Genomic DNA, 57,671 nt, shown 5'->3' on the forward strand with positions numbered 1-57,671 from the left:
TGTAGGAACCGTCGGCATGCGCCCCCGCATTCACGGTGCCGCCGAGCGCGTTGGCCCTCTCGCGAACACCGCGCAGCCCCATTCCGGAGCCGGGCGCAGGCTCGAAGTCCTCGGGCGGTGCGGTATTGACGACGTCGATGCCGGTGACATGTTCACTCGTCATGAGCGTGATGTGAATGTCGCTTCCGGGTGCGTGCCTGAGCGCGTTGGCGAGCCCTTCCTGGGCGGCGCGGTAGAGGGCGAGTCCGACGGTTGCGGGGACTGCGGGGATCCCCGCCTCTGGCACGGTGAGACTCACGTGGGCGCCGGCATCGCGCGAGCGTTGCACGAGCGCGGGGAGATCCTTGAGCTCGGGCTGCGGGGCCCTCGCGGCATCCTCTTCGCTACCGGTTCCGCGCAGCATCGTGAGGAGGGCACGCATTTCTTGAAGGGCGTTGCGAGAAGTCGCGGCGATCGAGGCAAATTCGGCGCGTGTCGCCTCGTCGAGTTGTGATTCTGCGAGGCGGTAGGGAGCGGTCTGCGCTTGGACGCTGATGACCGACATCGAGTGGGCGACCACGTCGTGCATTTCGCGCGCGATGCGGGCTCTCTCGCTGAGCTCGGCGCTTTCGGCGAAGGCGCGCTCTTGGCGCTCTTCGGCATCGCGGCGTGCCGCCCGCTCACGCGAGACGTCGCGAGCCGAATCGGCGAGCCAGCGAAGCCCGTATCCGAGGGCTCCGCTCACGATCCACATCACGAGCGTGAGGCCAAGGAAGAAGAGGGACCATTGCACAAAGCCCGCGGGATCTGGGGTGGCCACAAATCCCCACACGACCCCCCACGCGAGCCTCACGAATGTTCCTATGACGACGATGACGCTAAACGCCGCGAATGTTGCGGCGCTGCGCCGAATGTTGCGGTGGAGGCTCAGCGTGAAAAGTGCGAGAGCGCCTACCAAGAGGGGAACGTCGGAGCCTGGGACGAGGGCTTGCGTGTAGGACTTCCAGAGTGTGATCACGATCGTGGTCGCGTACGACGCGAAGAAGGGCACGCACACAAACACCGCACCGAGTTTGGGTCTGCGTACGAGCAGAACGAACGCAAGGCCCCAGGCAAGCGCCAGTAGGCCGAAGAAGAGCCCGGTGACGGGAATCGTGAAGAAACCGAGCGCGAGATAGCGCGGCGGGACTTGATTCCACAGAAAGTTGTCACCCGAGATGGTGATGCGAATCGGCGCGATGACCGCGATCACCGCGGTCGCCCATCCCTTGAAGCTGATCGTCGCGAAGGAGTCCCCTTCGAGAATCTCGCGCGCGAGGGTGTTCTCGATACGCGCCGCGAGGTGCAGTGTCAGGGGAAGCAGCGCGAGGACAGCGAGCCCCACGAGGGCGTAGATTGCCGAATCGATAATGCTCAGCGTGCTCGCGTAAGGCTCAAGATCGATTCCGGCGTCGAGCTCACGAACAATGGTGCCGGTGATCCCCGACTCGTACGCCTGGTCGATGAGCGTCACGAACGGGAAGAGAATGCCGCACAAGAGAGCAAAAATCACCTGGCCACCAAGAACAATGGCGCTGCTCACGCGCACGGTGTTCAGAATGAGAGCTTCGCTGAGATAGTCGAGCCACAAACGTAGGTTCCCGAAGAGCCGAAAGTAGTCGGCGAACGAGTGGAACTCGGGAACTTTCGTGCGGAGGTGCAGCAGCTTCTCACCCCGCCACACATTAGAGCGAAGTCGCGTGAGATCCGCAGCGAACCCTCCCGCGAGGAGGATTCCCGGGAGAAACAGCAAACCAATGAGGAAAAAGGCCAAGGCAAAAACGCTCAAAAAACCAAGCGTGAACAGCGCACCACCCAGGAGAAGTCCAAGAACGAGGCTCGGAAACACGTAGAGAAAGTCACGGCCCAGTTGCTTCGCATGCGCTCTGAGCGGCGCTTTCGACCACGGCGCGACCACCTCTGTGCCGCGCTCCTCCGCCACTGTTCTTGTCATGGGTTAACCGTAAAGGTCGAGCGAGGGTCTCCACATCACTCTCGTGTCTCACGCGCACAATACTTCCGGATGAGCCGATATCCGCGTGGGGCAGCTTCCCCTCCCCTACGCTTAAGGCATGAGCGAGAACTCCCCCATCCGCGTCATGATCGCGGACGACCAGCCCATGGTGCGCGCCGGCTTCGAGGCACTCCTCGCGGCCCAAGCAGACATCGACGTCGTCGGGACCGCCGCCGATGGACGCGAGGCCATCGACGTTGCACTCAAGAACCGGCCCGACATCATCCTTATGGATATCCGCATGCCGAACCTCGACGGGCTCGCCGCAATGGAGGAGATTTTCCGCGCGGGCCTCGACCCTGCGCCACGCACCATCATCCTCACGACCTTCGACGCCGACGACTACGTGTTTACTGCCCTCAAGGGCGGCGCGAGCGGCTTCCTCCTGAAAGATGCCGAGGTGGACGAGCTCGTCGACGCCGTGCGAAAAGTCCATCGCGGTGGCGCGCTTCTCGCCCCGTCCATTACGCGAAAAGTGATTGAGGATTTCGGAGCGTTTGCGCGCAGCCAGCGTCGGACCGACCCCGCCCTCACCGAGGCCATCGCCTCCCTCACGGACCGCGAGCGCGAAGTTGCCCGCCTCGTTGCCAAGGGCCTCTCGAACGCCGAAGTGGGCTCCACGATGTTTCTCGCGGAGCCCACCGTGAAAACCCACGTGTCCCACATTCTGCAAAAACTCGGCCTTCGTGACCGCACGCAGATCGTCGTGGCCGCCTATGAATCGGGACTCGTAGAAATCGGGGAAGACTGAGCGGGGCTCAGACCTCTTCGACCTCGGCTTCGTCAAACGTCGAAGTGTCGATCACGAAGCGGAAGTGCACGTCGCCCCTGACGACGCGATCGTAGGCCTCATCAACGTCGTTCACGCCGATGACCTCGATCTTCGCGCCGATGTTGTGCTCTCCACAGAAGTCGAGCATGTCCTGCGTCTCGGGGAGCCCGCCAATGTTCGAGCCTGCGAGAACTTTGCGACCGCCCGTGAGGGCACGGGTCGGGATCGGCATGCCCTCGGGAGGAAGTCCCACGAGCACCATTTTCCCGCCCGGCTTAAGCAAATCCATAAAACCCGGGAGGTCGAACTCTGCGCTGATCGTGTTGAGAATGAAATCGAACTTACCCTTGTGGGTCTCGAAGAAGTTCTCGTCCTCACCGGTCGCGAGGAGTTCCTTCGCGCCAAGCTCAAGCGCGTCCGCTTCCTTCTTACGCGAGCGCGAAATGACGCTCACCTCGGCGCCTTTCGCTGCGGCGATCTGGACGCCCATGTGGCCGAGACCGCCGAGACCTGCGACTGCGACCTTCTGGCCTTCGCCGACCTCCCACGTCGCCAGCGGCGAGTAGGTCGTGATGCCTGCACACAGGAGGGGCGCGGCCACGTCAAAGTCGAGTGAATCGGGGATGCGGCACACGAAACGCTCGCGCACCGTGACCTTTTGCGAGTAGCCGCCCTGAGTGACGGTACCGTCCTCGTCAATCGAGTTGTATGTGCCGATCGCTCCATTGAGGCAGTTGTTTTCAAAGCCCTTCTCGCACTGCTCGCATTCGCCACACGAGCCGACGAGGCAGCCGACGCCCACGCGATCGCCAACCTTGTACTTCTTGACGTCGGGGCCGACGGCTTCCACAACGCCAGCAATCTCGTGGCCAACGGCGAGGGGGAATTTCGCGGGGCCCCACTCGTTTCGGATCGTGTGAATGTCGCTATGGCACACGCCCGCGGCCTTGATGTCGATGAGAACATCGGTGCCCTGCGGCTCGCGGCGTTCGATATTGACCACCTTGAAGGGCTCTTCCGGGCCGGTCTTTTGGAGGGCTTTCACGGTAATGCTCATGGTGTGCTCCTAACCATGGATCGGGTGTTCGGCGGTTCGCGCCGTTGCCCTTTCACCCTACTTCCCAGGTCAGAATCCTTTCTGACCACGAAGACACGCGGTGAAGCTAGCGCGTGAGGTCGCGCGGGACGTCGACGTGCTGCGTCACCCACGTGTGCATCACGATCGCCGCGGCGTGCCCCACGTTGATCGATCGAGTGCTACCGAACTGGGAGATCCCGACCGTGAGCTCGGCGGCCTCAAGCAGCGGCGACGACACTCCCCCGCCCTCTTCGCCGAACACGAGCACGGCGTTTTCTGGAAGGCGGGTGTGTTCGAGGGGCACGGCGCCCGGAACGATATCGACCGCAACGACCGCCCGGCCGTTGGCGTGGGCCCACGAGAGGAACTCCTCGGGGCTCGCGTGATGAAATTCGTGCTGGTAGCGATCCGTGACCATCGCTCCGCGCCGATTCCATCGTTTCTTGCCCACGATATGAAAAGCCGCGACTCCGAACGCGTTCGCCGTGCGCACGATCGACCCGATGTTGAAATCGTGGTCGATGTTCTCGATCGCCACGTGCAAATCGTTGCGGTGATGAGCGTCAAGATCCGCGACGATCGCCTCGCGGCGCCAGTACCGGTAGCGGTCGGGAACGTTCCGACGGTCGCCGGCCTCAAGCAGCGCCGGATCAAAATGAGGCTCCTTCGGCCACGGGCCTTCCCACGGGCCGACGCCAACCTCGCGCTTTTCGGTCATGAGTTCGTGCGTTCGCGCATCTGTTCAGCGTCGTCGGGATCGGGCAGGCCGAGCCGCTTGCGGCGGCGCTCGCGGAGAATGAGCTTCACGAAGAAGTAGAGCACCACGAGAATCACGAGCACGTAGCAGACCTTCGAGAAGATGTCCGTGTAGGGCTCGATCACGTGCCATTGCGTGCCGAGGAAGTAGCCGAACGCGAGGAAGATCGAGTTCCATATCGCGCTTCCCAAGGCCGTCAGCAGTGTGAACATGGGAAGCTTCATCGCAAACATGCCCGCGGGGATCGAAATGAGCGAGCGGATGCCCGGGATGAAGCGCCCGAAGAACACGCCCTGCATGCCGTGCTTATCGACCCAGGCGTTCGTTTTCTCGTAGTCCTCGACGTTGATGAGGGGGAGCTTAATGAAGAGGGTGCGCGTGCGTTCGGGGCCAAGGATGCGACCGAGACCATAGAGGATGTAGGCGCCGAGAGTCGAGCCGATCACCGACCAGAGAAGCAGCACCCAATACGAATGCTCGCCGGTGCCGGCCGTCACTCCCGCGAGCGGGAGGATCACCTCCGAAGGGATCGGCGGGAACACGCATTCGAGCAGCAGCAGAAGCATCACGCCGATGCCCCCCATCGAACTCATGATGCTGATCGCCCATTCAACGACGTTCACGTCAGATCCCTCCTCCTCATGCGCCTAGGCGCGTGCGCGCAACCGTCCCAGTGTACGTGCCCCGGTGCGCCCACTAGTCGTTCGACGAAGCGTCCTTGTGGGCCTTGCCGCTCGTTTTTGCCTTGAGTTCCGACGCTTTCTCCGCGATCTCGCGCTTCACGATCTCGTGGATCGTAGGCTTCGGTGCCTTTTCATACAGCTCCTCGATCGCGGCCTTAGCCTTCTCGAGGAAGACGGTGCGACGCAGCTTAAGCGAAGGCGTCACGAGATTCGGATCGGCAAGGTTCGCCTTCACGAGCGCAAACTTCTTGATGCGTTCCGTGCGCGACACGTCGAGGTTGGCGTTCTCGAGGTAGGGCAGAATTTCCGCGATGAGCTTCGGGTTCTCGATGATTTCGATATCGTCGCCGCCATTGTCGCCGTCTTCCGATTGCTGGATGAGCAGCGCCGTAAGGTACGGGCGATCATCGCCCACGGCGACCGCGTAGGCCACGCTCGGATGCTGCTCGACGGCGCCTTCCCACCCCGCTGGCTCAATGGTCTTTCCGCCAGAGGTCACGATCACGTCCTTGGAACGGCCACTGAGGGTAAGGCGGCCGGAGCTATCGAGGCTTCCAAGATCGCCGGTTCGCAAGAAACCGTCGGAATATGCCGCCGCCGTGTGCTCAGCATTCCTGTACCCAGGCGAAACCCCGGGACCCTTCGCGAGCACTTCCCCTTCTTCGCTAATGCGAATCGTGGTGCCGGGAACGGGAACGCCCACACTCCCCGCGGTGAGGTCTCCCGGGCGGTTCGCGGCGATCGGAGCGGTCGTTTCCGTGAGGCCGTACCCTTCGATGATCGGGATACCGAAGCCGCGAAAAGCGAGCGCGAGCGATGGGTGGAGTTTCGCACCCCCGCACAGAATGTAGTGGATGTTTCCACCGAGCAAGCGGCGAATCGTGCGATAAAAAAGGCGTTCGTAAAGGGCACGCTTCGCGGCGAGGCGCAACGGGAGTTTCGGGCGCTCGCGCTCGTGGAAGCCCTCGCCGATCATGCCGATTCGCACCGCGGTCTCACGCGCGTCCTTCCACAGGCGCCCCACGTGTTTCTTATCGGCTTGCGCGGCCACGGCGTTGAGGATTTTCTCAAGCACACGCGGCACGACCATGACGAACGTCGGGCGGATCTCCGTGAACGTGGGAATGATGCGCGAGGTATCCGAAAGGTGAGCAACGCGCATGCCAAGCGCCAGGCAAATGAGCTGAACGCCGCGCGCAAGCACGTGCGAAAGCGGAAGGAAGAGGATCGTGGAACCGCGCTCGTTGAGCACGTCCCCGTGCGACACGCCAATGTTCTGGAGCTGAGCCACGAAGTTGCCGTGCGTGAGCTGCACACCCTTCGGGTCGCTCGTGGTCCCCGAGGTATAGACGATCGTCGCGATGTCCTCGAGCATGCGGGACGTGCGGGCGCTTTCGAGATCGGCGTCGCTCACGGGCGATTCCGGTTCGCGCTTCACGAGGTCGCTTATGCATTCGTAGTCCGGGGTGCGCTCCATGGTCCATACACGATCCGCGCCGCCGAGGGCACCCGCGAGTGCCTCGGCCTGTTGTGCGGTGCCGGCAACGGCGCGTGTGATCCCCGCGTCTTCAACGATCGCCTTGACCTGGGATGGGGCGCTCGTGTCGTAGATCGGCACGACGATGGCACCGGACCAGAGTGCAGCGATATCGGCAAGCACCCATTCGTAGCGCGTGGGGCCCATGATCGAGATTGCGTCACCCGGCTTGAGACCCGCGGCGATGAAGTGCCGCGCAAGCGCACGTGCGGAAGTGAAAAACTCCTTGGTGGTGACGTCGCTCCACGTGGTCGCTCCAGCGGCGTCTGTACCAGTTGGAACCTGGAACGCGATATGGCCCGGCGCCTCGCTCTCACGGTTCACAAAGAGGTCGGTGAGGCGCTCGACGCCGTTCGGCTCAACGAGAAGTGGGCTTGTGTATTCGCGCAAGGAAGTAGGCATGAAAACGGTGCTTTCGCGTCGGATACGGAACCGTAGGCTACGGAACCGTAACTAGTCTAAAGGGTCGAGAGCACGCCAAACATTCCTCACGCCCGTAGACCGCAATTCCAGGGGAAACTCCGGGGCGAAACGGTACATTGGCGACATGACCTTCAACCCCAATTCCGAGATTCGCTCCGATAACACCCGCCGCCGTTCGGGTGGCGGTGGCATGCGCCGCGGAGGGGCGATCGCCCTCGGTGGCGGCGGCCTCGGCACGCTCGTTCTCGTCATCGTGATGCTCTTCCTTGACGTCGACCCGTCAATGCTTCTTGGTGGCGGCCAGGCCCCCGCTCCAAGCTCTCAGCAGCAGCCCCAGCAGGGAGCTGTTCTCGAGGAATGCCAGACCGGTGCCGATGCGAACGAGAACGACGACTGTCTCGTGCAAGCAACCGTTGAATCCGCCGACTCACTGTGGGCCGGCCAGGCCGAGGAGGCCGGGTTCCAGTTCCAAGAGCCACAAGCGGTGGTGTTCACCGACTCGGTCAACACGGGCTGCGGCCCCGCGACCTCCGCGACGGGCCCGTTCTACTGCCCCGCCGATTCCACGATCTACGTGGACACCTCGTTCTATGAGCAGCTCAGTTCACGTTTCGGGGCGAGCAGCGGCCAACTCGCGAAGGCCTACGTCGTGGCACATGAGTACGGGCACCACATCCAGAAGCTTGACGGCACGATGCAGCGCATCGATCGCTCGGGAACAGGCCCCGACTCGGATCAGGTGCGTCTCGAGCTTCAGGCCGACTGCTACGCGGGCATGTGGGCGCACCATGCGGCAACCACGGTTGATGACGAAGGCACGACGATGCTCGAGCCCCTTACCGACAAGGACGTTGACGACGCCCTCAGTGCCGTAAGCGCCGTGGGCGACGACCACATCCAGGGCGAGGTCACGGGCGGCCAGGTCATGCCCGACACGTGGACACACGGTTCCTCCGAGCAGCGCCGGAACTGGTTCGTGAAGGGCTACAACGAGGGAACCTCCAAGGCCTGCGACACGTTCGCCGTGAACCAGCCGTAGAGCCGAGGCACAACTCCTCCCATCGCTGTGGAGGGAGCACGGAAAGGGCGAGGTTAGTCCCGACGCTTGCGCAGCAACCGATCGACGACCGACCTACGCGCGGCCGCTCGCTCCACTTTATGGACGCGCACCCTGTTCATCGCTTGCGCAATCGGCTCACTTTGGAGGGCACGCCTAATTGCCTTCGGCGTTGCCTTTTCAAGGGCCTCAGAGTTGTAGGCGAGCGACGGAATCGAGACAACCTCACCCGCCGAAACATCCTTGAGAGCGTGCTGCACCACGAATGGCGCCTTGAGCCACGTCACGCGCGGCGCACCATCCATATTGACGGCGGCGTTGTGGTGACTTTCCGTGTGCACAAACCCGGGAATCAGCACGGTCGCGCTCACGCCCGTCCCTTCGAGTTCTTGGGCGAGATACTCCGTGAAAATGACCACCCAGCTCTTCGCCGCCGCCGAGAGGTTTGTGGCGGTAAAACCCGCCATCGACGACACGTTAAGGATTGCGCCGGACCCCTTGCGCGTCATTGCTGTTGCCGCAGCGTGCGCGAGGATTAAGGTCGCGCGCACATCAAAATCGACCTCTTCGAGAAACTCCTCGATTTCCCCCTCCAGAAAGGACGCGCGCACCGAGTGCCCCGTGTTATTCACGAGCAGGCCGATGGGGTCCACGGGATCAAGCAAGCGGCGCGCCACACGCTCAACATCGGCCTGAACGGAGATATCCGCCGGAAGGATGTTCACGCGTACGCCGGACACCGCCTCAATCTGGGCGGCGACGGCGGCGAGGCGATCTTCATTTCGGGCCACGAGCACGAGGTCGTGACCGCTGCCGGCGAGCTGCCACGCAAATTCGAGGCCGAGGCCGGAGGTTGAGCCGGTGACGAGCGCGAGAGTCATGCCCTAAGCGTATCCACGCGAACCTTCGTGCACCCATAGGATGGGCACATGCGAATCGCCACCTGGAACATCAACTCTCTTCGCGCGCGCATGCCGAGGCTTCTCGAGGTCATTGATCGCCGCGATATCGACGTCATCGCACTCCAGGAGATCAAAGCCAAACCCGAGCAGCTTAACCTCAGCGGCCTCACCGAGCGCGGCTTCGAGGTTGCCGCCCACGGCCTGAACCAGTGGAACGGCGTGGCCATCGCCTCACGCGTAGGCCTTCGCGAGGTGCGCCGCGAGCTCCCTTCCCTTCCCACGTGGGGCGAGGGAGCCGATGCCGTGGTGGAAGCACGTGCGATCGGCGCTGTCGTGGGCGAGGCCGCCCGCGATTCGAAGCCTCTCGAGCTGTGGAGCCTCTATATTCCGAACGGACGCGAACTCGACCATCCGCACTACCCCTACAAGCTCGCGTGGCTCGAGGCTCTTCGAAAGTACGGCGCGGCGCGTCTCACCCCGACCGGGCCCGGCGAAGATTCCGGAGAACGTTCGGCGACGCTCTTCGCTGGCGACTTCAACGTTGCCCCAACCGATGCCGACGTGTGGGACATCGCGGCGTTCGAAGGCAAAACCCACGTGAGTGCCCCCGAACGCGAGGCAATTGCCGCGATCGAAAAGGCCGGCTACACCGACCTCACGCGCGACTGGCTCGACGCCCCGGGCACCTTCACCTACTGGGATTACAAGGGGCTCAAGTTTGCGAAAAAGCAGGGAATGCGCATCGATTTCCTCTTCGGCTCGCCCGCCGTGCACGAGGCTACGACCGGGGCAATGATCGATCTCGCCGAACGTGCGGAAAAGTCGACGAGCGATCACGCGCCCGTGATCGTCGACGTGCACCTCTAGGGGCGGCGAGGCGAAAGTGAGCGTCGAAAACCTCCCGCAGCCTCGTTAGTGACGCCGCCGCGCGCGGTGCTGAATCTCAAGCATGTGCTGCGTGCGAGACATCGCGACCATGCTCGAGTCAATGAGGCTCGGGTGTGCGCCCGTAAAAACGCGCAGCTCGTAAGCCTGCGCGAAGGCCGTCAAGGCGAGGTCATAGTGGCCGGCCGTGAAGAGCGCTTTGCCGAGATGCTGGTGAAGAACGGACTCCCAGGCGGTGCCGCGGCATTCTTCGAGCAGCACGCGGTAGTCGGCAATCGCCTGATCGGTTTCGCCGAGGTCTCTGCGACAATCGGCGAGGATCGCCCGCAAACGTACCGATGAAGGGCGCTCAGCGAGCATGACTTCGCAGCGCTCGCGAGCCGTCACGGGGTCACCGCTCCACAAGGCCCGAATCACCTCTCGCGCATAGTCGTGGGCGAATTCTCGCTCGAAGGCTTCGAGGTCGTCGATCACGGGGCGCAGCGTTATGGGGTCGATATGCCAGCCTGATTCCCCACCGGGAACAGAGGGGGCCCTGAGCGGCCCCTCGGAGGGCTGCTTAGCGCGCATGAGCGCTGCTTCCTGCATAGGCGCGTTCCTCTTTCGTGCTTGTGCGCGGCGATGACCGTGAGAGAAGCGGGGTGTGGGGAAGAGAATCGGGCCAAAAAGGAGGCGCCCTTTCGAGCGCCTCCCGGGGCCGATCCGGGATCAAGCGTGCACTTGGTGGTGTGGTATCCGCTTTCGACGAATCCGCACCGGTCCAAACGTGGACCACTCGCACGTGGGTTTCGAATCATTCCCTTGCTTTGTGATGCCCACCACTCTACACGCTCATTGTGACCCACGCAACCCTCGCCGGGAAAAAATTTCACCTCTCCGTTCGCACTCCACATCACGCTCCGCTCCACAAGATTGGGCTGGCCCTAGAACGGACCTTCTGTGCCGCGAAACATAGAGGCATGACACATGCCTTTCCTCGAGTCGCACACGGGCGTCGCAACGCTTCCACATTTGTGAGTCGCGTAGCCGGCGAAGCCCCATTTGCCACGCACGAGCCTTCGCATGACGCTATCGCGTGGCTCGGCGAAAACCTCTCCCTCGAAACTCTCGTGCGCGACCTCATCCAAGCAACAGGCTTTGACTTCGCCGCAGGAGACCTCCCGCGCGGGCACGTGCGCGCAGTCGTGTGCGAGGTCTCCCTCCTGGAAAAGGCCACCGAAGCCTTCCCCGCTCTACCTCTCATCGCCGTCTGCGAAGGCGAACCCAGCTCGCACGAATACAAGCGGGCTCTCGACCACCGTGCACGCGCTCTTCGCACCCTGCCGTCGGAGTCGGCCGAACTTCTCGGCGACCTTTCCGCACTCGCCGCGGCCTCGGAGGAAAGCCGTATCCTCGCGTGCCTTCCGGGGCACGGCGGCGCGGGGGCCACCTCCCTCGCGGTCGCGCTCGCTCTCGCCGCATCGAAGCGGGGTGCCCCAGCCACGCTTGTGGACGCGGATCCGCATGGCGGCGGGATCGACACGCTCGTGCAGGCTCGACACGTGGAGGGTGCACGGTGGAGCGACCTGGGCGGGGCAGGAGGCACGACGGATGCTCAGGTGCTAGTTGAGGCTCTCCCTCTCGTTGACGGCTACCGACTCCTCACTTTCGCTGGCACGCCCGGTGAAACAGTGAATGTGCAGGCGCTCGAAAGCCTGCGCGCCGCACCCGGCACGCTCATTTTGGACGCGCCACTGCGGGCCGGAGTCGCAGCGCATTTCAGTCCCGATATCGCGCTCGTCTCGCTCCACCCGAGCGAACACGCCCTCGCCGCGACCGAGCGTACCCTCGAGGCTCTGCGCGAGGCACATCCACGCACGCGCATAGGGATCGCCCTGCGCACTCGCCGGCGCGGCGAGGCCTACCGTGCGCGCGACATCGCCGACCACTTCGGGCTTCCCGTCATGCTCAGCTACCGGAACGCACGCGAGGGTTTCGTTCCAGGGCTCGATCGCGACCGCAAAGGGATCGAGGCCGCGTGCACGCGTTTCCTCGCGACGCTCGCGGGATCCCGACTTTCCGGAGTGCAATCATGATCCTCACCGACGAACTCCTCGCTCGCGTGCACGAATCACTGCGGGAGGAGCCAGGCACGATCGATGCCCGCCGCATTTCACGCATCGCCCAGGCCCACGGTCTCATCCTCGATCGCGCGGGACTTCTCGAGCTCACCGATCAGGTGCGCCATCACCTCGAAGGCCTCGGGCCCCTGCATACCCTCGCCGCGGAGGGAGTGAGCGACATTCTCGTCAATCCCGATGGCAGCGTGTGGGTGGATTCAGCTCACGGTCTCGAGCGCACTGATCTCACGCTCACCGCGAGCGAGGCGCGTGCTCTCGCGACCCGACTTGCCTCGCTCGGGAACCGCCGCCTCGACGACGCGATGCCGTGGGCCGATGCGCAGCTTCCCGGCAACCTCCGCTTCCACGGTATGCTCCCCCCGCTTTCGGCGGGCGGTGCGAGCATAAGCCTGAGGCGCGCCGCCGCTCTCCCCTTCTCACTGAAGGCCCTCGAAGCCTCGGGCACACTCACGCCGTCCGGGCGGGCACTGGTTGAGGCAATTATCCACGCACGTCTCTCCTTTCTTGTGAGCGGCGGCACCGGTAGCGGGAAAACGACTCTGCTCGGGGCGATGCTCGGTGCCGTGGATCCCCGCGAACGGGTCATCATCGTGGAAGACGCCACCGAACTGCGACCCGCGCACCCGCACGTGGTTCACCTTCAGGCGCGTCACGCGAATGCCGAGGGCATGGGCGAGATTAACCTCGCGACCTTGATCCGGCAGTGTCTGAGAATGCGCCCCGACCGCATTGTCGTGGGCGAATGCCGTGGAGAGGACATCCGCGAGCTCCTCCAGGCACTCAACACGGGGCACGAGGGCGGGTGCGGAACCCTTCACGCGAATACCGCAGCAGATGTTCCCGCGAGGCTCGAGGCCCTCGGGGCTCTCGCCGGACTCGATCCGCTCGCGCTCGCCTCACAGGCTCTTTCGGCGATCACTGTCGTGTTACACATGCACCGTTCACTCGACGGTCGTGCGCTTTCCACGATTGCCATTCTGCAACGCGGGGGCGATGGACGACTCGAGTGTGTTCCAGCGGTGAGCTTTGGTGCACGAGAGCGTCGGTTCCCGGCTTTCGATGCGCTCGAAGCCCGACTCGCGCACGGAGGTGCCCTATGAAAAGCGGGGCGTTGCTCTCGGACGATGCCCTCGCTGGGCTGCTCGACCACGTAGCGATGGCTCTCGGGGCTGGCGTGACGGCGCCGCACGCGTGGTTGGCGGTCGCAAAAGCCACGCGTACGCCGCGTGAGAAGCAGTTCGCCGAAACGATGGCCCGTATCCCACCGGCACTTGTGCAGCGGATGAACGGCGCCCTCAACGCTCCTCGGGAAGCGGTGCGTGCGGTTGTGCTCTGTCACGTGATGTGTGAGAGCACGGGGGCGCCGCTTTCGGGTTTGCTCACTTCGCTCGCGAACGGGCTTCGCGATTCTTCCGACGCTGCCCGGGCCCGCAGCGCCGCCTTCGCGGGCGCGAAGAGCACAGCTCGCGTTCTCATGGTATTGCCACTCTTCGCGATTGGCCTCGGTTATGCCATGGGCGCGGATCCGCTGCGAGTGCTTCTCACGTCGAGGCATGGCATGCTCATGCTGAGCACCGGTGTGCTGCTCACCGCGATTGGTTTCGCGTGGATGAACCGCATGCTCGCCGTCGCGCGCGGTGTGAGTGCCGACATCGATCCGCTCATCGTGATCGATTTGATCGCGAGCGTCGTCCACTCGGGGATCCCGCTTTCGTCGGCCTGCATGCGCATAGGCGAAGCCCTCGAGAACACGCCCCCGGGTCCCGCGCTTCTCGAGGCGGGGCGCGCTCTCGCTCGCGGCATGCCACCCGAAGGCGCGCTTTCCACGCTCGAAGGAGACTTAGCGGTGCTCACGAGCGCCGCCAGCCTCTCCCACGCCACAGGCGCGCGTCTTGCGCCGATCCTTTCTGCCGTCACGCGCGATCGACGCCGTGCACGCGTGCGCGAGGTCGACGAGGCCTCCGCAAAACTCGCCGTGCGTCTCGTTCTTCCCACGGGAATCACGATCTTGCCCGCATTCGTGTTGCTCGGAATTGTCCCGATCATTACGGATCTCGTCACCACACACTTCGGCCGCATCTGGCCGTAGGCGCGCGGCGACCGCCGTTGCGCAGCACAAAAGAATCCTTGAAGGGGGATACATCAATGACCGATACGACTACTCACACCAAGCCGAATAGCGCCTCACTTCGTGAAACTCTCGCGGATGACACGGGAGCGACGACCGCAGAATACGCAGTCACGATCGTCGCTGCGTGTGCTTTTGCCGCGCTCTTGTTCGCCGTGCTCACGAGCGGCGAAATGCAGGGCATTCTCACGAGCATTATCCAGGGCGCCCTCCACTCGGCGAGCTGAGCATGGTACCGGAAACCGAGCAACGTGCCCGACCGCTTAGGCGAGCACTTCGAGCGGATTCCGGTGCGGCCACGGCGGAGACGGCGGTGGTGCTCATCGCCGTCTTCGCTCTTCTCGCACTGATCGTCTCACTCGGAGGGCTCTTCGTGAGCCACGCACGCCTATCAGAAGGCGCTCGCACCGCGGCGAGGGAAATGATGATCTCCGCAGATCCCCAGGGAGCGATCGCAAAGGCGAAAGTCGTGAGCGGTGACGGGGCATCATTCAACATCAGCACAAGCGGCGATTGGGTCACGGTCAATGCTCATGCGACGTGGCGCGTGGGCGGGCCCGTCCTCGGTATGACATTTCCGCTTGAGGCCAGCGCTCACACGCGACTCGAGCCGCATCTGGTGAGGAACGGGCCGTGAGGGCGCGCCTCAGCGAAGAGCGTGGCAACGCTACCGTGACCGCACTCGGGGCCATCGCGATTACCTCCGCCATCCTCACTGTGCTCGTCACGCTTGGAATAGTCCATCAAGGCCGGTCGCTAGCCGCCTCAGCCGCCGAGCTTTCGGCGCTTTCGGCCGCTGATGCGCTCGCAGGTGGCGGCGCCGCCGGCGAGGCGTGTGCAGTTGCCCTTGAGGTCGCCGAGAAACACGGAACGATTCTCGAAAGCTGCGAGACGCAAGGTTTCGAGGCGCGGATAGCGGTCGCCGTAAGGGTGCACATCCCGCTACTCGGGGCTCAAAGCCTCACCGAGTTGGCGCGTGCCGGCCCAGCTCCCGCAGAACCGTGAGCGCACCCACCTTGCTGAGGGGGTCGTTACCATTGCCGCATTTCGGGGACACAATGCACGCGGGGCAGCCCGCCTCGCATTCGCACGCCTCGACCATGTCGGCGGTCGCACGAACCCATGCGGGGGCGCTCTCGTAGGCGCGTTCGGCAAAGCCGGCTCCGCCTTGCGCGCCGTCGTACACAAAGATCGTGGGTTTTTCGGTGTCGGCATGCAGAGCGGTAGACACGCCGCCGATGTCCCACCTGTCGCAGGTCGCAAGAAGCGGCAGCATGGCTATTTGGGCATGCTCAGCTGCATGCAGCGCACCTGGGAAATCGGCTTCCTCGAGGCCCCACGCGTGGAGGAGGTCGGCGGGGATCTCGAACCACACGGCTTTCGTCGCGAGGGTGCGCGCGGGCAGGTCAAGCGGGTATTCGCCGAGCACAGCGGAGGTGTAGATGTCACGCACCTGGTAACCGGTGACCTGGTCGGTGACCTCGACTTGCCCGAAGCACACGTCGATGTCACCCCACCGTTCACTGCGCTCGACCTGGCGCACGCTGATCGACGAGGTCTCTTGCGGCTGGGTGGTGTGCTGCGGGCTCTCCCGACGCACCATCGCGACGGCGTTCTCCACATCGAGGTGATTCACGACGTAGCTCGTACCCTGGTGGAGGTACACCGCGCCGTCGTGCACGTGCTGGTGGGCGCTCGCGCCATCGACCGTACCGATGAGCTGCCCGCTGGCTTCGTCCACGATCCTCACTCTCTCACCTCCGCTCCCCCGCAGGTCGGTGAGGTCGTGCGGCCGCTCGTCAAGCGTCCAATACCAGCCGTGAGGCCGACGCCTGAGGATGCCCCGCGCCGCCAAGTTTTCGAGAAGCTCCCTGCTCGTGGGGCCGAAGATCTCTTCCTCCCCATCGCGGATGGGGATCTCCGCCGCGGCTGAACACAGGTGCGGGGTCATGACATAAGGGTTGGAGGGATCGAACACGGCAGCCTCAACTTCGGCGCCGACGATCATCTCGGGGTGGTGCACCACGTACGTGTCGAGCGGGTCCTCGCGGGCGATAAACATTGCGAGGGCATCGCGAGCGTGAGCTCCGTGAGAGCGCCCTGCACGCCCGAATTGCTGCCACAGCGATGCTCGCGTTCCCGGCCATCCAGTGACGAGTACGGCATCGAGCCCTGAAATGTCGATGCCGAGCTCGAGTGCATTGGTGGAGGCGAGGCCCACGAGCTCCCCCGAGCGCAGCGCCTGCTCGAGAGCGCGACGTTCCTCGGGAAGGTATCCGCCTCGATAGGCCGCGATGCGCGTCGCACGATCGGCAAGCAACGCGGATCCTGTCGCTTCCGCCGCGGCGTTCACCGCGCGCTGTGCGCCTTTCGCGACCAGCTCGCTTGAGCGCCGCGAACGCGTGAAGGCGAGCGTTTGCGCCCCTTCACACACGAGATCACCGAGCAAGGCCCCCGCCTCGGTGGGGGCTGGGCGCCGTCGGACCTCCACGTGGGCTTTCACCCCGGCCTTTGCGGCCTGCTCGCGCTCCGCCTTCGCCCTGCGTGCGGCCTCGCGGGCATCCTCCCCCTCGTCAAGATCGGCGATGCCCGGCTCCCACAGGGCGATCGTGAGGGGATTCTTTGGCGAGCCGTCCTCGGTGACGGCCGTGACGCTACGCCCCACGAGCCTGGAGGCGCTCACCTCGGGGCTCGCACTCGTCGCGGAGGCGAGCACGAACGTGGGGTTCGCCCGGTAGTACTCGGCGACCCGCGCGAGACGCCGCATAAGCATCGAGACGTGCGCCCCGAACACGCCGCGGTACACGTGGCACTCGTCGATGATGATGTAGCGAAGCGTGCGGAAGAACGGAATCCAGTGCTCGTGGCCGGGAAGGATGCCGTAGTGGAGCATGTCGGGGTTCGTGAGCACGAGGTTGCCATGTCGCCGCACCCATCGCCGCTGGTCGAGCGGGGTGTCGCCATCGAACACCGCTGCACGAACCTCCCGCAGATTCGCCTCGCGCACGAGGCGTTCAATCGAGGTGAACTGGTCGTAGGCGAGAGCCTTGGTGGGGGCAATGTAGAGGGCGCTCGCTCGCCTTGCCGCGGGGTCCTCGCGGCGCGCTTGAATGTCGGTAAGCGCCGGCATGAGGTAGCCGAGTGACTTCCCCGACGCGGTTGAGGTCGCGATGACCGTGTCGCGGCCCGCATGAGCGAATTCGGCGGCCTGCGCTTGATGCCACCACGGCCGCTCAACCCCGTGAGCTTCGAGAGACGTGCGCAGCGAAGAGTTCACCCATCGCGGCCACTCGGCGAAGCGGGCTTCGCGCGCGGGGCGATGTTCAACGAATCTAAGCGAGTCGGTGCGATGCGGTGGCGCCGAAAGGTGTGCGAGCGCGCGCTCCGCATCGAAAGCCTCGCCTTTCACGTGCCGCCTCCACTCATCTTCGCTCCACTCACGCGGTACGCCACAATGGTAGGCATGAGCACGGCACAAACGAGCAGCACTCTTCCCCCGACGCCCACGATCGACCCCGTTCTCCTTGCGCGACTGCGCGCCGACCTCGCCTCGGCGCGCTACACCGCCGATGGCATTGACGAGATCCTCAGTGCCCCCGCCCGGGCAGCGCTCGAGCGCGAGAACCCGATCCCGGCGTTGCGCGAGCTCGGTCCGCTCGCCGAACGCGGCACCGCGAGCGCGACCCTCATGCGTCTGTTTACGCTCGGTCGCACCGCCACGCGCACCGAACTCGACCGCGCACTCCCGCACGTGCGCACCGAGGGACTTCTTGCGCTCGGCCTCGTGCGGGAAGTGGGCAGCGAAAAGTCCGACGCCACCTCAGCTTTCACCGCGACGTTTGATCTTCGCCCGTACCAGGCCACCGATGATTTCGGCGACATCCTCTGGTGGATCGTTTCCGATCTCGGCGAACTCGCGACGGGACGCGCGCTGGAGGGCGAGCATGTTCTCGGTATCGGCGGGGCCACCTCGACTCTCATCGCGATCACGCCGCGCGCCAAAGTCACTCGAGCCCTCGATCTCGGCACCGGCTGCGGCATTCAGGCGCTTCACGCGGCCCGCCACGCGGAGCACGTCGTTGCGACCGACATCTCCGAACGTGCGCTTACGCTCACCGAGTTCAATGTCGCCCTCAATCGCGCCACTCTTCCCGCGGGCCACGTGATCGAGACCCGCAAGGGCTCGATGCTCGAACCCGTGAGCGGCGAAACCTTCGACCTCATCGTCTCCAATCCCCCGTTCGTGATCACGCCCCGGGTGGCGGGCGTCGAAACGTGGACTTATCGCGACGGCGGCGCGGAGGGCGACACGCTCGTGGCGAGCCTCCTTTCCGAAATCGACGACTATCTCGCGCCAGGCGGCATCGCCGCGATGCTCGCCAACTGGGAGATCACCGAAGGCGCCGAGTGGGATGCGCGCCCGCGCACTTGGCTCGAAAACTCGAGTGCGAGCGCGCTCATTGTTCAACGCGCCATCGAGGATCCGGCGTCCTATGCCTCGACGTGGCTGCGTGACGGTGGTGTCACCGACCGCGACGAGCGCTGGGCGCCCATGACGAACGCGTGGCTCGACGACTTCGCCTCCCGTAACGTCGCCGGCATCGGATTCGGCCACGTGCTCCTCACGAAGCCTCGCGACGGGGAGAAGCGTTTCGAGCATTACGCCTTCATCGAGACCACCGGCTCCGGTCCCCTAGGCCCCCGTTACGCGGAGATGCTTCGGGCACGCGCGCACCTTGCACAGCTCGACGACGCCGCCCTCGGCGAACTCGTCCTCGCGCGCGCCGACGACGTCATCGAGCGACGCCACTACACTCCCGGTGACGAGGACCCCATGGTGATCGACCTTGTCCAGGGCGGGGGTTTCGGACGTACGCTCCAGATTGACACCCACACCGCGGCCATCGTCGGCCCCCTCACCGGGGAATACCCGCTGAGCGTGTTCCTCACGGCCTACGCTTCCCTCCTCGAAGCCGCTGACCAGGCCGAACATGCCGAAGCTGCACGTGACGCAATCATGCGCACGACGCGCACCCTCGTCGAATGGGGATTTCTCCACATCGTCGAGCAGCCAAAAGCCGCGTAGTGTTACGGTACGGTTCAGGGCAAACCGCGCGGCACCATATTCCCGCCACGCACACACCGCAGTAAGGAAGTACATCGAGTGAGCGCTCGCAACCTCGTGATCGTTGAGTCCCCCGCGAAGGCAAAGACCATCGGGAAATACCTCGGGGACGATTTCACGGTCGCCGCCTCCGTGGGGCACATTCGTGACCTTCCCCTGCCCAAAGAGCTGCCCGCCGACATGAAAAAGGGGCCCTACGGTCGCTTCGCCGTCAACGTCGAAGAGGGCTTCGAGCCCTACTACGTCGTGAACCCCGACAAAAAAAAGACTGTCTCCGAGCTCAAGAAGCTCCTCAAAGAGGCCGATGCTCTCTACCTCGCCACCGATGAGGACCGCGAGGGTGAAGCGATCGCGTGGCATCTTCTCGAGGCCCTCAAGCCGAAGAAATCGCTTCCCGTGTACCGCATGGTTTTCCACGAAATCACGAAGGAAGCCATCCAGAAGGCACTCACCGAGACTCGCGAGCTCGACATGCCCCTTGTCGATGCGCAGGAAACGCGCCGCATCCTCGACCGTCTCGTGGGCTACGAACTCTCCCCTGTGCTGTGGCGCAAGGTCCGCCGCGGCACGAGCGCGGGTCGCGTCCAGTCCGTCGCAACGCGCCTCGTTGTGGAGCGCGAACGCGAGCGCATGGCCTTCACGTCCGCCTCGTACTGGGATCTGACGGGCGAGTTCATCACGTCTGAGTTGAGTGACCGCAGCGCCGATACGCCCGCGTTCACCGCGCAGTTGCGCACCCTTGATGGCCAGCGCGTCGCCACGGGACGTGACTTCACCGATACGGGCGAACTCAAGAAGAGCCTCAAGGGAAACGTCACCGTCCTGACCGAGGAAAGCGCACAACTTCTCATCGAAGCGCTCGAGGGGGCCAAGGCCACCGTCGGAAATCTCGAGTCCAAGCCTTACACGCGCCGCCCCGCCGCCCCCTTCACCACGAGCTCCCTCCAGCAGGAGGCGAGCCGCAAGCTGCGCATGGGCGCCCGCCACACGATGTCCACCGCGCAGCGGCTCTACGAAAACGGCTACATCACCTATATGCGTACCGATTCGGTCGTGCTCTCCGGTGAGGCAATTCGCGCGAGCCGCGCACAGATCCAAGAAATGTACGGCGCAGAGTACGTCCCTGATCGACCCCGCGTGTACACAAGCAAGTCGCAGGGCGCGCAAGAAGCGCACGAGGCGATTCGCCCTGCCGGTTCGAACTTCCGCACGCCCGCGCAGGTGTCGAACCAGCTAAGCGGCGACGAGTTCCGCCTGTATGAGCTCATTTGGAAGCGCACTGTGGCCTCGCAGATGGCCGACGCGAAGGGCACGACCACCTCGGTCACGCTCGACGTCGAGGGCAAGGGCCGCACCGCTCAATTCGGTGCCTCGGGCACGATCATCACATTCCGCGGTTTCCTTGCCGCCTACGAAGAGGGTCGTGACCAATCGCGCTATGCCGAGCAGGACGGCAAAGATAAGCGTCTCCCCCAGATGAAGGAAGGCCAGCAGCTGACGGCTGCCGAGTACACGCCGAACGGGCACGAGACCACTCCCCCGCCGCGCTATACCGAGGCCTCGCTCGTGCGCGCACTCGAGGAACGCGGAATTGGCCGCCCCTCCACGTATGCCGCCACGATCTCGGTGATCCAAGACCGCGGCTATGTCGAGAAGAAGGGCACGGCGCTCGTGCCGAGCTGGCTCGCCTTTAGCGTTGTGCGTCTTCTCGAGGAGCATTTCGGAAAGCTCGTGGACTACGAGTTCACGGCCGACATGGAAGCCGGCCTTGACCGCATCGCGGCGGGCAATACCGACCGCGTGCACTGGCTGAGCGACTTCTATTACGGCAAATCCGGCTCATTCGACACGCCCGTCGAGGGCGGCCTCAAGGCGACGCTCGACAACCTCGGCGAGATCGACGCGCGCGCGATCAACACCGTCTCGATCGGCAACGGTATCGACCTGCGTATGGGCCAGTACGGACCCTACATTGAGCGTGCGGTCGAGGGCTCCGATACGCCTCAGCGCGCGAATGTGCCCGCCGATCTCGCGCCGGATGAGCTCACGCTCGAGAAGGCCGAAGAGCTCATGACCCGCGCGAAGGACGACGGCCGCGTGCTTGGCCGCGATCCTGATTCGGGCTTCGAAATCCTCGCGAAGGATGGCCGCTACGGCCCCTACGTCACGGAAAACCTTGAGCTCGACGAAGAAACGAAGGCGCTTCCAAAAACGAAGCAGCCGAAGCCCCGCACCGCTTCGCTGTTCAAGGACATGGATCTCGCCACCGTCACTCTCGAGGACGCCCTGAAGCTCCTCTCGCTTCCCCGCGTCGTGGGGAAGGACGCCGAGGGGGTTGAGATCACCGCGCAAAATGGCCGCTACGGCCCGTACCTCAAGAAGGGCACGGACTCTCGTTCACTCGAGACCGAAGCGCAGCTGTTCACGATCACCGAGGAGGAAGCCCTCGCGCTCTACGCCCAGCCGAAGCGGCGCGGGCGGGCCGCCGCGAAGCCTCCCATCAAGGAGCTCGGCGTAGATCCCACGAGCGAGAAACCGATCGTGATCAAGGACGGCCGCTTCGGCATGTACATCACGGACGGCAAGACCAACGTGACGCTCCGCAAGGATGAATCGCCCGAGACGATGACGCATGAACGCGCCGTGGAGCGCCTTGCGGAGAAGCGCGCGAAGGGCCCCGCGAAGCGGAAGACGACGCGAAAGTCCAGTTCGCGCGCGAAGTCCTCGAAAAAATAGGGGTAGCCGGCGTACGGTGGTTGCATGACTGCACCACTGACGCTGCCTGCCACTACCGTCCCCGATCCGGCCGAAGCCCCGGGCCTTCGCTGGGGTGTGATCGCGCCCGGCGGGATCGCCAGGAACTTCATCGGCACGATGCATGCGGCCACCGCTTCGCGCCTCGTGGCGGTGTGCTCGCGTTCGCTCGAGCGCGCACAGGTTTTCGCGGGGGATTTTGAGTCCGACGCCGGCTGCGCCCACGCCTATGCCAACATTGACGAGTTCCTCGCCCACGAAGGGCTCGAAGCCGTCTACGTAGCCTCCCCTCACGCGCAGCATTTCGCACTTGCGAAGAAAGTGCTCGAGGCCGGCATTCCCGTCGTGATTGAAAAACCGATGACCCTCAATGCCGATCAGGCACGCGAGCTTTTCGCCCTTGGACGTGAGAAGGGCGCGTACGTGCAAGAGGCGATGTGGTCGTGCTTCATGCCGCACTACGACGTGATCCGTCAGGTGATCGAGTCGGGAGTCATCGGCGAAGTCACCGCGGTCATCGCCGATCACTGCCAGTACTTTCCGTTCGATCCCGAGCATCGGCTGTACGCACCTGAGCTTGGCGGAGGGGCGCTGCTTGACCTCGGCGTGTACCCACTCGCCTTCGCACACTGGGCTGCGGGATCGCCGAAGCAGGTGCACGCCACGGGAACCCTCACCGCAACGGGGGTCGACGAGATGGTCTCGATCTCGGGTCTCTCGGGCCGCACCGTCTACGCCGTGCAAACGGGGCTCGGTGCGCGCAGTTCGGTCGAGGCGCACGTGCTCGGCACACGCGGCAAAATCGACGTGGACTCGTGGTTTTTCGTGCCGAATTCTTTTACCGTGACCCAGTTCGAAGCGGGGGACAACGGAGAAGACGTGACCGAGCGTTTCACGTACGAGGATTCACTCCCCTACGCCCTTCCCGAGCATCCCGATGGTGGCAACTACGGCATGGCGTTCGAGATTGCAGAGGCCGCACGCAACATTCGCGCGGGAAAGCTCGAATCGCAGCGCTGGGGCGAGCGCGACACCCTCGCTGTTCTCGAAGTGATGGATCGCGTGCGTGAGATTGTTGGCGTGCGCTATCCAGGAGAAGAGAACTAAGGGGCGCATTCATGCGCACCTGAGACAATGGGGCCATGTCGAGCATCGATCCCACAGCACCGCGCACGCCTCTCACTCCCGCCACGGCTTCGCCTTCGCCCACGGGCCTTTTCGTGACGTTCGAGGGTGGCGATGGAGGCGGCAAGAGCACGCAAATTCCGCTGCTCGAAAAATGGCTTCGCAGCGAAAGCTCCCCTTTCGCGGGGGCCGAGGTCACCGTGACGAAGGAGCCGGGCGGTAGTCCGCTCGGCGCCCAGATCAGGGAGCTGATCCTCCACTCCGATCACGTTTCTGACCGCTGCGAGGCTTTGCTTTACGCTGCCGATCGCGCTCATCACGTCGAGACCGTCGTGCGGCCAGCCCTCGAATCAGGCGGGATCGTCGTCGGCGACCGCTACCTCGATTCCTCCGTCGCGTATCAGGGGGCGGGTCGAGCGCTCGACCCGAGCGATGTGTATGAGCTCTCCATGTGGGCTACCCAGGGTCTCCTCCCCCATGTCACGTTCCTCCTCGACATCACCCCCGAGGCTCTCGCCGAACGCCGCGAGAAAGCCTCGCTCGATCGCCTCGAGCGCGAGGGCATCGAGTTCCACGAGGCCGTACGTGCCGCCTTCCTCGATCTCGCACGCCGCGACCACGAGCGGTGGATCGTGATCGACGCTTCGCGGTCGATCGACGACGTCCACGTCGAGATCACGCAACGCCTCGCGGACTGGGTTCGCGTCAATGCCCATACCCTCACCGGAGCGGCCGAGCATCCCGTCGAGGGCACTACCGAACCGGATTCGCTCCTGTGAGCGTCTACGACACGGTCGTGGGCCAAGCAGCCGCGGTCGCGCAGCTGTCACGTGCGGCCTCGCCCGAAGGCTCTCTCGCCCAGGCGTGGCTCATCGCGGGCCCGCCCGGTTCCGGTCGCTCGAGCATCGCGCGTGCCTTCGCCGCGAGCCTCTTGTGCGACAACCCCGTGAGCGGCCAGGGCTGCGGCGAGTGCCAGCCGTGCCGCACCGTCCTCGCGGGCAGCCACGGCGACATTACGGTCGTGCGCACCGAGACGCTCACGATCTCGAAGAATGAGGTCCGTGAGCTCGTGGCGACCGCGCAACGCGCGCCCTCTTCGGGCCGCCACCGCGTGCTCATCATTGAGGATGCCGACCGCATGAGCCCCGGTACGTTCAACGTGCTCCTCAAGGCCATCGAGGAACCGCCCCCGCGAACCGTATGGATGCTGTGCGTACCCTCGCCCCAGGACCTCGCGCAGACGATCCGTTCGCGCTGCCGCGTCGTCAACCTCCAAGTGCCTCCGCCCGAAGCCGTCGCCGCGCTCCTCATCGACCGTGATGGGATTTCACCCGAACTTGCGCACCGAGCCGCCGCGAGCGCCCAGGGTCACATCGGGATCGCCCGCCGCTACGGTCTGAACCCCGATTCTCTTGCCGAGCGCGAGGATTCGGCGCGGAAGCTTCTTGCACTCACCAGCGTCGGCCACGCCATCGCCTTCGCGAAAACGCTCATCGAACGCGCCGAATCCGAGGCGCACGCCGAAGCGGACGAGGCGAGTTCGCGCGAACGCGAAGCGTTTATGCGCGGTGCTGGAATCGAACCTGGCGGGCGCATCCCGCCAGCTCTTCGCGCCCAGGTCAAGGCCCTCGACGACGAAGCGAAGCGGCGCGCAACCCGGCTTGTCCGTGACGTCATCGACCGCTATCTGCTTGACATCCACTCGGTGCTTCGGGACGTGCTCGCGCTTCAGCTTGAAACTGACGCGCCACTCGTCAATCCCGGCATTGAGCGCGAGCTGAGCGAGCGCACGCGCGTGCACTCGCCGGAGACGACTCTCGCGCTCCTCGATGCCGTGGGCACGGCACGCGAGCGGGTCGGCATGAACGTGCCGCCGCAACTCGCACTCGAGGCGCTCCTCGCCGCGATCGTCGCGGTGCGCTGAACCTCTTTACTCTTCCTCGGTGGCCTTCTTCGCGGCGAGCTTTTCCTGCTCTTTCTTCAGGAGCGCCTCGTCGATGATCGACTTTTCCTCGAACCGGTCTTCGTAGTCCACGGCTTCTTCGTCGAGGACCTTCTCGGGTAGGTCCCCCGCGATGCTCTGCTTCTCGGCGTCGGTTTCCGAGTGCGCACCGCAGCCGTATTGGAGCGACACGACGCGACCATCGGCAGGCGACCACTCATTCGTGCAAATGCCGAACTCCTGACGCAGTGAACCATTGAGCAGGGAGAGGAAACCGCACGAGGCGCACTGCGCCTTCACCGTGCCTTTGCGCCCGCGCTTGCTGACTTCACGAGGCCCGAAGTTGCCGCTCATCCAGCGTTTCGCGGCGTCCTCGCGACCCTCGCGCGACAGCACTCGCTTGCGGCCGAGTCCGAGCTCCCACATGGCCACTCGATCAGCTTCTTCGTCGTCGGTTTGTTCGTAGCCGTGCTCCAGGCGAGAGTCGTCGGCGCTGTAGGGGAGCACATCGTTTTCCCCAACATCGCCGGGGCGCAAACGTTCGGACCACGGCTCCCATTCGGGGGCAAGAAGCGATTCTTCGCCTGGAAGGAGCGCGGTTTCGCACACGGTCGCGACCTTCGCGCGGGGAGCACGAGCGAGTACCGCGATCCAGGTCCACCCCGCGTACCCGGGCATCGTCGCCTCAAAAAAGTGCGTCACGAGGCGCTCACCGCTTGCCTCGGCGCGTACGTGCGCGCCAACCTGATCAGGCTCGGCAACCTCGAGTACGGCGGCGGCAGCCTGTTCAATCGCGGCCGCGCACACGGCATCGAGCTTCGGGGCGCGCGTGCGCGCCTTCGCGGGGGCGGTAAGAGTCATGAATTAAGCCTCAAAGTTGTCGGCAACAGCACGCAACACGGTCGCGATTTTCTGTGCATGACCCCTATCGGGGTAGCGGCCGTGACGCAGCCCATTCGAGGCTCCGTCGAGAAGTTGGATGAGATCTTCGACCATGACGGCCATGTCCTCGGGCTTAACGCGACGGGCGCGAGCAATGCTCGGTGCAGGATCGAGAAGGCGCAGGGTGAGCGCCTGGGGGCCACGGCTGCCATCGACCATGTCGAACTCAACGCGCTGGCCCTTGCGTAGCTGCTGAACCCCTTCGGGGAGGGTCGACGCATGCACGTACACGCTCTGGCCATCCTCGCTCACGAGGAAACCAAAGCCTTTTTCAGCGTCAAAGAACTTGACCTTGCCGTTCGGCACAGTGATTCCTGCCTTTTCTCTCGAGCGCTCACGCGCGTGAAACAGGCTCTAGTCTATCGCGAGCGCTCCGCCGTGGAAAAGGGCAGGCGGTGCCATCACAGCACAGGTCACCTCTGCGCGATATCCAAGGTTCACCGGGTGGGCTTTCGAGTCCGACGCCAGTGCCGCCACGGGGCTTCTTTCTTTTGAAGGCGCGCCTTCGCGTTACTGAGTGAACGCGCTTGGGCATGGAGTCTCGAGTTTCGCGAGCGGGCACTGGGCACACGCAGGTTTTCGCGCCGTGCAGAGGTTCCGCCCATGGAAGATCAACCGGTGCGAAAGCATCGTGAGGTCCACGAGGTCCCGGCAACCGTCGGACTCGGTACGCGCCGTCACGTCCCGCTCAACCGTGCGCGGAGTGGTGCTTTCGCTCCAACCGAGCCTTCGCGCAAGTCGACCCACGTGCGTATCGACCGTGAGCAGTGAGTGACCGAACCACACTCCGCGCACGACATGCGCCGTTTTCCGCCCCACGCCCGCGAGTGATTCGAGGGCCTTTTGATCGTCGGGCACCTCTCCGCCGAAGTCTGTGGCAAGGCGCGCGGAGAGCTCCTGCACGTGGCGGGTGCGGCGCGTGGCCATCCCAAGTGGGCGCAAAATAGACTCGATCTCCTCCTCGGGCGCGGATGCCATCGCTTGCGCATGTGGCCAGCGTTCGAACAGCTCGGGAGTCACGGCGTTCACCCGCGCGTCCGTGGTTTGCGCCGAGAGCACGGTCGCCACGAGAAGTTCGAACGCCGTAGAAAAGTTCAGTTCGCATTTCGCGTCGGGATAGAGCTTCGCGAGCTCGAAATCGACACGCTCCACCGCGGGAATTGCCTGGTCCTTCAGTCCCGAATTCATGAAGCCATTGTGCACTCGTGTCCAGGGACGCAGAAACCGCGCGGCAAGTTTCCGGATTTCTCTAGGCCTGATCACGAATCAGGTATTAGTGTTAAGAAGTACGCGTGTGCGCAATGCACACCCCAAAAATTTCCGCTACACCAGCGCAACCACAGGAGGAACCGTGGACGAGAACATCGTTCGTTCAGCACCGCTATTCGCCGCGCTCGATGACGACGGCAAGCAGGCTGTCCTCGCTTCGATGACTCAGGAGGACTTCCACCGCGGCTCGGTCGTGTTCCGCGAAGGTGACCAGGGCGACCGCCTCTTTATCATCGCGAGCGGCAAGGTTAAGGTCGGTCACGCCTCCGGCGACGGTCGCGAGAACCTTCTCGCTGTGCTCGGCCCGGGCGAAACCCTCGGCGAGCTTTCGCTTTTCGATCCGGCACCGCGTAACGCCACGGCAACCGCCGTTGCCGAGACGACTCTCTACTCCCTCTCTCAGCAGGATCTCTACCGTGTGCTCGCCCAGCGCCCCGAGGTAGCCCGCCACCTCCTCGCTTCGCTCGCACGCCGCCTGCGCAAGACCAACGATTCGCTCGCGGATCTCGTGTTCGCGGACGTTCCCGGCCGTGTCGCGAAGAACCTCCTCGACCTCGCTCAGCGCTTCGGCCGCCAAAGCGATGAGGGCATCATGGTCTCGCACGGCCTTACGCAGGAAGAGCTCGCCCAGCTCGTCGGCGCTTCGCGCGAAACAGTGAACAAGGCACTCGCCGACTTTGCACACCGCAACTGGATTCGCCTCGAGGCTCGCGCCGTGCTGCTCCTCGACATCGAGCGTCTGCGCCGCCGCGCACGCTAAGGAACGCGCGAAACACTCTGCAACAAAGGAAGGGAGCGAACCCCTAGCGGTTCGCTCCCTTCCTTTTTCTTACGGCTCTCGCCTCATGAGCGCGGCTAAACCCGGTCGGCACCCGTGATGTATTCAAGCGCCGCGCGAATGTTGCGCTCCGAACCCTCTCGGAAACTCTCGAGATCGCTCTTGCTCGCGCCCTCCTCACGCAGGGCCGCGTAATCATGTCCGTAGATCTCCTCGAACATGCGCCGCACCGTGAGAACACCGCGCTCGCGCGCTTTCCTCACCTGCTCGAGCCTCTCGCGCCGATGTGCGAGGGCCTCCTGGGAAGCAACGAGCGCCTCGTGGGGAGCTTCAATCGGTTCCCCGTGCCCGGGGTAAAGACCCGAGATGCGCCCATCCATACACATCACGCGAATGATATTGAGGCACTGAAGGTATTCGTGGAGCGTGCAATCCTCGCCCACAACGGTCGGTGCGCCGTTGAGGAGGGTGTCGCCCGTGAGCAATTCACCACCCTCAAGGAGCAGCCCAATCGAATCAGCCGTGTGGCCCGGGAGGTGAATGACGTCGGCGACGATGCGGCTGTCGAGCGAGATCTCGCTCGGAACGGAGGCCGCCCCGGGCACGAGGGCGGGCTCGGCAGCCCACAGCGGCACGGTGATGCCTGTTGCGGAGCTGAGCGCTCGCCGCACCATCGACGTGGCACCCGTGTGGCCTTCGTGGTGGTGGGTCACGATGATCCCCCCCACTCGCCGCGCACCGGTGGCGACAACCGCGTCGACCACCCTTTGCGCGTGCTCGCGCACCGCGGGACCTGGATCAACGATCCACACGGTGCGCTGAGCGGTAAAGATATAGGTGCGCGTGCCGTCAAGCGTTCGCGGCCCTGAATTCGGGGCGAGCACCCACGAAAGCTGCACGCCGGAAGAATCGGGCTCGCGGTTCATCGTTAGCGGAACTCCACGAGGAGGTCGACCTCAACGGCAGCATCGAGCGGGAGCGCGGCAACGCCCACCGCGGCACGCGAGTGCGAGCCCGCCTCCCCGAGGACGTCACCGAGCAGTTCGCTCGCACCGTTGATCACTCCGGGTTGCGCCGTGAACTCGGGAGCCGACGCCACGTAGCCGGTAACCTTCACGACGCGCGTAATGCGATCGAGGTCCCCGATCTCAGCTTTGATTGCCGCGAGAGCGTTGAGGGTGGCCTTCTCGGCTTCCTTCTTCGCCACCTCGGCCTCGACGTCTGCGCCGACCTTGCCGGTCACCTCGAGCTTGCCACCCACGAGAGGCAACTGGCCGGAGGTCTGCACGGTGTTTCCGGTGACAACGGCCGGAACGTACGCCGCAACGGGCTTCGCCACCTCGGGAAGGGTCAGTCCGCGCTCACTGAGCTTTTGTTCGACGGTACTCATAGGAAATCAGGCTCCTTCATTAATGGGTCGCTTGAAATAAGCGACGAGGGATTCGGGGCCCTGAGGGCCTTGGATGACCTGGACGAGCTCCCAGCCGTCGGAGCCGAAATTGTCCAGAATCGCCTTGGTGTTGTGAATGAGCAGAGGTGTGGTGAGATATTCCCACTTCTGAATCGTAGCCATGCTCCCAGCTTAGCCGGGCGTGCTTGAACCTTTCCGGTTCTCGAGCACAGGCAGCCACGACGTAATCGACGGGTGTTCACGAAGGAGGCGGCGGCGCTCACGCTCGGTCATGCCTCCCCACACGCCGAACTCAATCCGATTGTCGAGCGCATCGGCGAGGCATTGGTTGAGGACCGGGCACGAACGGCACACCACTTTGGCCTTGTGCTGATCGGCGCCCTGGACGAAGAACTCTTCCGGATTGAGGCTTGCGCACGCGCCCTGCGATGCCCAATGACGCGTGTCGTGCAACGTGTCAACACTGCTCACGCTCACTGTCACACCTCCCGAATTAGCTCGCTTCGAATTTTGGCGTGATCCCATACTAATGAAAGTGTGACGCGACCCCCAATTCGGGAACCTGCGCACAACTTTCACACGCGCGATACTCACCTTCGCGCACTCCTCTTAGTAGGGTGTGAGCATGCCAGAGTCTCAGCAGGAGCCATTGGTCCGTTCCGATCCAGGTGAACCGACCACCACTCTCACCCAAGCGCTCACCGGCGTGGGCGGTTTGCTCGCCGTGTGCACTCTCGCGGGCATTCTGCTCGCCGCCTTCTTCCTTCCGGTCGTGACCGCGATGTCGGCAGCCGGGAAGGACGGCGTGAACCTCTTTAATTCTCTCCCGAGCGAACTCGATGTCGCACCGCTGAACGAAGCCTCCCGCATCGAAGCGGCTGACGGCAGCCTGCTGGCGACCTTCTACTCCGAGAACCGCATCATGGTTCCGCTCGACAAAATCGATGAAGATCTTCAGCACGCCGTGGTCGCCATTGAGGATCGCCGCTTCTATCAGCACAACGGCTTCGATCCCCAGGGCACGTTCCGTGCACTCGCCTCGAACCTCGCGGGCAATAGCCTCCAGGGCGGCTCGACCCTCACCCAGCAGTACGTGAAGAACGCTCTTCTCATGGACGCCTTCCAGCGCGGTGACGATGAAGCGATTCAGGCCGCAACCGAATCCTCACTCATCAGGAAGCTTCGCGAGGCCAAAATCGCGATTTCCCTCGAGAAAAAGTGGAGCAAGGACGAGATCCTCAACGGCTACCTCAACGTTGCACAGTTCGGGCCCTCCCAGTACGGCGTCGAAACTGCTGCGCAGCATTACTTCTCGAAGAGCGCTGCGGATCTCACCCCGGGCGAAGCAGCGCTTCTCGCCGGTATTACGAACTCACCAAACGGCAATGACCCCGTGAAGCATCCGAAGAACGCCACCAAGAGGCGCAACCAGGTGCTTCACGACATGTACCAGCTGGGCTATATCAGCCAAGAGGACTACGAAGCGGCAAAGAATCAGCCCATCGAAGACATGCTCAAGGTCACCGATTTCCGCGCGGGTTGCTCGACTGCCGGCGGCAGCGGTTTCTTCTGCGACTACGTGACCCGCACGCTCCTCAACGATCCAGCCTTTGGCAAAACGAAAGAGGATCGCCGCAAACTCCTCTACGGGGGCGGCCTCACGATTAAGACCACCCTTGATCCGGCACGTCAGAAGATGGCGGAAGATATCGTCAATCGCAAGGTTCCGGCTGATTCGGAGTCGGGCTTCGGCCACGCGATCGTGAGCGTTGAACCAGGCACGGGAAACATCCGCGTGATGGCGCAAAACCGCAAGTTCAACCCTTACAAGGATGCGAAGCCGGGCGAAACCTCGCTTAACTACACGGCCCCCAGCTATCTTGGCGGCGGCAACGGCTTCCCCGTTGGCTCGACCTTTAAGGCCTTCGTTCTCACGACCTTCCTCAGCAACGGAGGTTCGATTTGGGACTCCGTGGGCCGCGGCTCGGGCACGTTTAATGACTTCCCTGCGAAATGCCTTCGTCATGGCAAGTGGCGCGAGCCGGCCGGGTGGAGACTCAAGGATTCGGGTCGCGATATCCATGGCTCGATGAGCGTCCTCGACGCCACCAAATTCTCGATCAACACCGCATATGCCAACATCGCACTACGCACAGACCTCTGCAGTATTGCGGAAACGACCCGCGCGCTAGGCGCAATTCCGGGCAAATGGGACGACTCAATCCCGGCCAACAAAGAAAAGCCAGTCAACGACATCCTCGGCGCAGATCTCTCACCCGCAACCCAGGTGATCGGCGAGATCAATATTCCGGCCGTAAGCATGGCAGCTGCGTACGCTGCATTTGCGGCGGAAGGCAACTACTGCAAACCGCAAGCAATCGAAGCGGTGGTCGACCGTAACGGCAAGGAACTTCCATTCACGAAGTCGCAATGCTCGCAAGTCATCAAACCCGAGGTGGCAAACGCGGTCGCGTGGACCCTTATGCAGGGCCTTTCGGATCCGAAAGGCACCGGCAAGGGCAAGATTATTCCCGGCCACGACGCTGGTGGAAAGAGCGGCACCTCTGGCAAGCAGTACCACACGTGGTACGTGGGCTTCACAAAGAATCTTTCAACCGCCGTGTGGTTCGGCAACCCCACCGCTAACAAAAGGCCCACCGGAGTGAAGGTAGACGGGCAACCCCTTGTAGGCAACGTCTGGGGTCGTACCGTTTCTCTTCCCACATGGCACGAGTTCATGATCAAGGCGCACGAGGGGCTCCCCTCCATCCCCTTCCCACCGAAACCTGAAGGGGTTCAGCGCGCACCGCACACGCCTGACTCGAGCGGCTCAAGTGAAGATGGCGGCGGCGCACCCGCACCGAACCCGGCACCTACCCCGGAGCCGGCACCGGCTCCTGCTCCCGCTCCCGCGCCAGAGCCAGGCGGAGAGCCACCGGCGGAGAACGCTCCCCCCGAGGGCGAGGCCAACGCCAGTGCCCCCGAGCCGGCTCCGCCCGCACGCGAGGAGGCGCCCGAGGGCTACCGGTACGTGTACCCGGGCGACCCCGACTACGACGATTATGTGGAATACGAGGAGTACTACCCCGGTGACTAGCGAAAAGCCCCTCGCTATTCTTGGCGGCGCCGCTCTTCTGGCAACCGTCGGAACTGCTGCAGGCGCCCACGTGTGGGCCCGCCATATCGAGATCAACCTTTTCGAAATCCGCGCACTCGACCTGCATGTTCTCCCTTACGGGACCCAGCCAATCCGCGTGCTCCATATGTCGGATGCCCACTTGCTCCCCGAACAAACGAAGAAACGCGAATTTTTGCGAAGCCTCGCCTCGCTTGAACCCGATCTTGTCGTCAATACCGGCGACAACGTGGCGAGCGAAGGTGCTATCGATGCCATCGCACGCGATATCGCGCCGCTGCTCGAACGCCCGGGGGTTGTGGCCCTCGGCTCCAACGATAAATACGCGGCAGGGAAGCGAAACATTTTCCGCTATCTCCTTCGCGATCCCAGGCCAAAGAACTTCCGTGACGGCGTTCAAAATGAGCCGCTCGAGGTCGAACGGCTCGTGGAAAAATTGACCGCTGGCGCCTGGTCGAATGTTTCGAACGCTCGAGCCCTCCTCGAGCTTCCGGGCTGCGATATCGAGGTTGTCGGGGTCGATGACCCTCACCTCGAACACGACGAGTTTCCCCCAGTAGATCCGGCGTGTGCCGCCAGGACCACTCGCCCTTCCTTCAAGATTGGCGTCACCCATGCGCCCTATAAGCGCGTGCTCGACCAGTTTGTCGACGATGGGTGCGACCTCATTTTCGCGGGGCACACTCACGGAGGCCAGCTTGCCCTTCCGTATTTTGGCGCGATCGTGACGAATTGCGATCTTCACCGTTCACAGGCGAAAGGACTCAGTTTCCATCGAGGCGTTCCGCTGCACGTCAGTGGCGGTATTGGCGCGAGCCCCTTCTACAACATGCGGTTTGCTAACCGGCCCGAGGTCACGCTCCTCACGCTCAAACCGCGCCTCACCTAGCGCCCGGCGCGCCGCACGGTGGTGGCGATCACGCCACATCAATTCGCTTCGCAGCGAGGCGAGGCGCTATAGTTGATGAGGTTCGCGGGGCCCATGCGGCCCGAGCGCTCTATTCGGGGTGTGGCGCAGCTTGGTAGCGCGCTTCGTTCGGGACGAAGAGGTCGCAGGTTCAAATCCTGTCACCCCGACCAAGAAAAAGCCTCCGCTTAGGCGGGGGTTTTTCTTTTGCCCGAAAACTCAACGCACTTTCTTCTTCGATATCGGAGGGCGTTCACTTAAATACATCTCTTGGAATTACACGGATGTAACTACCACGATGACATCCTTTTGAAAAGCCGCCGCGGCATCACTTTGGGCAAAAAGGAGTAAAAGTTTGGCAAATCCGATGCTCTGAATGATTCCTGAGAGTTCCCGTCCACCCCTCCCCTCCCCTAATGTGGAGCGCGGGTCATGCACGTGACTCACCCCCGTGATCGCTTCCCGTCACCTCGGGGGTAGCTTCCTCGATGTGCACCCTGTGGCGGGAGTTGGTGTAAGCACCAATCGCGAGGGTAGGAAAGTTGCTCCCCAATGCTTCGTACCGCACAGCGTGGCACTCATCGTGCCGAAGGCCCCGCCGTCATCGACTACGGCAGCCTTCTCGCCCCTGTCTCGAAGGGTGCCGTCGGCGCCGCTGCTCTGACTGCCGTCGCCGCCACGGCCGCAACCGGTCTCGAGTTCGCCCCTGCAAACGCCGCTCCTTCGACCCATAACGGTCCCGTTTCGCAGGCAGGCACCAAACTCCCGTCGATCTCCGCACTCGGCTCCAAGCCCCTGCGCACCGGTCAGCGCGGCCAGCAAGTTCAGGCACTCCAGTCACTCCTCAACCACCACGGCGCAAGCATCAAGATCGACGGTTCGTTTGGCCGTAAGACTCGCAACGCCGTCGTGACATTTCAGTCCTCTTCCGGCATTGGCGTGGACGGCGTCGTGGGCGCCCGCACTCGCTCGGCGCTCGTCTCGAAAAACCCGACCTCGGTCAACACCACCCCGAAGCTGCGCCCCGGATCGCGCGGCGATGCGGTCAAGAACCTCCAGAGCCTCCTGAACAAGGCCGGCGCCAACATTAAGGTCGACGGCGTGTTCGGCCGCGGAACGAAAACCGCGGTGCGGAACTTCCAGTCCTCCGCCGGCGTTGGCGTGGACGGCGTCGTGGGCCCCCGCACCTGGGGCAAGCTCAACTCGGGCGCTGGCTCGGCTGCCGCCTCGACGAACAAAGCGGCGGTCAACAACACCCCGAAGCTCCGCAGGGGCAACCGCGGCGGTGCCGTCAAGAACCTCCAAAGCCTCCTGAACAAGGCCGGCGCCAACATTAAGGTCGACGGCTCCTTCGGCCGCGGCACCTACAACGCCGTGCGCGACTTCCAGTCGGCAGCCGGCATCGGCGTCGACGGCGTCGTGGGCCGCCGCACCTGGGACAAGCTCAACTCGGGCAAGGTCTCGGTTTCGGCCTCCGGCTCGGCTGAGCGTGCCGTGAACAACACCCCGAAGCTCCGCAGGGGCAGCCGCGGTGGCGCCGTCAAGAACCTCCAGAGCCTCCTCAACAAGGCAGGCGCAAACATCAGCGAAGACGGCAAGTTCGGCCGCGGCACCTACAACGCCGTGCGCGACTTCCAGTCGGCAGCCGGCATCGGCGTCGACGGCGTCGTGGGCCGCCGCACCTGGGACAAGCTCAACTCGGACAAGGTTGAGATCGCGACGGCGACCCCCGCTTCGCTCTCGACCCCGAAGAAGACGTCGACGAAGTCCGATGCGTCTGGCGAGGCGATCGTGGCGAGCGCCAAGAAATACCTCGGCACCCCCTATGTATGGGGCGGCTCTTCGACCTCGGGCTTCGACTGCTCGGGACTCACCTCGACCGTGTATCGCGAGCACGGCATCTCCATCCCGCGCACGGCTCGTAAGCAGGCCTTCGGTGGCACGATCATCTCGGAAAGCGAAGCGCAGGTGGGCGACCTCGTCGTGTTCACGCAGAACAACTACGGCCACGTGGGCATCTACGCGGGCGATGGCAAGATCGTGGACGCGAGCCGCTCGCGCAATAAGGTCGTTCACCGAGATATTTGGACGTCGAAGGTTATCTACGTCACATACCGCTGACCGGTAGAGGGGTTCGATCCTGACGCAACGCGTCGTGGGAAGAGGATCGAGGCCACACCGATCAGTCATGCGGGCAGCCCCTCGGGGCTGCCCGTTTTTATGTCCGACGGCACCCCGACTTCACCGCTCTTTCCCTTTTCCAGCGTGCACCTATCCCCTCATGGCAGGGTTGAGCTGTATCTTTGCGCTCGAGCGCGCGGAGCCCGCCCCATCTACCCGAGGAGTGACATGTCCACGAACCCTGAACTCAATACCGCTCCCCTGCCCCTCATCCCCGAACCGGTTTCGGTGCGCTTTGGGAACACCCCTGCGGAGGACTGGGTGACGTCGGATCCGTTTGGCGAGGTCACGGTGGGCGTCAACAAGGATCTCCCCCGCACCGATTTCTCCATTACGATCCACAAGAAGGGCGCCTCGATTACGGCGGGTAGCGAGGCAGCGCTCGCCGATGGCCGCAACGCCTTCGCGCAGATCGTGCACCTTTCAGCAGTGCGTTCGCAGCTCGCAGCCGCGGCGACGGTGACTACCGAGCAACCGTCGGACCCCACCTACCGCATCCCGGCACTAACCTTGAACGACTCTCCCAAGCACGCATGGCGCGGCCTCCTCGTGGACCCCGCGCGGCATTTCCTTCCGGTTGAGGACCTCAAACGGCTCATCACGGTGATGGCCGTGTACCGCCTCAACGTTTTGCACCTGAACCTCACGGATGATCAGGGCTGGCGCTTCGAGGTAAGCGGCTACCCGCGGCTCACCGAGGTTGGCGCGTGGCGCGAGCGTACGGTTGAGGGCACCCCGCAGTTTGAGGGTGAGGACACGTTCGCCGAAGATCGCCACGGCGGCTTCTATACCCAGGATGAGCTGCGCGAACTCGTGCAGTATGCGCGCTCACGCGGCGTGACTCTCGTGCCTGGCGTGAATCTTCCGGGCCACGCACAGGCGGCGATCGCGGCGTATCCGAATCTGGGGAACTTCCCCGAGCGTCAGCTTCTCGTGCGTGAAACCTGGGGCGTGAGCGATCACGTGCTCGGTACGTCCGAAGCCTCGTTCCAGTTTGTTCGTGACGTTCTCGAGCAGGTTGCGGAGATTTTCGACTCGCCCTTCGTCCACGTCGGCGGCGAAGATGCACCCCTGACCGAATGGGAACGCTCACCCGAGGCGCGCACACGCCGCGAGGAGTGGGGATATTCGCGCGAGAGCGAAATCCTCGGCCGCTTCATCACCTTCGCGGGCGAGGTGCTGCGTGACAAGGGGAAGCGCCTTGCGGTGTGGGATTCCGCAGCCCTTGTGCGTATTCCCGACGATGCGATTGTGCTCGCGGGGGGCGAGCCGAAGGGCGTGAAGGCTGCGACGTCGCGTGGTTTCCAGACCGTTGCGGCACCCGAGTCGGTGCTCGGGCTTGATCGCGTGCAGAGCCGAAACGAGCCAGCGGGCGCACACCCCGTTTTGAGCCTCGAGGACGTGCTCAAGGCGAGCCCGCTTCCGAAAAAGCTCAGCGATGAGCACGGCAAGCTCGTACTCGGCATCGAAGCAACGGCGTTCGGTCAGTTCATTCCCACGGCCCGTCACCTCGAGTACATGCTGTTCCCGCGCCTCGTGGCGGTCGCGCAGCACGCGTGGGGGTCGTCGATCGACACCGAGGAGCTTCACGAACGCCTGCGCGCGCACGAGGCACTTCTCGCCCACCTCGGCGTTGAGTCCCGCAAAATCCTCGACTAGGGGCGCGAATTCTTAGAGGTCCGCACCGCGGTCTTTACGCATTTGCCCCCCGACCCAGAGGGACACGATTCCCGTAAAGATGAGCAGTGCCGTGCTCGTCATGAACACCGCGAATGTCGCGCTCGAGGAAGGCATGAGGCGCCCGAAAATGGCGCTTAGCCCCGCGTCGCGCGACGTGGACGCAGTGCTCGGAACGAGCGGCTCGACATCGATCACAATGTGGGCGCTCGTGCGCAAGCCCGCCGAGTCTTCGACCGTGTATTCGATGGGTGTAGTGCGACCCACGAACGTGTTCGCGGGGGTAAAGCGCACGCCGCCGGCGCTTGTCACCTCGAAAACTCCTTCCTCGGGGATTTCGAGGCGACGGCCCGAGCCTGCAACGAGTTCTTCAATATTGGTGGCTCGTGAGCTACGCAGCACGAGTGTTGAGGAATCGAAGGTCTGACCAGGACTCGCGGGAGTGTCGTTGCCGAGCACGTCAATGGTCACGGAGTTCACTCGGCTGTTTGAGAGGGCCTCGTCGTCACGCGCGGTGGGCACGGCGCTCGCGTATTGAGCGTGGAGAGTTCCGCTCGTGGTGTTGGAAGCGAGGACGCTTTCGATCGTGAAGGTGGCGACGTGGGGCGAGCTGCGCAGCACCGTATCGGGAGTGAATGCCACGGCGCGGGAGTCGGGGTCGAATTCCCACACCCCCTCGCCAGGCACCGTCATTCTCTTGCGATCGGAGGAAAGGGTCGTGCCCTGCGGCATGTCGCGCTCGGTAAACGCGAAAGTGTAGGGCTGAACGTTGAGGGATCCATCAAGGGGCGTGAACATCGCCACCTGGCCCCACTTCGCGGCTGTATAACGTGCGCCAACCTGGGGGTAGCCGACGCTCATGGGTGCAACCGAGGACGTGTTGCCGTCGAGATCTTTGCCTTTCACCCCCATGGGCGTCACGTCACGGACTTTGTCGCCGAGCGGAGTGAAGGTCAGGGTCTGCATGTTCCGGTCGAGCCCCCATGTTCCCTGATCGGCAACGGTCACTGAGAGGCCGTCGTCGGAGGTGTAGTAAGAGGTCTCGCCACCGAACGGCGCAAGCTCAAGCGTTGACGGATCGACGTTGGCCGCCGCGCTCGCGAGGTCAAAGGTCACCGGTGCTCCGTAACCTGCGGCGCGCGTCACGTCTCTGATGGCGGGGGTTTTGACTGTCACGGTGCCTTTGGCGACGGGCTGATATTTCGTGTCGCGCCCTTCGAGCGTGATGGGTCTCGGTTGAGTCCCGAGCCTTTCCCGCCTCGGAGTGAAGGTCACCTGTGCCCGGTCATCGGTCGCGAGTGCCCACGTTCCTTCATCGGGAACGATGAGACGCGTGCCGTCTTCCACGAGCGTGCTGCCCGCGGGAAGCCCTTCAAGCGTGAAGGCGAGCGAGGAAGGGTCCACGCCCGTGCCGTCGAGGGCAAGGGGAACCGTGACCTTTTCGCCTTCCGAGGCGCGTGCGCTCACGCTCGGGATTCCGGGATACGTCACGGTCAGGGTGACGGGTGCGGATTCGTATCCGGTCTTCGAACGCACCGAGAATTGCACGCTGTGGGATCCTCCTGCCTCGGAATTTTCGGGAGTGAACCTCACTCGCGTGTCCGTGATCTCCCACTTTCCCACGCCTTTGACAGAGAGCTTCTTACCGCCGCTCGTGGGCCTCGCGTCCTCGGATTCGGTGCTCGAAAGAAGCCTCATCGAATCCGTGTCGAGTGTCTCGAGGTCCTCCGCGGACACCATGAGAAACAGGTCAAAATCCCCGGGGTTGCCAAGGGTTGCCGTGTGTTTGAGCGCCGCTGGATCCGCGGGCAGTGTGAAGGGGCCATCTTCGCCGAGTGCGTGAGCGGCGGGAATAAGTGCCACGGCACCGGGCCCCTGGGCCGCGGGAGCGAGTGCGGGTCCGACGGTTGCCGCAAGAACAAGCGCGCACGCTGCGGTGCGCGCGAGAGCACTCCGGAGAATCGATTTCCGGTGCACGATTCTCCTTCCCACGATTACCTCGAATTCACCCGCCACACTACCAGCGACGATAGTCTTAGAGAGCCCAAGTATCCCAGCGTAGGGAGTCCCATGCTCAGCATCGTGTTTTCCGATCATTTTCGCCGCGATTCGTTTCTCGAGGATGCCGCGCGCTTCATCATGGGGCAACGCTGGTGCAGCAACTCGCACCGAGAAGCGCCCGAGCTGCAGATCGCGGGGTGGACTCGCCTCGCCGAGGATGAGCACCTCGTCGTATCGTTCGTGACCCTCGGTGCCGCTGACGGCGCACGCTTCGCGCTTCCGGTGGCGTGGAATAAAGACGGTCGCGTTGAAGAGGGGGAACTCGAAAACCTCATTACGCATGTCGACACCCCGGTAGGATCCCACAACGTGTACGACGCGACGGGGATCGATCGCGCTCGCGCTCTCCTCGCCCGCGCCCTTGTCGAGGGGGCCTCTGGCGAGGGGCTCACGCTCACCCCACACCTGTGCGAGGCAACCGCGCAGACTGTACGCGCAGATTTGCAGGCCATCACCACGACCGAGCGTCTCGTGGGCGAGCAGTCGAACACGTCCCTCATCATTCACACGGAAAGCGGCAACGAGTACATCATCAAGATCTTCCGCCACCTCCATGAGGGCACAAATCCCGATGCCGAACTTCAAGAGGCTCTGCAGGCGGAAGGCAACACGCAGATTCCCGAGTTCTTTGGCTACGTGAGTGGCACGGATGCGCTCGGCGGATCCGACATCGCGATCCTCAACCGTTTCCTTCCCGACGTTCAAGACGCGTGGCGCGAAGCGCTCATCGCTGCTGCCCAGGGCATCGATTTTGCCGGGCAGGCGTCGGACCTTGGCACCTCCCTCGCACAGATCCACACGGACCTCGCACGCGCCCTGCCCACCGAGCGAGCGAGCACCAACGCGCGTGCACTCACACTCGAGTCAATAAAGCGCCGATTCGCGCACCACGTCGAGGCTCTGCCCGTACTGGAGACCTTCGCCGAGGCAGCAAACGACGTTTTCACACGTACTCTTCGAGTCGAGTGGCCGCCATTCCAGCGAATCCACGGCGATCTTCACCTCGGCCAGGTCCTCAACTCACCAACCAAGGGCTGGGTTTTCCTTGATTTCGAGGGGGAGCCTTTGCGCCCCATGGCGGAGCGTGTCACGGCCGACTCGCCTTGCCGGGATGTCGCGGGCATTCTTCGAAGCATCGACTACGCGGCAGCCTACGTTGAACTCAATGAGGGCATCGATGCGCGCGAGTGGGCCGGCACGGCGCGCGAGGCCTTCATCGAGGCTTACCTCGCGGAGCGTTCAGCGCGGGGCGGGGAGGGCAGCGCGGAGGATCTGCGTTCACTTTTCCGTGTGTTCGAGCTCGATAAGGCCGCCTACGAAGCCGTGTACGAGGCGCAAAACCGCCCGGAGTGGCTCCCGATCCCTCTAACCGCGCTCGAGGAGCTCACGGCGACGGCTCACACTACGCTTCAGGAATGAAGTCGATCGGGCTCACGGAGGAGTAGCGGTCCTCGCGGATCGACACGACTCCCACGCCGCCGATAAACGGCGCGAGGGCCTGCGGGTTCTTACCGGGGTTCGCGAGGATGACCTGGAAGCCAAAGTGACGGAAGGATTCCATCGCGGCGGTGATGAACTTGCCCGCGCCTTTGCTGAAGGCCTCGTCGATGATGATGGGTGCGTAGCGGGGGACGTCCACGCCGGTCCCGGCCAGCTGATAGCGCAGCGCGGCCGCGAGGCAGAACGTCGTGAGGCGTTCGTTCTGACCGCCGGAGAGTGGGCCTCCGGACTCGTGCGCGTGTACAACTTCGCCTTCCTTGTTCACTTCTTCGGCGTGGAAATGAACATGGCGGCGAACGTCGAGGATTGCACGCGAGGCAAGATCCTCGCGAGTGCGAGCCTTCGTGATGATCTCCATGAGGTTCTGGAGCGCGAGGAAGCGCTCCTCGGCCTTTTCTCGATCAAGCGTGAGGTCGTTCTCGAGGCTCGAATTCGTCGCCTGGTTCAAGGCGCGCTTGAACTCGTCGAGAGCCGCGAGGTGCACGGGCCTCATTGACAGCTGGAGGTAGCGGCCCTCGTGGAATTCGACCTGCGCGAGCAACTCGTTGATCTTCGCAAGGCGCTTCCTAATCTGCGCGGGTTCGCGCGCGATCGCGGTCGCGAGGGCCTGCACATCGCCGAGAGTGTTCGAGGTAAAGAACTCAAAGAAGCGATCTTCAACCTCGGGGAGCTTTTCCTCCTCGATGCTGCGGAGAATCGCGAGGTATTCGGGCGTGGCCTCGAGCGATGTGTCAACGTCTGCGCCGCCCGCGGGCCAGCGCCTCGTGAATTCGCGCATCGCAGTGCGCATGTCTTCTTCGGCGCGTGCGGTTTTCTTCGTGAGTGCCATGAGTTCCGCATCGAGAGTTGCGGAAGCATCGCGCGTGACCCGGTCGATGTTGGAGAGGAGAAGGGTCGGGGCGATCGCGCGGAAACGTTCCTCGAGGTCGGCCCTCGTCTCGGGGGCGAGGGCGCGTTCCTCGATCTGGGCTTCGGCTTGGAGGTGGCGTTCACTGATCTGGTCGAGCTGTTCGTTGACGCGGCCGAGCTGCCCCACGATCTCGAGGAGTTCCTCATCTCCCTCGCTAATCGACATCTCGACCTGGTCAATCTGCCGGGCGATCTGGGTGAGGGCGCTTGAGCCATCTTCGGCGGCTCGCACCATGTCTTCGAGGTTCGCGATGCGGCGGGCGACGCTCGCAGCGTCCACATCGTCCCAGGTCACAGTTTGGATCGCCTGGAGCGCGAAGAGTTTTTCTCGGCGCGTGTGGGCCGCTTTTTCGAGGTCGCGCCGGCGAGCCTGCGCCTCGAAAAGGGCCTGTTCGGCGCGCGTGCGTTCCGCTTCGAACACGGCACGCTTCGCACGGTTGTCGAAGCCGAGCACCCAGTTTGAGCGGTCGTTGATCTGCCGCTCGGCGTTCTTCTCGTGTCGGGTTGCCGAGTGCTTGATTTGACCCGAGCGGAGCACAGCGCGGGGGTGCTTCGTAAACTCCTCGAGGTTCTCCGCGCACAGGTAATCCATGCGCGAGGCAACCTCGTTCGAGAGCCACTCGTGGAACTCGCCCTCGCGAATGTCAATTTTCGCCCCGAGTGAGCGCGGTTCAAGCCGCTTCGGTGCCGGTTTGACGCCCGTGTTGATGCGGTTATAGGACACGCGGCGGCGAAGCTTCATGCCGTCGATTTCGCGTGCGAAAGCACGGTAGGCACGCTCGGGGACGAGGATCGAGCGTGCGAGGCCACGCAGGGCCTGCTCGGCGGCGGCCGTCCATTCCTCTTCGCCCGCGCGCACCTGCAGCAGCTCGGCCGCGAACGGGAGATCGGTTGCGGCCACGCCGATGCGTTCGGCGAGAAGATCGCGCAGGGCGACGTCGTCGGAGTGGAGGTTCGAGGCGCGAGTCGTCAGCGAGGCCAGTTCCTGGCGGGTGGTCTCGAGCGCGTGCGCGTGCTCGCGCACCTGAGCCTCGGCCTCCCACTGGGTCTGCACTTCGTTCTTTTCGTCTTCCTCAAGCGCGGCGCGCAATTTCGCGACCTCACGCTGGGTTTGTGTAAACGTTTCTTCGTTCGACGGTGTGCGCAGGTCCGCGAGCGCGAGCTGCCCGGAAAACTCGGTCGCGCGTTCTCGGCGGCGGTCGCGTTCCACCTCGAGGCCCGCGATCTGTTTCTTCCAATCGTCGATTTCACCGCCGCCAGCGCTCTTGCGCTGTTCCTTCAGCTGAGCGAGGTCGCCGCGCGCATCAGCGATGTCCTGGGAGAGGCGGTTGCGGTGCGCGCGGAGCCTGTCCTGGTCACGCGTGAGACGGTCCTTTTCGTCGGCGAGGAGGCGCACAAGGTGCTGGGCTGCGAAAACATCAATATCATTGCGGCGATCCACGAGTTCGCTTCCGCGCGAGCGCGCCTCACGCCACACCTTGTCGGCTTCGCGCAGCCCCGTGAGAACGTCACGCTGCTCGCGCGCGGTCACGAGCGCGTCGTATACCTCGGAAAGGTTCTGGAAGTTCGCGAGAGCCTGATCGGCGAGGTCAAAGGTTCGGGGCTCGTCGAGCATGTAGTCGCGAAGCAGCGCATTGACGTCGCCGAGCTCCTTCGCGGATTGGATCTTGTGGAGAAGCCCGAGTGCTTTCTCGTCGGGAATGCCAAGGATTTGGCTAAAGCGTGCGCGGTATTCGCGGAATTGGCGGAACGTCTCGGTGCCCTCGAGGGTCTTTTCGAGCTCGCGCCCCTCAATGCTCGCACTCACGAACGGGCGCAGGTCAGCAACGTCGTAGGGTTTCGAGGAGATGACGTAGAGGCTCTTGACGTCCGAGTCAGAGCTGTGCCCCGATTGGAGCAGGAACATACGCGTGAGTTGGAGGGTTTCGCCAAGACCGTTGCCGAAGCGGAGGCTCACGACGCTCAGCGTGGAGTTCTCGCGCAGCACTTCCTGGCTGAATTCGCCGGTCGCGGCGTCGTAGTGCATCGCCCACGCGCCTCGCACGTAGCTTGCAACGGTACGGCGGTATTTCGTGCTGCGCGGCCCGGCGTCGGAGGCGGCGGCGTTGAAGTGGAGGGCCCGCGGCGGGGTGAGTAGCGCGCTGATCGCGTCGAGCAGTGTGGACTTGCCCGTGCCGGGACCGCCCGTGAGGAAGTAGCCCTTCGAACTGATCTCGAGGTCGTGGGTGCCGTGGAACGTGCCCCAGTTGCTCAGTTGCACGTGGTTGAGGCGCCATTGGCCCGGGTGCGGGTGGTCGGGATCCGCCACTTCGCGTCGGGGGTTCTCTGGGGCGGTTCCGACGCTTGCCTCGCCCAAGCCGTCGAGGGGGTTTTGCGCGTCGTTCATGGGCGTCTCTTCGCTCATTGGACTCATTCGGCTTGTCCTTCGGTCGTGGCGCGGGAATCGTCAAGTGCGTTTGCTGCGCCCGTGACGTCGTCGCCCGCGCGCTCGTAAAGGTCGATGAAGGTGCGCGCGGTGTCGGGGTTGATCATGAGTTTGAGAACGGGTGAGACCTCGAAGGAATCGCCTTGCTCTTCGAGGAGTCCTGCGCGCTGGATTTTCGCGATCGACGTGCGGATATCTTTCGTGAAGCCTGCTTCATCGGTCGAGGTCGAGCGCCGGTAGGGAGCGATGTTGGCGAGAAGTTCGGCTTCGCTCACAACCGCGCGCTGGCCGCGCGAGGACTGCGTGAGGAGGTGCTGGCGCAGCACGAGAAGAAGAACGGTATCGAGTCGGTTGAGGCCCGTGAGTCGGCGAAGGAGTTTCGGGGCGTCGGGGTCGTCCTCGCTTTGGCGCACGAATGCGACCTGCGCGTCGTCGTCGAGCACGAGTTCGAGGAACATGTCGGCGAGGCGCTGTTCGATGTAGGCGCGATCGCGAAGGAGCTGGCCGTAGCGCTGGGGGTCGCGTCGACCGTCAAGGTAGGGCCCTTGAAGCAGGGCAACGAGAACGCGGCGGGAATCCTCGACAAGCGCTCCCCCGGTGGAGCCGGCGTAGGTGAGGTCGTCATCGTCACGTGCGAGCGCCCAGTCGTCTCGATCCACGCTTGGCATCGCCTCGGGGGCGGTTCGACCGTCGGTGACCGTGTCCTCGTGTTCTCGCATGCGCGCGCTCTCCTCATTTTCCACGCCCTCCAGACTACCGGCCGCACAAGAGTTATCCACAATTTTCCCCCGCCCTCTTTTGGGCCGGCGCTTGAGTTCATAGGTTGACTGCATCAGCTCACCTCACCCGAAGGAGCCGAAGTGTCCCTTCCCTCGCTCACTGGCGGAACTCATCGCACTCCCGCGAAAATTTGGATCATCCTTGCGACGTTCGCTCTCGTGTGTGTCGTTCTAGGGCTGTGCCTCGCCCCCGCCGCGATGTGGCTCGTGCCTGTCGGCCCCGAGTCGGCCTGGGGCCACAGTCCACTGGCGGGGTTCGACCAGATCCTCTTGCGCATATTCGCGTTTTTGTTCGTGATCAGCGTGTTCCTCGGCGCAGGGAACTTCGCCGGGCTTGCCGCAGTCCCGTTTGCGATCGCGGCTCTCACGCGGTGCAAAGGTGCAGACCGCATCGGGTTTGCTCTCACGGCGATAACCTTCTTCATCCTCGGGCCGCTCCTCGCCGTTCTGAGCGCGCTCGCCATGGTCGCCCTTTCTTTGGTCCTCGCAACCGAGGTCACCAGCAATCCCGCCACAGGCGCGGTGAGGACCGAGTGGGAGGGACTCCGCTCTCTGGTCGTCTTTGGAACGTTCGCTGTCCCGCTCGCAATCGATCTCTTGCGATTCGCCGTCCTGTCGTTTGCGGGAGTCATCGTGTACTTCGCTGACCCCCGCTCTGACCCTGCCGGCTCCCCTTGAGCGCGGTAACCGTCTGCCTCCCCCCCCCCCCGCGCTGCCGCCCCTGCATCCGCCGGTGACCGCGAGGAGAAGCCGCGACACCCGCGCAGCGGCACTGCTTCCCGGGCTACTCACATTCACGTACTTCGTGCTCGTGAACGTCGCGTTGGTCGCGGATATTCACTATTTTTCGCTTGCTGAGTGACCCGCTCGCCCCCGAAACGGCGGAGCACGCAGCGAAGCGGATCCAGGCAAGTAACATCGCGTTAGCGGTCAATGCAGCAACGCTCGCGGTGCTCGTTGCCGCCACTATCGCCCCCTGATCGTCCTCGTCATCAATGCCCCCAAGGGGCAGGCTCGAAAGCACGCCACCTTTGCCTTTTCTATGCACATCATTCCTCTCGCTCTCAGCGTGGGATTGACCCCGTTCCTGATATTCGTCGTCGCCGAGTTCACTTGGGCATTCGTCCTCTTTTCGTTCTTGGCCCTACCCCTCGTGCTCCCCATCTATTCACTATTCCCACTCTCTAGCATCGCCTTCGCCGTCATGGCGGGCGTTCATGCCAGAGTCACACCGTCTCCCCTGAGCCCCGCGGCCCCGATGCCACCGAGCCTGCCCAAAATGATATTTGAGTGAACGAGCTTGCGGGTCCGGTCACACCCCTGACACGCTATTTGCAGTTGCATACATAACGCTTTTCCCGACAGGCCTTCTTCCCTGCAAAAGGAACACGATGACGCCGCACTCTTCGGCCCCCAATGGTTACGGGTACCCCGGCCATTACCCCGGCCCTGCCCCGTATCCCACACCCACTGCAGCACCCACCGGAAAGGCCGCCCGAGTCCTCGGCTGGATCCTCATCGTTCTCGCCTCGATTTTCACCCTCGGCTGGCTCCTCTACACCTTCACCACTGCGGCCGCCGGGGCACTTGATGCGTCGAACATGCTGCCCAAAGGGGGCGCTGACGAACTGCCCGCATACGTCATCCCGGGGATCATCGGTCTCCTCGCCGCGATGGGTACCGGCCCCCTCGCCTTCTGGCCCGCGCTCATCCTCCTGTTCGTTGGCCGCGGCCGCTCGCGCACGGCTGGAATCATCACCCTCATCGCCATGGCGATTGCGGCAGCCGGCTTCATCGCCTGCATGTCCATGGCCATCGGATTGGAGATCAAGCCCGTGCTGATCGGGGCAGCATTGTTCCCCCTTCTCTTTGGCATCACCGCAATCTTCTGCGGCCGCATGGCCATCCGCCACTCCATCTGACCTCGATCCCATACCCACACAATCCACTGAGCCTAGATAGGACCCACTCCATGTCCATTCCCCCGCACGCAGCACAGGGCCCCCAAAACTTCGGCGCCCCCGCCCACCGCGGCCAGGGATTCCCCACGGAAAATAAGCCTGCCAAGTTCGCGGGCCTCGCCACCGCCATCCTCGGCGGCATCATGACGCTCCTGTGGCTTCTCGGCCAGGCCATCGGCTACGGCGGCGCAGCCGTCGCGAGAGACAACCGCGACGCTTTCGAGGTCGCCATCATGATCACGGGACTTCTTGTCCTGCTGTTCATCGGCGTCTCTTTCCTCGCCTTCATCTCATCGGTGGTGCTCGCCATCGTGGGGCGCAAAAAGGCGCGCACGATGGGCATCATTGCCACGATCACCACGCTGCTGACTGGCGCCACGGGCCTCATCAACGTCGTGATTCAAAGAGTCATAGCAGGAAACGGTGGGAGCGCAGTCTTCGCGATCCTCACCAGCATCGTCATTCTGATTCTGTGCATCGTGCTCACCGTTGCCGGAATGCGCGGGGCCAAGGCGGCGAAGAACCAGATCGCCTAAGGGCGGGATTCCAGTTTGGAACATTCGCTGTCCCGCTCGCAATCGATCTTGTGCGATTCGCCGTCCTGTCGTTTGCGGGAGTCATCGTGTACTTCGCTGACCCCCGCTCTGACCCTGCCGGCTCCCCTTGAGCGCGGTAACCGTCCTACTCCCCCAGCCCGCGAACGTGCCGTAAAGTTGTGTGCGTCACCTTCGATACGCCCAGGGAGGTATCGTGACGGCGTCTGCACCCCCCTCACACCGACGCCCCGCTGCGCTATGGATACTGTTCAGCGGCCTCGCACTAGCGATGATCCCCGTACTGCCGGCCATCGTTCTTTTCCCGGCAGGCGAGTCCCCTTCACCGTCGCCTGAAGTTCCAAATGATGTGGGCACCTACGCGAAGCAGTTCGACTCGCTCGTGGAGAGCCTGAAATCGCTCGCTATTCTCGTCGTCTGCTGGATAGTCGGCACGAACCTTCTCGCTCTTTTGTCGTTCCCCTTTGCTCTCACGGCTCTCAAGAGGTGCTCACGCAAGGCTCGCCAAAAGAACATTTATTCGCTCATTTACTTCGTGGTGGGGCCCATTCTCGTGGTCCTGAGCCTCATCGTGCTCGTCGTCCTCTACCTCGTAGTGATAAATGTGGTCGACGCGGTGACGTCGAACAGGGAGGCTGCACAAAACACTGCGATGCCTTTCTTTATCGCCATCGTCGTGATCCCCCCATTCCTCGACATCGCAAGGTTTGCCTATCTTCTCTTCGCCGGTATCCGGGTGTACCGCACGAAGCCGCACCACCAGGAGGTCGAGGCGTCGTGAACGCTCCGCCAACCAAGATTTCGATTCGCAATCATGTCGGCCCCGCGCGAGTGTGGGTCCTTCTGTCGTCGATCGCGTTTGCCCTGCTCGTGCTCGCTCCCGGCGTTGGGGTCGCGCTCCTTTTATTCCCCGTTTTCATCGAGGATCCGCCGGACACAATGCCGGCCTTCCGGGGTGTCAACACGCTGACCTACACCGTTGTGCGTTCGGTTCTCGTGTGCGTCGTGGCCGCCCTCGCCGCCAATGTCCTCGTCATGCTCGCCGCCCCCGCTGTCGTCCGTGCGATTAAACGGTGCCCCACGCCGAGTGCCGCACGGTTCGGAACCATCTCCGCGATCGTGTTCGGCGCGGGTCTTCTCCTCAACGCGGCGGTCTGGGGATTAGCGCTCGGCCCGTTCGTTCTTTCCTTTTTCCCCGCTCTTCAAGGGGCTTCCGGATCGCTTGGAAAAGTCAGTTCACAGGCCTTTGAGAAGCTCCCGCTCCTCTCATGGATTTTCATGCTCGGGCCGTTCTTCGTCGACTGGGTGCGATTCCTCTTGATGATGGTCGCAGGAATCGTCGTCTCTCAAGCGAAGCAACCGAGCAGTGCCCAACCCGGCGAAGCTCTTACGGCTCAGGAACCTCGCTGAGGAAGAAGAACGAGGGCACGCGCGCCACATAGTCGGTGCCCGCTCCTTCGAGCGTGTCTTCGCGCCAGCGCACGATCTCAGTATCGCCCTCGCGCGTATCCGCGTGCGCCGTAGCGAGGAACATGAGCCCAATGACGCTTGCGAGCCCCTGCGGGGCGCCCTCCTCGCGCACGATTTGACCGATGCTTGCCTGCCCCTTCGCCTTGACGACGCCGTTGACGGAGGAGGCGAGCCCCACGAGATCAATGTCGTTCGTGCGCACGAGCTCGTCGAGCACCTCGACACTGAGGCGTGAGGCATCGTGGACCTCCGCTTCGGGCGGCACGCCGGGATCGCTCGGGTCCTTGAGGAGGTGTTGCGCGACGGAGTTCATCCGCGCGCGCGAAAGCCCGAGGTCGATGTATTCGGCCTTGCGGTGGCTCACGTCATCCTTTTGCGAAAGGGCGATGCCTTGCGCTTCTTGCAGGAGGTCGAGCAGAACGCGGTGCTGGCGGAAGTCCTGGCTACGCACGAAGCGCGCAAGCGAACGATAGAGCTCGGTCTTGACGTCGAGCACTTCTTGGGCGGGCTCATAAAGATCGCTAAACACGTTCGCGAGGCGGTCGCGCTCGCGTCGCGTGAGGTTCTGCGTGAAATCGCGAGTGAGCAGGCGATCCACGAGGTCCTGGGCGCGCTCGTTTTGCTTCGGGTCGTTGAGCATCCGGAAAAACGCCGTGAAGGTTTTGCCCACTTTGGATTGACCGAGCAGGTCATCGCCCGCGAGGAGCTGTTCGAGAATTTCGCCGCGCGAGCCTTCGGGCGAGAGAATCTGCTCGCGAAGGTTGAGGTCCACGGCGCGCAGGTCCTCGCGGTATTGGAGGAAGTCACCGCTCAGCTCGTCGGCGACTTGGAGGATGTCGCGAAGGCGCTCCGCGGAGTGCTCAGCGGGAGGCAGCATGAGTTCGCCCTCGCTGAGCGCTTGAATTTCTCGCTCGATCTGTGCGCGGCGCAGTTGGAGGCCACGAAGGCGCACGTCGCGGTCGCCTTCGGTGTCTTCGGCGAGTCGCTCGAACTGCTGCATCACGAGCGTGAGGCGCGACTCGGTGGTCGTGGGGCGATGCTCCTCGAGAGAGGAAATGAAACCGATCGCCTCAACGGTCGATACCGAAAGCTCGAAGGTCGTCTCAACCGTGGTCGGGTCATCGCGCCGCGTGAGATAGCCTTCGCGCACCCACGAATCTACATACTCCGAAGCCCCGCGCTGAACATCCTCATCGCCGCGCAAGAGGTCCAGGTGGCTTGCCACACGCGCGACCAATTCGGAGCGATCGAGTCTGCGATCACCGGCGGGGAACACGGTCTGCAAAATCGCGAGGGTTGCGGGCGCCTTCGTTGCGGAGAGCAGCCTCCACGTGGACATGCGACGAAGCCGCTCGTAGGCCTCGGCACGCTCGTTCGCACTATGGCCGCCGAAGGTTTGAAGATCGCTCACACTCACGCCTCAACACTATCGAAGCCGCGCTCGGCTTAGCGGTACTCACCGTAGTAGGCACCCGTGCGCTCCTCGCGAAGCGCCTCAAAGTCGCCGCTCAGGATCGCCGCGCGAATTTCTTCGACGAGGCGCACAACGAAGCGCTCGTTGTGGATCGTGCACAGAGTCGAGGAGAGCATCTCCTTTGCCTTGAAAAGGTGATGGATGTACGCGGCTGTGTAGTGGGTGCACGTGTAGCAGTCGCAGCTCTCATCAATCGGTGCAAATTGCGTGCGGTACTTCGCGCCCGTGAGGTTCACCCGGCCACGTGCCGTGTACACGGCGCTGTTGCGCGCGACGCGCGACGGCGAGACACAATCGAACGTGTCGGCACCCGCCGCGATGCCCGCGAACAGGTCGTCCATTTCGGAAAGGCCAAGAAGGTGGCGCGGCTTCTCGTCGGGGAGCTCGTCCGTCACCCAACCAACGATCGTCGAGAGGTTTTCCTTCTCGAGGGCACCGCCGATGCCGAAGCCATCGAACTGCCAGCCCTCCACGGTCATCGCACCAAGATCACGCGAGGCCTTGCGCCGCAGATCCTCGTATTGCGCGCCTTGAATGACGCCCCACAGCATCTGGTAGGGCTTCCCCTCGCGCGCTTTGGTGAGACGTTGATGTTCGGCGATACAGCGCTCGGCCCACAGCCGCGTGCGTTCAAGCGCCTTTTCCTGGTAGCCGCGCGAGTTCATGAGAGTCGTGAGTTCATCGAAAGCAAACATGACATCCGCTCCGAGCGAATGCTGGATCTGCATTGAAAACTCCGGCGTAAAACGATGCTCGGAACCGTCGATGAAGCTGCGGAAGTTCACGCCGTCATCGTCCACGTGCGCGAGGCGTTCCTTGCCCTTCTTTGTCGCAAGATCCGTGCCGTCGGGCGTGCTCGCGCGATCACTGCCCGCGAAGGACTCGGAGAGCACCTTCTGGAAACCGGCGCCAAGGCTCATGACCTGGAAACCGCCCGAATCGGTGTAGGTGGGGCCACTCCAGTTCATGAACGCCCCGAAACCACCCGCCTCGTCAACGAGCTCGTGACCAGGCTGCAAATAAAGGTGGTAGGCGTTCGCCAGGATCGCTTGCGCGCCGAGCTCTTTCATCGACTCCGGAAGGACCGATTTCACAGTCGCCTTCGTGCCCACCGGAATAAACGCCGGGGTCTGAATATCGCCGTGTGGCGTGTGAATCACGCCCGCGCGGGCCTTCTCTCCGTGACGCGCGGCAATGTCGAAACCCGCGCCTTCTTTTTCGCTCGTGCTCATTGGACCATTTTCCCACGAGAGAGCGCACACCGTCGACGCGCATAAGGGGTGCGCTCGGGCCTGCGGCCTGTAAAGTTCTGTATCGTTCCACGTTCACATCATCGGAAGGGCACATGGCGAACGCACGCGGGCACCGTGCCCCTTCAACGAGCGAGGGCGCGCCGAACTTTGCGCTCGAGGATTTTGTTCAAGACGCGCAAGAGCCCGCACTCGAGAATCTCGACGACTTCTCGTGGGTGCAAGAGGCCGAGGAACGCGAAAGCGAAGACATCGCCGCGTGGGGCGCCGCTGAAGACACGGGCGAGCCGTTCGTGTGGTACCAGGAACCGCAGGTTGCCGAGCAGGCGTCGGACTCCCCCGCACCCGGTCACGACACCCCTGCAGCACCGACTCCTCGCGCCTCCGCACCGAAGGCGCAGCCCTCCCACTTCCGCCCCGAGATCGAAGGGCTTCGCGCCGTAAGCGTGTTCATGATCGTCGTCTACCACGTGTGGCTCGGGCGCGTCTCGGGCGGCGTCGACGTGTTCCTGTTCATCTCAGCGTTCCTGCTCGGCTCCTCGTTTGCGCGACGCCTCGATGCGCGCAAACCGTTCGGGCCCGTGCGGTACTGGCTGCGCACCTTCACAAGGCTCATGCCTCCCGCGACCATCGCGATCCTCGGCACCCTCCTTGGCAGCTACCTGATCCTGCCCGAATCCTCGTGGCAAACGGTGATTTCGCACGCGATCGCCTCCGCCACGTACATCCAAAACATTTGGCTGTCGATCACGAGCGTGGATTACTACGCGCTCGACGCCTCAACCGCCTCCCCGCTCCAACACTTCTGGTCACTCTCGCTCCAGGGGCAGGTGTTCCTCACGTGGCCGCTGCTCTTCATCGCGGCGAAGTATGCCGCGAGGAAAAGCGCGCACCCTCGCCGCGTCGCCTTCGGATTCTTTGCCGTGATCGCGGCCGCGTCATTCGCATTCTCGATCTACTACACGGCCACGCATCAATCGTCCGCCTACTTCTCCACGCCCGCGCGCGCATGGGAAGTCGCGTGCGGCACTCTTCTCGCCCTGAGCCTCCCCACCCTCGATCGTCTCCTCGGCTCGGCCCGCCCCGGTTCCCCCACCGCGCCGCGCCACCGCACGCTGCGCGCCTTCGCCGGCTGGGTGGGCTTTGCCCTGCTCGTGTCTCTCGGCATCGTGCTCAACGTTCAAGGCCTCTTCCCCGGCTGGATCGCCCTGTGGCCCCTCACGGGAGCGGGTCTCATCATCGTTGCGGGATACTCCGGTACGTCGTGGGGCTTCGACCGCGTGCTCACCATGAAGCTCCCTCGCGCTCTCGCGTCGAGTTCGTACAGCCTCTACCTCGTGCACTGGCCGATCCTCATCCTGTGGCTCGCCCACTCCGGGCAAAAGCGCGCAGGCGCCATCGACGGCCTCCTCGTCATCGCGGGGAGCATGGCCCTTGCGTGGATTCTCTCCACAATCGTCGATTCGCGTTTCCGTAAGCCCTCGTGGAAAAGCGCGCCCTGGTGGCGCTCCCTCACGGTCATCGGCACGTGCCTCGCCCTCGTTCTCGGCGGGGCGCTGGGACTCCGTGGCTACCTCGCGAGCCAGCAAACGTCGGACCCCATCACCGCCGACTCGCCCGAGAGCTCACGCGTTCTCACCGAACCCTTCAACCCCGACACCCTCAGCCCGAAGGGCTTCGAGCTGGACGACCAGTGGCCAAGCCTTCCCCATCTGTGTGACGACCCGAGCGGCGTTCTCGTCGCCACGAAAGATATTCCCTGCGAAACCCTGCGGCCTCTTGACGCGAAAACCAACGCGACCGTCCTCGTCGTGGGCTCCTCCCACTCACGCCAGTTCATCCCCGCCCTCCTCGCCGAGGCCCAAGCGCACAACTGGCAGATCATCAACTTCACCAAGAACGCGTGCACGTTCCGCGAAGATTCGTCGCTCGAGGATGGCGAGTACTGCAAGGGGTATTTCGACCAGGTCATGAAGGCGATCGACGCCCACGAGCCCGATCTCGTGCTCATGACTTCCACCAAAGCAACCCCGACCGGGACGGGTGAAGCGGTCCCCGAGGGCACCCGTGAAGGCATCCAGGCAGTACTCGACAAGGGCGTCAACGTTCTCGCCCTCCGCGATGCGCCGCGCTGGCCCACGAGCCTTTACACGTGCGCCGAGTCCGTAATCAACGCAGGCGGCAAGCCCATGCGCGCCGACGATGAGTGCGGAGCGAACCTGAGTTCAAAGCTCGCCGAGGAGGACCCGAGCGCGGCTCTCGACGGCATGACCGGGGAAAGCGACGCGAAGCTCTACCGCATGGATCTCAGCGATCTCATTTGCCCCGATGGCCGCTGCGCCCCGATCCAGGGCAACGCCTACGTGTACATGGACGACAACCACCTTACGCGCACGTTCACGAGCGGGATCGCGCAGAAAGTTTCGGCGAGGTTTGAGCGGCTCGGTATCCCGCTCGAAGGAAACGCTGGTAGGGCGGGGTCCGACGGTGGCGGGGCTTAATCGTGCCTCCGGCAACGTACGTCACGCTCGAAGTGGCGGCGCGATCGTGCCTGTAGCATGTACGCTCGAACATGGCCTTCGAGCCCATGTTCTTCTAACGTTCACGACCCAAGGCGGCACATGACCTGGCAACCACTCATCCTCCCCGCGATCGTCGCGTGCCTGTGGGTGACCGTGCCGGGTTTCCTTGTGAACCTCACTTTGGGGTGCCGCCGGTTCACGGCAGTCTTCCTCAGTCCACTGACCTCGGTTGGTCTCATTGTCGTCGCGGCAATTCTTGGCCCGTTCGTGCACCTTCCGTGGGGTCCATTGCCTGTCGTGCTCGTGACGATTTTTTGCGCCGTCATCATCATTGGGCTTCGCCTTCTCCTGCGGAGAAAGTTCGGGGGTCCGGTGAAGGCTCCGCGGCGCGCACGCATTTCGTGGCGCGCTCGCTTGACGTCCCCTCCCGTTCTTGCGCTTGTGACCGTCGCCGGATCATTCGTTCTCATGCTTCGCCATGTACGCAACATTCTTGGCACCCCATACGCGTTTGCGCAGGCCTTCGATGCGATCTTTCACCTCAACGAAGTGCGGTGGATGATCGAGCATCGGAATGGTTCGAGCCTCGATGCCCTCACCATGACGGCAGCCCCCTGGGACTCAAAGTTTTACCCGGCCGCGTGGCACGACATCGCCTCACTGACGGGGCTCACCACGGGGGTACACCACGTCTCGCTTCTCACGAACGCCACGATCATCGCCACGGTTTGCGTCGTCTGGCCCCTATCGATGCTGGCCCTCGTGTACGTTCTCACGCCCGGAAATTTGCTGCGCTACACGCTTTTCCCCACCGGGGTTATTCTCGCGGCTCTTCCGGCGTTTCCCTTGACGTTCGTGGAGCACGGAACTCTCTACCCGAACCTCCTCGGGTATTGCCTTCTGCCCTCCCTCTACGTTCCCTTCCTTGCCCTCTTAGGGCAGGCGAAACGACTCAACATCTCGAGATTCCAGAGCATCGGGGTCGGTTTCTTCGGCTCGATTGGAACCGCGTTCGCCCATCCCACGGCCGCACTGATGATGCTTGCAGGTTCAACGATCATTACGGTCTATTTCTTCCTAAGGATGGCGATCAAGCGACACGCTCTTCGCGAACTCGCTCTGCTCGGCGGTGCGGGACTCCTTCTGGGGGCGGTCACCGTCGTGTCGTGGGTCAAGATCCGCCCACCGGGTAGCGCGGCGGAAACGTGGAGTCCCGACACCGACACCGTCGGCGCGATCGGCGGAATCTTCATTCATAGGCTCGTCAACGGGATCCCCCAGTATCTCGTGCTCATTCTCGTCGTGCTGGCGATCATCGGTGCTCTCCGCACCCGCTTCTACCTCCCCCTCGCACTGTGGATCCTTTCGGCATTCTTCTGGGTTGTTGCCGCGTCGTGGCCTATGGGACCCGGCCGGCGCGACATCGTAGGGGTGTGGTATTCGGATATTCCCCGTCTCTACGCACAAATGGGGCTTTTCCTCATTCCCGCTGCAGCAATCGGCGTGGGGTATGCGTGCAAGTGGCTCGCGCGCAGAAGCAAGGTCATCGCCCAGACTCCTCTTCGTCGATCGGGCATCGCCGCAGTCGCCGCTGCCGCTCTCGTGGCCACCACGCAAGCGAACCCCATGATGGATTCGTTTATTGACCGGGTCGAAAGGGTTTACACGCTTGACGCGAGAACAAACTCGGTTAACCGCCAAGAACTGACCTTCATCTCGAACCTCCCGAACTACGTGGGGCCGAACGACAAGATCTTCGCGAATCCCTGGCGCGGCGAGGGTCTCATCTATGCGTTCTCAGGGGTGAACGTTTCCACCCACCACTTGCTTTCGTATGAGAGCCGCTCCGACATCTATCTCCTCAAGCATCTCAATCAGATCGACACCGATCCGATTGTGTGCGAGGCGCTGAAGGCCGGCGGCTACACTCACGTTGTGTACTTTTCCGGTCCTGAAGTCGACTTCACCTACGCTACCTACAGGGGCTTGCAGCACCTCGACGAAACCAAAGATCTCGAACTCGTGTATCAAAACGGGAACGCTTCCCTCTACCGCGTTACCGGATGTTTTAGCTAATAACCACTACTGAACCTGCCTCTCAAAATTTTGGAGTTGAACGTGACTGTTGACATCCTGTTTCCCTTTTACGGCGACGTAGCGCTTATGAAGCAAGCGGTGCGCTCGATCATCGGGCAAACCAACCCGGATTGGCGGCTGGTCGTTGTGGACGATGGCTACCCAGATGACTCAATTCCCGGCTGGTTCGAGTCTCTCAACGATTCGCGCATCACGTACATGCGCAATGAGAAGAACCTCGGGGCGAACGGCAACTACACGAAGGCTCTGAGCTTCGTTGAGAATGACCTCGTCACCGTCATGGGTGCCGACGACGTTATGCTCCCCAACTACATTGATTGGTTTGTTCACGCTGCACAGTCCCAGCCCGAAGCACAGATCTTCCAGCCGGGCTGCGTCGTGATTGACGAGAACAACGCTCTCTCGAACACCCTCGTTGAGCGAGTCAAGGACCATTACCGCCCTTCCAAGGCGGGGGTTCTGAGCGGTGAAGAGCTCGCAACGTCAATCCTTCGCGGCAACTGGCTGTATTTCCCGTCCCTCGGCTGGCGAGCAAGCACGATTACGGAGATCGGTTTCCGCAAGGGGCTGAATGTTGTTCAGGACGCGGCTCTCGTGCTTGACGTGGCCATGAGCGATGGCGGGCTTTACTATGATCCGACGGTCGCCTTCATGTATCGCCGCCACGGCGGTTCTGATTCGTCGTGGCGCGCCCTCGAGGGAACTCGTTTTGAGGAGGAGCGCCTCTTCTTCAATCAAATTGCGAACGAGATGACTGAGAAGGGCTGGGCGAAGGCCGCACGAGCCGCGCGCCTGCACGTGTCGTCGAGACTCCACGCGCTCAGGCTTCTGCCTAAGGCTGCCCTGGCCAAGAAATGGCAGGGCGTCAAGAACCTCGCGACGCATGCCGTCAAGTAACGATCAAACGGTCACAAAGCGCGATTCTGCGGCGATCCTTGCCGCTTCCGCATGCGCGGCGGTGTCCGCGCTCTTGGCAACGTGGTTTGCTAACCGCTACCTCGAACCGTCAGAGGTTACCGAATTTCTTCTGTTTTGGTCGGTGCAGTTT

The 57,671-nt window shown here is 63.4% G+C and carries 50 protein-coding genes and 1 tRNA gene (2 of these 51 running past the window's edge); 31 read left to right on the plus strand and 20 right to left on the minus strand.

Annotated features, from left to right (window positions below; translation table 11 throughout):
* A protein-coding gene (locus DAD186_RS09165) for a sensor histidine kinase (protein WP_082991173.1) crosses the window boundary here: on the minus strand, positions 1-1,972 show its 5' portion. The gene continues 35 nt to the left of window position 1, outside the view; only the first 1,972 of its 2,007 coding nucleotides appear in the window; its start codon is at positions 1,970-1,972; its stop codon lies beyond the left edge, outside the window.
* 118 nt (positions 1,973-2,090) lie between these two features.
* Between DAD186_RS09165 and DAD186_RS09170 the strand changes: the two genes are divergently transcribed.
* Positions 2,091-2,783 carry a response regulator gene (locus DAD186_RS09170; protein ID WP_065248410.1) on the plus strand — a complete coding sequence of 231 codons (693 nt, stop codon included), beginning with the start codon at positions 2,091-2,093 and terminating at the stop codon, positions 2,781-2,783.
* 7 nt (positions 2,784-2,790) lie between these two features.
* On the opposite strand, the gene DAD186_RS09175 is transcribed toward DAD186_RS09170, so the two are convergent.
* From DAD186_RS09175 to DAD186_RS09190, 4 genes are all read right to left on the minus strand, one after another.
* A complete protein-coding gene (locus DAD186_RS09175; RefSeq protein WP_065248411.1) occupies positions 2,791-3,861 on the minus strand; it encodes an NAD(P)-dependent alcohol dehydrogenase in 1,071 nt (356 codons plus the stop codon).
* Positions 3,862-3,967: 106 nt separating this feature from the next.
* Positions 3,968-4,600: a TrmH family RNA methyltransferase gene (locus tag DAD186_RS09180; protein ID WP_065248412.1), complete on the minus strand. Its 633-nt coding sequence runs from the start codon at positions 4,598-4,600 to the stop codon at positions 3,968-3,970.
* Complete coding sequence (locus tag DAD186_RS09185; RefSeq protein ID WP_065248413.1) at positions 4,597-5,262, minus strand: DedA family protein; 666 nt, start codon at positions 5,260-5,262, stop codon at positions 4,597-4,599. The genes DAD186_RS09180 and DAD186_RS09185 overlap by 4 nt, the downstream gene beginning before the upstream one ends.
* Before the next feature lie 73 nt (positions 5,263-5,335).
* Positions 5,336-7,261, minus strand: a complete 1,926-nt coding sequence (locus DAD186_RS09190; protein WP_065248414.1) for an AMP-dependent synthetase/ligase — start codon at positions 7,259-7,261, stop codon at positions 5,336-5,338.
* Between the two features lie 145 nt (positions 7,262-7,406).
* Here DAD186_RS09190 and ypfJ point away from each other — a divergent pair, with 145 nt between their 5' ends.
* Positions 7,407-8,321, plus strand: a complete 915-nt coding sequence (gene ypfJ, locus DAD186_RS09195) for a KPN_02809 family neutral zinc metallopeptidase (protein ID WP_065248415.1) — start codon at positions 7,407-7,409, stop codon at positions 8,319-8,321.
* 53 nt (positions 8,322-8,374) lie between these two features.
* Here the strand turns inward: ypfJ and DAD186_RS09200 are convergent, their stop codons facing one another.
* Positions 8,375-9,220 (minus strand): SDR family NAD(P)-dependent oxidoreductase, encoded by an 846-nt coding sequence (locus tag DAD186_RS09200; protein WP_065248416.1) that lies wholly within the window; start codon positions 9,218-9,220, stop codon positions 8,375-8,377.
* A gap of 48 nt (positions 9,221-9,268) precedes the next feature.
* On the opposite strand from DAD186_RS09200, the gene DAD186_RS09205 reads away from it, so the two are divergent.
* Positions 9,269-10,108, plus strand: a complete 840-nt coding sequence (locus tag DAD186_RS09205) for an exodeoxyribonuclease III (RefSeq protein ID WP_065248417.1) — start codon at positions 9,269-9,271, stop codon at positions 10,106-10,108.
* Between the two features lie 45 nt (positions 10,109-10,153).
* Here the strand turns inward: DAD186_RS09205 and DAD186_RS09210 are convergent, their stop codons facing one another.
* Positions 10,154-10,714 (minus strand): tetratricopeptide repeat protein, encoded by a 561-nt coding sequence (locus DAD186_RS09210; protein WP_208854254.1) that lies wholly within the window; start codon positions 10,712-10,714, stop codon positions 10,154-10,156.
* Between the two features lie 371 nt (positions 10,715-11,085).
* Between DAD186_RS09210 and DAD186_RS09215 the strand changes: the two genes are divergently transcribed.
* From DAD186_RS09215 to DAD186_RS09240, 6 genes are read left to right on the plus strand one after another with little or no spacing between them, the layout of a single operon-like run.
* Positions 11,086-12,201 carry a CpaE-like family protein gene (locus DAD186_RS09215; RefSeq protein ID WP_065248418.1) on the plus strand — a complete coding sequence of 372 codons (1,116 nt, stop codon included), beginning with the start codon at positions 11,086-11,088 and terminating at the stop codon, positions 12,199-12,201.
* Positions 12,198-13,346, plus strand: coding sequence for a TadA family conjugal transfer-associated ATPase (locus tag DAD186_RS09220; RefSeq protein ID WP_065248419.1), 1,149 nt, complete (start codon positions 12,198-12,200; stop codon positions 13,344-13,346). Before DAD186_RS09215 ends, DAD186_RS09220 begins: the two co-directional genes overlap by 4 nt.
* On the plus strand, positions 13,343-14,335 hold the full coding sequence (locus tag DAD186_RS09225; protein ID WP_065248420.1) for a type II secretion system F family protein: 993 nt from the start codon (positions 13,343-13,345) through the stop codon (positions 14,333-14,335). Before DAD186_RS09220 ends, DAD186_RS09225 begins: the two co-directional genes overlap by 4 nt.
* 56 nt (positions 14,336-14,391) lie before the next feature.
* A complete protein-coding gene (locus tag DAD186_RS09230; RefSeq protein WP_065248421.1) occupies positions 14,392-14,601 on the plus strand; it encodes a DUF4244 domain-containing protein in 210 nt (69 codons plus the stop codon).
* 2 nt (positions 14,602-14,603) lie between these two features.
* Entirely contained in the window at positions 14,604-15,011 is a 408-nt protein-coding gene (locus DAD186_RS09235) for a TadE/TadG family type IV pilus assembly protein (RefSeq protein ID WP_074298304.1), read from the plus strand.
* The gene (locus tag DAD186_RS09240) at positions 15,008-15,379 is read left to right on the plus strand and encodes an Rv3654c family TadE-like protein (RefSeq protein WP_065248423.1); all 372 of its coding nucleotides are present in this window, start codon (positions 15,008-15,010) and stop codon (positions 15,377-15,379) included. Before DAD186_RS09235 ends, DAD186_RS09240 begins: the two co-directional genes overlap by 4 nt.
* Here DAD186_RS09240 and DAD186_RS09245 read toward each other — a convergent pair.
* Positions 15,336-17,783: a DEAD/DEAH box helicase gene (locus tag DAD186_RS09245; protein ID WP_065248424.1), complete on the minus strand. Its 2,448-nt coding sequence runs from the start codon at positions 17,781-17,783 to the stop codon at positions 15,336-15,338. The two genes, DAD186_RS09240 and DAD186_RS09245, sit on opposite strands and share 44 nt — an antisense overlap.
* Before the next feature lie 54 nt (positions 17,784-17,837).
* On the opposite strand from DAD186_RS09245, the gene DAD186_RS09250 reads away from it, so the two are divergent.
* The 5 genes from DAD186_RS09250 (at position 17,838) to DAD186_RS09270 (ending at position 25,302) form a co-directional block, all read left to right on the plus strand.
* Complete coding sequence (locus DAD186_RS09250) at positions 17,838-19,460, plus strand: DUF7059 domain-containing protein (protein WP_065248425.1); 1,623 nt, start codon at positions 17,838-17,840, stop codon at positions 19,458-19,460.
* Between the two features lie 78 nt (positions 19,461-19,538).
* A complete protein-coding gene (topA, locus tag DAD186_RS09255) occupies positions 19,539-22,235 on the plus strand; it encodes a type I DNA topoisomerase (RefSeq protein ID WP_065248426.1) in 2,697 nt (898 codons plus the stop codon).
* A gap of 24 nt (positions 22,236-22,259) precedes the next feature.
* Positions 22,260-23,360 (plus strand): Gfo/Idh/MocA family protein, encoded by a 1,101-nt coding sequence (locus tag DAD186_RS09260; RefSeq protein WP_065248427.1) that lies wholly within the window; start codon positions 22,260-22,262, stop codon positions 23,358-23,360.
* 35 nt (positions 23,361-23,395) lie between these two features.
* Complete coding sequence (gene tmk, locus DAD186_RS09265) at positions 23,396-24,157, plus strand: dTMP kinase (RefSeq protein ID WP_065248428.1); 762 nt, start codon at positions 23,396-23,398, stop codon at positions 24,155-24,157.
* Complete coding sequence (locus DAD186_RS09270; protein WP_065248429.1) at positions 24,154-25,302, plus strand: DNA polymerase III subunit delta'; 1,149 nt, start codon at positions 24,154-24,156, stop codon at positions 25,300-25,302. The genes tmk and DAD186_RS09270 overlap by 4 nt, the downstream gene beginning before the upstream one ends.
* A gap of 6 nt (positions 25,303-25,308) precedes the next feature.
* Here the strand turns inward: DAD186_RS09270 and DAD186_RS09275 are convergent, their stop codons facing one another.
* From DAD186_RS09275 to DAD186_RS09285, 3 genes are all read right to left on the minus strand, one after another.
* Positions 25,309-26,181: a DUF3027 domain-containing protein gene (locus DAD186_RS09275; RefSeq protein ID WP_065248430.1), complete on the minus strand. Its 873-nt coding sequence runs from the start codon at positions 26,179-26,181 to the stop codon at positions 25,309-25,311.
* Positions 26,182-26,184: 3 nt separating this feature from the next.
* The gene (locus DAD186_RS11250) at positions 26,185-26,568 is read right to left on the minus strand and encodes a cold-shock protein (protein ID WP_065248431.1); all 384 of its coding nucleotides are present in this window, start codon (positions 26,566-26,568) and stop codon (positions 26,185-26,187) included.
* Between the two features lie 204 nt (positions 26,569-26,772).
* Positions 26,773-27,450: an endonuclease III domain-containing protein gene (locus tag DAD186_RS09285; RefSeq protein ID WP_065248432.1), complete on the minus strand. Its 678-nt coding sequence runs from the start codon at positions 27,448-27,450 to the stop codon at positions 26,773-26,775.
* A gap of 163 nt (positions 27,451-27,613) precedes the next feature.
* Between DAD186_RS09285 and DAD186_RS09290 the strand changes: the two genes are divergently transcribed.
* Positions 27,614-28,291 (plus strand): Crp/Fnr family transcriptional regulator, encoded by a 678-nt coding sequence (locus DAD186_RS09290; RefSeq protein ID WP_065248830.1) that lies wholly within the window; start codon positions 27,614-27,616, stop codon positions 28,289-28,291.
* A 95-nt stretch (positions 28,292-28,386) separates the two neighbouring features.
* Here the strand turns inward: DAD186_RS09290 and DAD186_RS09295 are convergent, their stop codons facing one another.
* The 4 genes from DAD186_RS09295 to DAD186_RS09305 are packed head-to-tail and all read right to left on the minus strand — an operon-like array spanning position 28,387 to position 30,197.
* On the minus strand, positions 28,387-29,235 hold the full coding sequence (locus tag DAD186_RS09295; protein WP_065248433.1) for an MBL fold metallo-hydrolase: 849 nt from the start codon (positions 29,233-29,235) through the stop codon (positions 28,387-28,389).
* 2 nt (positions 29,236-29,237) lie between these two features.
* Entirely contained in the window at positions 29,238-29,699 is a 462-nt protein-coding gene (locus DAD186_RS09300) for a RidA family protein (RefSeq protein WP_065248434.1), read from the minus strand.
* Positions 29,700-29,705: 6 nt separating this feature from the next.
* The gene (locus tag DAD186_RS10895; RefSeq protein WP_150332685.1) at positions 29,706-29,882 is read right to left on the minus strand and encodes a DUF4177 domain-containing protein; all 177 of its coding nucleotides are present in this window, start codon (positions 29,880-29,882) and stop codon (positions 29,706-29,708) included.
* Between the two features lie 9 nt (positions 29,883-29,891).
* Positions 29,892-30,197, minus strand: a complete 306-nt coding sequence (locus tag DAD186_RS09305) for a WhiB family transcriptional regulator (RefSeq protein WP_082991175.1) — start codon at positions 30,195-30,197, stop codon at positions 29,892-29,894.
* A 148-nt stretch (positions 30,198-30,345) separates the two neighbouring features.
* On the opposite strand from DAD186_RS09305, the gene DAD186_RS09310 reads away from it, so the two are divergent.
* From DAD186_RS09310 to DAD186_RS09330, 5 genes are all read left to right on the plus strand, one after another.
* A complete protein-coding gene (locus DAD186_RS09310) occupies positions 30,346-32,817 on the plus strand; it encodes a transglycosylase domain-containing protein (protein WP_065248435.1) in 2,472 nt (823 codons plus the stop codon).
* A complete protein-coding gene (locus DAD186_RS09315) occupies positions 32,810-33,745 on the plus strand; it encodes a metallophosphoesterase (protein ID WP_065248436.1) in 936 nt (311 codons plus the stop codon). The genes DAD186_RS09310 and DAD186_RS09315 overlap by 8 nt, the downstream gene beginning before the upstream one ends.
* Positions 33,746-33,859: 114 nt before the next feature.
* Positions 33,860-33,936, plus strand: a tRNA-Pro gene (locus DAD186_RS09320).
* Positions 33,937-34,315: 379 nt separating this feature from the next.
* Positions 34,316-35,884 carry a C40 family peptidase gene (locus DAD186_RS09325; RefSeq protein ID WP_065248437.1) on the plus strand — a complete coding sequence of 523 codons (1,569 nt, stop codon included), beginning with the start codon at positions 34,316-34,318 and terminating at the stop codon, positions 35,882-35,884.
* Positions 35,885-36,112: 228 nt separating this feature from the next.
* Positions 36,113-37,603, plus strand: coding sequence for a beta-N-acetylhexosaminidase (locus tag DAD186_RS09330; protein ID WP_065248438.1), 1,491 nt, complete (start codon positions 36,113-36,115; stop codon positions 37,601-37,603).
* Positions 37,604-37,615: 12 nt separating this feature from the next.
* Here DAD186_RS09330 and DAD186_RS09335 read toward each other — a convergent pair whose 3' ends face one another.
* Positions 37,616-39,598: an Ig-like domain-containing protein gene (locus tag DAD186_RS09335; RefSeq protein ID WP_065248439.1), complete on the minus strand. Its 1,983-nt coding sequence runs from the start codon at positions 39,596-39,598 to the stop codon at positions 37,616-37,618.
* A 93-nt stretch (positions 39,599-39,691) separates the two neighbouring features.
* Here DAD186_RS09335 and DAD186_RS09340 point away from each other — a divergent pair, with 93 nt between their 5' ends.
* Entirely contained in the window at positions 39,692-41,101 is a 1,410-nt protein-coding gene (locus DAD186_RS09340) for a maltokinase N-terminal cap-like domain-containing protein (RefSeq protein ID WP_065248440.1), read from the plus strand.
* Here DAD186_RS09340 and DAD186_RS09345 read toward each other — a convergent pair.
* Both DAD186_RS09345 and DAD186_RS09350 read right to left on the minus strand, forming a co-directional pair.
* A complete protein-coding gene (locus DAD186_RS09345) occupies positions 41,085-44,495 on the minus strand; it encodes an ATP-binding protein (RefSeq protein WP_236886243.1) in 3,411 nt (1,136 codons plus the stop codon). The genes DAD186_RS09340 and DAD186_RS09345 overlap by 17 nt on opposite strands.
* Positions 44,496-44,500: 5 nt before the next feature.
* On the minus strand, positions 44,501-45,235 hold the full coding sequence (locus DAD186_RS09350; RefSeq protein WP_236886244.1) for a DUF4194 domain-containing protein: 735 nt from the start codon (positions 45,233-45,235) through the stop codon (positions 44,501-44,503).
* A 141-nt stretch (positions 45,236-45,376) separates the two neighbouring features.
* Between DAD186_RS09350 and DAD186_RS09355 the strand changes: the two genes are divergently transcribed.
* The 6 genes from DAD186_RS09355 to DAD186_RS09385 all read left to right on the plus strand — a co-directional run bounded on the left by DAD186_RS09355 (position 45,377) and on the right by DAD186_RS09385 (position 49,220).
* Positions 45,377-45,973: a hypothetical protein gene (locus DAD186_RS09355; protein ID WP_065248442.1), complete on the plus strand. Its 597-nt coding sequence runs from the start codon at positions 45,377-45,379 to the stop codon at positions 45,971-45,973.
* Between the two features lie 55 nt (positions 45,974-46,028).
* Entirely contained in the window at positions 46,029-46,157 is a 129-nt protein-coding gene (locus DAD186_RS11235; protein ID WP_257737088.1) for a hypothetical protein, read from the plus strand.
* A 529-nt stretch (positions 46,158-46,686) separates the two neighbouring features.
* Positions 46,687-47,217: a hypothetical protein gene (locus DAD186_RS09370; protein WP_065248445.1), complete on the plus strand. Its 531-nt coding sequence runs from the start codon at positions 46,687-46,689 to the stop codon at positions 47,215-47,217.
* 50 nt (positions 47,218-47,267) lie between these two features.
* Positions 47,268-47,792 carry a hypothetical protein gene (locus tag DAD186_RS09375; protein ID WP_065248446.1) on the plus strand — a complete coding sequence of 175 codons (525 nt, stop codon included), beginning with the start codon at positions 47,268-47,270 and terminating at the stop codon, positions 47,790-47,792.
* A gap of 214 nt (positions 47,793-48,006) precedes the next feature.
* Positions 48,007-48,591 (plus strand): hypothetical protein, encoded by a 585-nt coding sequence (locus DAD186_RS09380; protein ID WP_157457126.1) that lies wholly within the window; start codon positions 48,007-48,009, stop codon positions 48,589-48,591.
* Positions 48,588-49,220, plus strand: a complete 633-nt coding sequence (locus DAD186_RS09385) for a hypothetical protein (protein WP_065248448.1) — start codon at positions 48,588-48,590, stop codon at positions 49,218-49,220. The genes DAD186_RS09380 and DAD186_RS09385 overlap by 4 nt, the downstream gene beginning before the upstream one ends.
* Here DAD186_RS09385 and DAD186_RS09390 read toward each other — a convergent pair.
* Positions 49,198-50,697 (minus strand): DUF3375 domain-containing protein, encoded by a 1,500-nt coding sequence (locus DAD186_RS09390; protein ID WP_236886245.1) that lies wholly within the window; start codon positions 50,695-50,697, stop codon positions 49,198-49,200. The two genes, DAD186_RS09385 and DAD186_RS09390, sit on opposite strands and share 23 nt — an antisense overlap.
* Before the next feature lie 29 nt (positions 50,698-50,726).
* Positions 50,727-51,986, minus strand: coding sequence for a tRNA guanosine(34) transglycosylase Tgt (gene tgt, locus DAD186_RS09395; protein ID WP_157457127.1), 1,260 nt, complete (start codon positions 51,984-51,986; stop codon positions 50,727-50,729).
* A gap of 113 nt (positions 51,987-52,099) precedes the next feature.
* On the opposite strand from tgt, the gene DAD186_RS09400 reads away from it, so the two are divergent.
* The 4 genes from DAD186_RS09400 to DAD186_RS09415 form a co-directional block, all read left to right on the plus strand.
* Positions 52,100-54,505 carry an acyltransferase family protein gene (locus DAD186_RS09400; protein WP_082991176.1) on the plus strand — a complete coding sequence of 802 codons (2,406 nt, stop codon included), beginning with the start codon at positions 52,100-52,102 and terminating at the stop codon, positions 54,503-54,505.
* Positions 54,506-54,625: 120 nt separating this feature from the next.
* A complete protein-coding gene (locus DAD186_RS09405; RefSeq protein WP_065248450.1) occupies positions 54,626-56,602 on the plus strand; it encodes a DUF6541 family protein in 1,977 nt (658 codons plus the stop codon).
* Between the two features lie 42 nt (positions 56,603-56,644).
* Positions 56,645-57,520 carry a glycosyltransferase family 2 protein gene (locus tag DAD186_RS09410; RefSeq protein ID WP_065248451.1) on the plus strand — a complete coding sequence of 292 codons (876 nt, stop codon included), beginning with the start codon at positions 56,645-56,647 and terminating at the stop codon, positions 57,518-57,520.
* Positions 57,507-57,671 carry the 5' end (the start) of a hypothetical protein gene (locus DAD186_RS09415; RefSeq protein ID WP_065248452.1) on the plus strand. The gene runs 1,137 nt beyond the window's last position, so only the first 165 of its 1,302 coding nucleotides appear in the window; it begins with the start codon at positions 57,507-57,509; the stop codon falls past the right edge of the window. The genes DAD186_RS09410 and DAD186_RS09415 overlap by 14 nt, the downstream gene beginning before the upstream one ends.

This window comes from Dermabacter vaginalis (genome assembly GCF_001678905.1).
Lineage (GTDB): Bacteria > Actinomycetota > Actinomycetes > Actinomycetales > Dermabacteraceae > Dermabacter > Dermabacter vaginalis.

Excerpts from the sequence above, each read along its gene's own strand:
- DAD186_RS09300 (WP_065248434.1), bottom strand. The coding sequence starts at position 29,699 with ATGAGTACCGTCGAACAAAAGCTCAGTGAGCGCGGACTGACCCTTCCC.
- DAD186_RS09175 (WP_065248411.1), bottom strand. The coding sequence starts at position 3,861 with ATGAGCATTACCGTGAAAGCCCTCCAAAAGACCGGCCCGGAAGAGCCC.
- DAD186_RS09230 (WP_065248421.1), top strand. The coding sequence starts at position 14,392 with ATGACCGATACGACTACTCACACCAAGCCGAATAGCGCCTCACTTCGT.
- DAD186_RS09205 (WP_065248417.1), top strand. The coding sequence starts at position 9,269 with ATGCGAATCGCCACCTGGAACATCAACTCTCTTCGCGCGCGCATGCCG.
- DAD186_RS10895 (WP_150332685.1), bottom strand. The coding sequence starts at position 29,882 with ATGGCTACGATTCAGAAGTGGGAATATCTCACCACACCTCTGCTCATT.
- DAD186_RS09220 (WP_065248419.1), top strand. The coding sequence starts at position 12,198 with ATGATCCTCACCGACGAACTCCTCGCTCGCGTGCACGAATCACTGCGG.
- DAD186_RS09250 (WP_065248425.1), top strand. The coding sequence starts at position 17,838 with ATGAGCACGGCACAAACGAGCAGCACTCTTCCCCCGACGCCCACGATC.
- DAD186_RS09225 (WP_065248420.1), top strand. The coding sequence starts at position 13,343 with ATGAAAAGCGGGGCGTTGCTCTCGGACGATGCCCTCGCTGGGCTGCTC.
- DAD186_RS09340 (WP_065248440.1), top strand. The coding sequence starts at position 39,692 with ATGCTCAGCATCGTGTTTTCCGATCATTTTCGCCGCGATTCGTTTCTC.
- tgt (WP_157457127.1), bottom strand. The coding sequence starts at position 51,986 with ATGAGCACGAGCGAAAAAGAAGGCGCGGGTTTCGACATTGCCGCGCGT.
- ypfJ (WP_065248415.1), top strand. The coding sequence starts at position 7,407 with ATGACCTTCAACCCCAATTCCGAGATTCGCTCCGATAACACCCGCCGC.
- DAD186_RS09295 (WP_065248433.1), bottom strand. The coding sequence starts at position 29,235 with ATGAACCGCGAGCCCGATTCTTCCGGCGTGCAGCTTTCGTGGGTGCTC.
- DAD186_RS09325 (WP_065248437.1), top strand. The coding sequence starts at position 34,316 with ATGCTTCGTACCGCACAGCGTGGCACTCATCGTGCCGAAGGCCCCGCC.
- DAD186_RS09210 (WP_208854254.1), bottom strand. The coding sequence starts at position 10,714 with ATGCAGGAAGCAGCGCTCATGCGCGCTAAGCAGCCCTCCGAGGGGCCG.
- DAD186_RS09345 (WP_236886243.1), bottom strand. The coding sequence starts at position 44,495 with ATGAGCGAAGAGACGCCCATGAACGACGCGCAAAACCCCCTCGACGGC.
- DAD186_RS09180 (WP_065248412.1), bottom strand. The coding sequence starts at position 4,600 with ATGACCGAAAAGCGCGAGGTTGGCGTCGGCCCGTGGGAAGGCCCGTGG.
- DAD186_RS09350 (WP_236886244.1), bottom strand. The coding sequence starts at position 45,235 with ATGCGAGAACACGAGGACACGGTCACCGACGGTCGAACCGCCCCCGAG.
- DAD186_RS09215 (WP_065248418.1), top strand. The coding sequence starts at position 11,086 with ATGACACATGCCTTTCCTCGAGTCGCACACGGGCGTCGCAACGCTTCC.
- DAD186_RS09190 (WP_065248414.1), bottom strand. The coding sequence starts at position 7,261 with ATGCCTACTTCCTTGCGCGAATACACAAGCCCACTTCTCGTTGAGCCG.
- DAD186_RS09275 (WP_065248430.1), bottom strand. The coding sequence starts at position 26,181 with ATGACTCTTACCGCCCCCGCGAAGGCGCGCACGCGCGCCCCGAAGCTC.
- DAD186_RS09235 (WP_074298304.1), top strand. The coding sequence starts at position 14,604 with ATGGTACCGGAAACCGAGCAACGTGCCCGACCGCTTAGGCGAGCACTT.
- DAD186_RS09375 (WP_065248446.1), top strand. The coding sequence starts at position 47,268 with ATGTCCATTCCCCCGCACGCAGCACAGGGCCCCCAAAACTTCGGCGCC.
- DAD186_RS09170 (WP_065248410.1), top strand. The coding sequence starts at position 2,091 with ATGAGCGAGAACTCCCCCATCCGCGTCATGATCGCGGACGACCAGCCC.
- DAD186_RS09200 (WP_065248416.1), bottom strand. The coding sequence starts at position 9,220 with ATGACTCTCGCGCTCGTCACCGGCTCAACCTCCGGCCTCGGCCTCGAA.
- DAD186_RS09370 (WP_065248445.1), top strand. The coding sequence starts at position 46,687 with ATGACGCCGCACTCTTCGGCCCCCAATGGTTACGGGTACCCCGGCCAT.
- DAD186_RS09260 (WP_065248427.1), top strand. The coding sequence starts at position 22,260 with ATGACTGCACCACTGACGCTGCCTGCCACTACCGTCCCCGATCCGGCC.
- tmk (WP_065248428.1), top strand. The coding sequence starts at position 23,396 with ATGTCGAGCATCGATCCCACAGCACCGCGCACGCCTCTCACTCCCGCC.
- DAD186_RS09405 (WP_065248450.1), top strand. The coding sequence starts at position 54,626 with ATGACCTGGCAACCACTCATCCTCCCCGCGATCGTCGCGTGCCTGTGG.
- DAD186_RS09400 (WP_082991176.1), top strand. The coding sequence starts at position 52,100 with ATGGCGAACGCACGCGGGCACCGTGCCCCTTCAACGAGCGAGGGCGCG.
- DAD186_RS09285 (WP_065248432.1), bottom strand. The coding sequence starts at position 27,450 with ATGAATTCGGGACTGAAGGACCAGGCAATTCCCGCGGTGGAGCGTGTC.
- DAD186_RS09310 (WP_065248435.1), top strand. The coding sequence starts at position 30,346 with ATGCCAGAGTCTCAGCAGGAGCCATTGGTCCGTTCCGATCCAGGTGAA.
- DAD186_RS09330 (WP_065248438.1), top strand. The coding sequence starts at position 36,113 with ATGTCCACGAACCCTGAACTCAATACCGCTCCCCTGCCCCTCATCCCC.